Origin of the sequence: Hymenobacter lucidus (assembly GCF_020447265.1) — a bacterium.
In the GTDB taxonomy this organism is placed as follows: domain Bacteria; phylum Bacteroidota; class Bacteroidia; order Cytophagales; family Hymenobacteraceae; genus Hymenobacter; species Hymenobacter lucidus.
This window is the reverse complement of sequence record NZ_JAJADR010000013.1, coordinates 1-57,671: the sequence shown is the minus strand read 5'-3', so window position 1 is coordinate 57,671 and position 57,671 is coordinate 1. Positions and strand designations below refer to the sequence as shown.

Annotated in this window: 50 protein-coding genes; 18 read left to right on the top strand and 32 right to left on the bottom strand. The window is 57.4% G+C overall.

Annotated elements, in window-relative coordinates; translation table 11 throughout:
- Positions 1–41 precede the first annotated feature (41 nt).
- A complete protein-coding gene (gene lpcA / locus LGH74_RS23505; RefSeq protein ID WP_226180386.1) occupies positions 42–686 on the top strand; it encodes a D-sedoheptulose 7-phosphate isomerase in 645 nt (214 codons plus the stop codon).
- A gap of 30 nt (positions 687–716) precedes the next feature.
- Here lpcA and LGH74_RS23500 read toward each other — a convergent pair whose 3' ends face one another.
- From LGH74_RS23500 to LGH74_RS23475, 6 genes are all read right to left on the bottom strand, one after another.
- Positions 717–1,424, bottom strand: coding sequence for a transporter (locus LGH74_RS23500; RefSeq protein WP_226180384.1), 708 nt, complete (start codon positions 1,422–1,424; stop codon positions 717–719).
- A gap of 421 nt (positions 1,425–1,845) precedes the next feature.
- Positions 1,846–2,553, bottom strand: coding sequence for a DUF6577 family protein (locus LGH74_RS23495; RefSeq protein WP_226180382.1), 708 nt, complete (start codon positions 2,551–2,553; stop codon positions 1,846–1,848).
- A 36-nt stretch (positions 2,554–2,589) separates the two neighbouring features.
- Complete coding sequence (locus tag LGH74_RS23490) at positions 2,590–5,040, bottom strand: TonB-dependent receptor (RefSeq protein ID WP_226180380.1); 2,451 nt, start codon at positions 5,038–5,040, stop codon at positions 2,590–2,592.
- Positions 5,021–6,385 carry an HTTM domain-containing protein gene (locus tag LGH74_RS23485; RefSeq protein WP_226180378.1) on the bottom strand — a complete coding sequence of 455 codons (1,365 nt, stop codon included), beginning with the start codon at positions 6,383–6,385 and terminating at the stop codon, positions 5,021–5,023. Before LGH74_RS23485 ends, LGH74_RS23490 begins: the two co-directional genes overlap by 20 nt.
- Positions 6,385–7,497: an imelysin family protein gene (locus tag LGH74_RS23480; RefSeq protein ID WP_226180376.1), complete on the bottom strand. Its 1,113-nt coding sequence runs from the start codon at positions 7,495–7,497 to the stop codon at positions 6,385–6,387. Before LGH74_RS23480 ends, LGH74_RS23485 begins: the two co-directional genes overlap by 1 nt.
- 96 nt (positions 7,498–7,593) lie before the next feature.
- Positions 7,594–8,745 (bottom strand): DUF4856 domain-containing protein, encoded by a 1,152-nt coding sequence (locus LGH74_RS23475; RefSeq protein ID WP_226180374.1) that lies wholly within the window; start codon positions 8,743–8,745, stop codon positions 7,594–7,596.
- A 717-nt stretch (positions 8,746–9,462) separates the two neighbouring features.
- Here LGH74_RS23475 and LGH74_RS23470 point away from each other — a divergent pair.
- Positions 9,463–9,978: a hypothetical protein gene (locus LGH74_RS23470; protein WP_226180372.1), complete on the top strand. Its 516-nt coding sequence runs from the start codon at positions 9,463–9,465 to the stop codon at positions 9,976–9,978.
- Between the two features lie 1,478 nt (positions 9,979–11,456).
- Entirely contained in the window at positions 11,457–11,924 is a 468-nt protein-coding gene (locus LGH74_RS23465; RefSeq protein WP_226180370.1) for a toll/interleukin-1 receptor domain-containing protein, read from the top strand.
- A gap of 184 nt (positions 11,925–12,108) precedes the next feature.
- Here the strand turns inward: LGH74_RS23465 and LGH74_RS25255 are convergent, their stop codons facing one another.
- A complete protein-coding gene (locus tag LGH74_RS25255; RefSeq protein ID WP_226180368.1) occupies positions 12,109–12,255 on the bottom strand; it encodes a recombinase family protein in 147 nt (48 codons plus the stop codon).
- Positions 12,256–12,817: 562 nt separating this feature from the next.
- Here LGH74_RS25255 and LGH74_RS23455 point away from each other — a divergent pair.
- Entirely contained in the window at positions 12,818–15,562 is a 2,745-nt protein-coding gene (locus LGH74_RS23455; RefSeq protein WP_226180366.1) for an SIR2 family protein, read from the top strand.
- A gap of 4 nt (positions 15,563–15,566) precedes the next feature.
- Positions 15,567–17,057 (top strand): argonaute/piwi family protein, encoded by a 1,491-nt coding sequence (locus LGH74_RS23450; protein ID WP_226180365.1) that lies wholly within the window; start codon positions 15,567–15,569, stop codon positions 17,055–17,057.
- 112 nt (positions 17,058–17,169) lie between these two features.
- On the opposite strand, the gene LGH74_RS23445 is transcribed toward LGH74_RS23450, so the two are convergent.
- Both LGH74_RS23445 and LGH74_RS23440 read right to left on the bottom strand, forming a co-directional pair.
- The gene (locus LGH74_RS23445; RefSeq protein WP_226180364.1) at positions 17,170–18,129 is read right to left on the bottom strand and encodes a site-specific integrase; all 960 of its coding nucleotides are present in this window, start codon (positions 18,127–18,129) and stop codon (positions 17,170–17,172) included.
- 172 nt (positions 18,130–18,301) lie between these two features.
- Positions 18,302–18,982 (bottom strand): hypothetical protein, encoded by a 681-nt coding sequence (locus LGH74_RS23440; protein WP_226180363.1) that lies wholly within the window; start codon positions 18,980–18,982, stop codon positions 18,302–18,304.
- Between the two features lie 135 nt (positions 18,983–19,117).
- On the opposite strand from LGH74_RS23440, the gene LGH74_RS23435 reads away from it, so the two are divergent.
- Positions 19,118–20,044: a toxin-antitoxin system YwqK family antitoxin gene (locus LGH74_RS23435; protein ID WP_226180362.1), complete on the top strand. Its 927-nt coding sequence runs from the start codon at positions 19,118–19,120 to the stop codon at positions 20,042–20,044.
- A gap of 417 nt (positions 20,045–20,461) precedes the next feature.
- On the opposite strand, the gene LGH74_RS23430 is transcribed toward LGH74_RS23435, so the two are convergent.
- From LGH74_RS23430 to LGH74_RS23355, 18 genes are all read right to left on the bottom strand, one after another.
- Positions 20,462–22,792, bottom strand: coding sequence for a multicopper oxidase domain-containing protein (locus LGH74_RS23430; RefSeq protein ID WP_226180360.1), 2,331 nt, complete (start codon positions 22,790–22,792; stop codon positions 20,462–20,464).
- Between the two features lie 6 nt (positions 22,793–22,798).
- Positions 22,799–24,007: a DUF2231 domain-containing protein gene (locus LGH74_RS23425; protein ID WP_226180358.1), complete on the bottom strand. Its 1,209-nt coding sequence runs from the start codon at positions 24,005–24,007 to the stop codon at positions 22,799–22,801.
- Positions 24,008–24,049: 42 nt separating this feature from the next.
- On the bottom strand, positions 24,050–24,175 hold the full coding sequence (locus LGH74_RS24980) for a hypothetical protein (RefSeq protein ID WP_262904760.1): 126 nt from the start codon (positions 24,173–24,175) through the stop codon (positions 24,050–24,052).
- 444 nt (positions 24,176–24,619) lie between these two features.
- A complete protein-coding gene (locus tag LGH74_RS23420) occupies positions 24,620–24,826 on the bottom strand; it encodes a heavy-metal-associated domain-containing protein (RefSeq protein WP_226180356.1) in 207 nt (68 codons plus the stop codon).
- 161 nt (positions 24,827–24,987) lie between these two features.
- Positions 24,988–25,632, bottom strand: a complete 645-nt coding sequence (locus tag LGH74_RS23415) for a hypothetical protein (RefSeq protein ID WP_226180354.1) — start codon at positions 25,630–25,632, stop codon at positions 24,988–24,990.
- A gap of 162 nt (positions 25,633–25,794) precedes the next feature.
- Complete coding sequence (locus LGH74_RS23410; protein WP_187317282.1) at positions 25,795–26,130, bottom strand: four-helix bundle copper-binding protein; 336 nt, start codon at positions 26,128–26,130, stop codon at positions 25,795–25,797.
- A gap of 86 nt (positions 26,131–26,216) precedes the next feature.
- Positions 26,217–26,846: a helix-turn-helix transcriptional regulator gene (locus tag LGH74_RS23405; protein WP_226180352.1), complete on the bottom strand. Its 630-nt coding sequence runs from the start codon at positions 26,844–26,846 to the stop codon at positions 26,217–26,219.
- 12 nt (positions 26,847–26,858) lie between these two features.
- The gene (locus tag LGH74_RS23400) at positions 26,859–27,170 is read right to left on the bottom strand and encodes a DUF6122 family protein (RefSeq protein ID WP_226180350.1); all 312 of its coding nucleotides are present in this window, start codon (positions 27,168–27,170) and stop codon (positions 26,859–26,861) included.
- Between the two features lie 3 nt (positions 27,171–27,173).
- Entirely contained in the window at positions 27,174–30,395 is a 3,222-nt protein-coding gene (locus tag LGH74_RS23395) for an efflux RND transporter permease subunit (protein WP_226180348.1), read from the bottom strand.
- Positions 30,396–30,498: 103 nt separating this feature from the next.
- Complete coding sequence (locus tag LGH74_RS23390; RefSeq protein WP_226180346.1) at positions 30,499–31,008, bottom strand: YybH family protein; 510 nt, start codon at positions 31,006–31,008, stop codon at positions 30,499–30,501.
- A gap of 34 nt (positions 31,009–31,042) precedes the next feature.
- The gene (locus LGH74_RS23385; protein ID WP_226180344.1) at positions 31,043–32,188 is read right to left on the bottom strand and encodes an efflux RND transporter periplasmic adaptor subunit; all 1,146 of its coding nucleotides are present in this window, start codon (positions 32,186–32,188) and stop codon (positions 31,043–31,045) included.
- 12 nt (positions 32,189–32,200) lie between these two features.
- On the bottom strand, positions 32,201–32,830 hold the full coding sequence (locus LGH74_RS23380) for a hypothetical protein (protein ID WP_226180342.1): 630 nt from the start codon (positions 32,828–32,830) through the stop codon (positions 32,201–32,203).
- A gap of 12 nt (positions 32,831–32,842) precedes the next feature.
- Positions 32,843–34,087: a TolC family protein gene (locus LGH74_RS23375; RefSeq protein WP_226180340.1), complete on the bottom strand. Its 1,245-nt coding sequence runs from the start codon at positions 34,085–34,087 to the stop codon at positions 32,843–32,845.
- 103 nt (positions 34,088–34,190) lie between these two features.
- Positions 34,191–34,748 (bottom strand): heavy metal-binding domain-containing protein, encoded by a 558-nt coding sequence (locus tag LGH74_RS23370; protein ID WP_226180338.1) that lies wholly within the window; start codon positions 34,746–34,748, stop codon positions 34,191–34,193.
- A gap of 87 nt (positions 34,749–34,835) precedes the next feature.
- Complete coding sequence (locus LGH74_RS23365) at positions 34,836–35,564, bottom strand: DUF305 domain-containing protein (RefSeq protein WP_226180336.1); 729 nt, start codon at positions 35,562–35,564, stop codon at positions 34,836–34,838.
- A 63-nt stretch (positions 35,565–35,627) separates the two neighbouring features.
- Complete coding sequence (locus LGH74_RS23360) at positions 35,628–36,575, bottom strand: DUF8832 domain-containing protein (RefSeq protein WP_226180334.1); 948 nt, start codon at positions 36,573–36,575, stop codon at positions 35,628–35,630.
- 47 nt (positions 36,576–36,622) lie between these two features.
- Positions 36,623–36,754 (bottom strand): hypothetical protein, encoded by a 132-nt coding sequence (locus LGH74_RS24975; protein WP_262904759.1) that lies wholly within the window; start codon positions 36,752–36,754, stop codon positions 36,623–36,625.
- 135 nt (positions 36,755–36,889) lie between these two features.
- Positions 36,890–37,378 (bottom strand): hypothetical protein, encoded by a 489-nt coding sequence (locus tag LGH74_RS23355; RefSeq protein ID WP_226180332.1) that lies wholly within the window; start codon positions 37,376–37,378, stop codon positions 36,890–36,892.
- 379 nt (positions 37,379–37,757) lie between these two features.
- Here LGH74_RS23355 and LGH74_RS23350 point away from each other — a divergent pair, with 379 nt between their 5' ends.
- From LGH74_RS23350 to LGH74_RS23325, 6 genes are all read left to right on the top strand, one after another.
- Positions 37,758–40,031 carry a heavy metal translocating P-type ATPase gene (locus LGH74_RS23350; protein WP_226180330.1) on the top strand — a complete coding sequence of 758 codons (2,274 nt, stop codon included), beginning with the start codon at positions 37,758–37,760 and terminating at the stop codon, positions 40,029–40,031.
- A 3-nt stretch (positions 40,032–40,034) separates the two neighbouring features.
- Positions 40,035–40,412, top strand: a complete 378-nt coding sequence (locus tag LGH74_RS23345) for a cupredoxin domain-containing protein (RefSeq protein ID WP_226180328.1) — start codon at positions 40,035–40,037, stop codon at positions 40,410–40,412.
- A 9-nt stretch (positions 40,413–40,421) separates the two neighbouring features.
- On the top strand, positions 40,422–41,045 hold the full coding sequence (locus LGH74_RS23340; protein WP_226180326.1) for a helix-turn-helix domain-containing protein: 624 nt from the start codon (positions 40,422–40,424) through the stop codon (positions 41,043–41,045).
- A 168-nt stretch (positions 41,046–41,213) separates the two neighbouring features.
- Positions 41,214–41,759 carry a DUF305 domain-containing protein gene (locus LGH74_RS23335; RefSeq protein ID WP_226180324.1) on the top strand — a complete coding sequence of 182 codons (546 nt, stop codon included), beginning with the start codon at positions 41,214–41,216 and terminating at the stop codon, positions 41,757–41,759.
- Positions 41,760–42,202: 443 nt separating this feature from the next.
- Positions 42,203–43,441 carry a DUF6122 family protein gene (locus tag LGH74_RS23330; protein WP_226180322.1) on the top strand — a complete coding sequence of 413 codons (1,239 nt, stop codon included), beginning with the start codon at positions 42,203–42,205 and terminating at the stop codon, positions 43,439–43,441.
- A gap of 72 nt (positions 43,442–43,513) precedes the next feature.
- Entirely contained in the window at positions 43,514–44,497 is a 984-nt protein-coding gene (locus LGH74_RS23325; protein ID WP_226180320.1) for a DUF4396 domain-containing protein, read from the top strand.
- A gap of 83 nt (positions 44,498–44,580) precedes the next feature.
- Here the strand turns inward: LGH74_RS23325 and LGH74_RS23320 are convergent, their stop codons facing one another.
- On the bottom strand, positions 44,581–45,132 hold the full coding sequence (locus tag LGH74_RS23320; RefSeq protein ID WP_226180318.1) for a heavy metal-binding domain-containing protein: 552 nt from the start codon (positions 45,130–45,132) through the stop codon (positions 44,581–44,583).
- 208 nt (positions 45,133–45,340) lie between these two features.
- On the opposite strand from LGH74_RS23320, the gene LGH74_RS23315 reads away from it, so the two are divergent.
- From LGH74_RS23315 to LGH74_RS23300, 4 genes are all read left to right on the top strand, one after another.
- On the top strand, positions 45,341–46,600 hold the full coding sequence (locus tag LGH74_RS23315) for a hypothetical protein (RefSeq protein ID WP_226180316.1): 1,260 nt from the start codon (positions 45,341–45,343) through the stop codon (positions 46,598–46,600).
- A gap of 3 nt (positions 46,601–46,603) precedes the next feature.
- The gene (locus LGH74_RS23310) at positions 46,604–49,924 is read left to right on the top strand and encodes a hypothetical protein (protein ID WP_226180314.1); all 3,321 of its coding nucleotides are present in this window, start codon (positions 46,604–46,606) and stop codon (positions 49,922–49,924) included.
- A 245-nt stretch (positions 49,925–50,169) separates the two neighbouring features.
- Positions 50,170–50,517: a helix-turn-helix domain-containing protein gene (locus LGH74_RS23305; RefSeq protein ID WP_226180312.1), complete on the top strand. Its 348-nt coding sequence runs from the start codon at positions 50,170–50,172 to the stop codon at positions 50,515–50,517.
- Entirely contained in the window at positions 50,514–51,851 is a 1,338-nt protein-coding gene (locus tag LGH74_RS23300) for a type II toxin-antitoxin system HipA family toxin (RefSeq protein WP_226180310.1), read from the top strand. Before LGH74_RS23305 ends, LGH74_RS23300 begins: the two co-directional genes overlap by 4 nt.
- 769 nt (positions 51,852–52,620) lie before the next feature.
- Here LGH74_RS23300 and LGH74_RS23295 read toward each other — a convergent pair.
- Positions 52,621–53,619, bottom strand: coding sequence for a tyrosine-type recombinase/integrase (locus tag LGH74_RS23295; protein WP_226180308.1), 999 nt, complete (start codon positions 53,617–53,619; stop codon positions 52,621–52,623).
- 349 nt (positions 53,620–53,968) lie between these two features.
- On the bottom strand, positions 53,969–54,403 hold the full coding sequence (locus LGH74_RS23290) for a hypothetical protein (RefSeq protein WP_226180306.1): 435 nt from the start codon (positions 54,401–54,403) through the stop codon (positions 53,969–53,971).
- Between the two features lie 202 nt (positions 54,404–54,605).
- Between LGH74_RS23290 and LGH74_RS25250 the strand changes: the two genes are divergently transcribed.
- Positions 54,606–54,851: a helix-turn-helix domain-containing protein gene (locus LGH74_RS25250; protein ID WP_226180468.1), complete on the top strand. Its 246-nt coding sequence runs from the start codon at positions 54,606–54,608 to the stop codon at positions 54,849–54,851.
- Between the two features lie 266 nt (positions 54,852–55,117).
- Here the strand turns inward: LGH74_RS25250 and LGH74_RS23280 are convergent, their stop codons facing one another.
- Both LGH74_RS23280 and LGH74_RS23275 read right to left on the bottom strand, forming a co-directional pair.
- Positions 55,118–55,510, bottom strand: coding sequence for a hypothetical protein (locus LGH74_RS23280; protein WP_226180304.1), 393 nt, complete (start codon positions 55,508–55,510; stop codon positions 55,118–55,120).
- Positions 55,511–55,529: 19 nt separating this feature from the next.
- Entirely contained in the window at positions 55,530–56,393 is an 864-nt protein-coding gene (locus LGH74_RS23275; RefSeq protein ID WP_226180303.1) for a hypothetical protein, read from the bottom strand.
- A 414-nt stretch (positions 56,394–56,807) separates the two neighbouring features.
- Between LGH74_RS23275 and LGH74_RS23270 the strand changes: the two genes are divergently transcribed.
- Complete coding sequence (locus LGH74_RS23270; RefSeq protein ID WP_226180301.1) at positions 56,808–57,572, top strand: ParA family protein; 765 nt, start codon at positions 56,808–56,810, stop codon at positions 57,570–57,572.
- Positions 57,573–57,671 lie beyond the last annotated feature (99 nt).

The following is a 57,671-nucleotide window of genomic DNA, read 5'->3' as shown; positions in this document are numbered from 1 at the left end:
TCCCGTTAGCTGAACCATTCCCGTCTTTTTGCCCCGCCGCCATGTTTGCCGCCCTCATCCACGCTGAACTCACCGAAGCGCGTACCGTCCTGGACCGGTTCCTGGCCGATTCGCAGAACCTGGCCCGCATCGAGCAGGCAGCCCGCCTGATGAGCACTTGCTTGGGCACGGGTGGCAAAATCCTGAGCTGCGGCAACGGCGGCTCGCTCTGCGACGCCCAGCATTTTGCCGAGGAGCTTACCGGTCGTTACCGCCAGGACCGCCCCGCCTTGGCCGCCATTGCCCTTACCGAGGCGTCGCATCTGAGCTGCGTGGCCAATGATTACGGCTATGAGTACGTGTTCAGCCGCTACGTGCAGGCCCTGGGCCGCCCCGGCGATGTGCTGCTGGCCATCAGCACCAGCGGGCACTCCCCGAATGTGCTGCGTGCGGCCGAAGCCGCCCAAGCCTGCGGCATGCAGGTCGTGAGCCTCACGGGTAAGGACGGCGGGCCACTGGCCGCCCTCAGTGACGTAGAAATCCGGGTGCCCCATACCGGCTACGCTGACCGCACTCAGGAGGTGCATGTGAAAGTGATACACGTATTGCTGCGTCTGCTTGAGCACCTACTGCAGGATGCTACGCCAACGCTTCCTGCTACGGCAGGCGTTCAGCCCCCCACCGGTAAGGAGAACCCGCACGCTTAAGCAGGTGGCTGTAACCGCGTGATGCGCACCTCAATGCCGGAAGCTGCAGCCCAGAAAGTAACTGGTTTCAGTGTTGCGGGTTAGCGCCAGATTAATGCCTAAATCCAGCTGCAGGTTGGTACTCACCCGCCAGATAGGCCCGCCGTTGAGCGTAGCGGCCCAGGCCGTAGCCCGCGTGTCCCAGGCGCCGGCCACCTCAACAAAGCCTCCCAGCGTGCGGTACAGGTCATGTCCCACCGTCACCGTGGGGGCGAGTTCCAAGTAATGCACACGCGCTTCCGGGTCACGATTCCAGGAAGTCTGCAGTTGGGAGCCAAACGACCAGTCGCGCGGGAGCTGCCACGCAAAGGGAACCACGAGGCCCCCTTCCCAGGCCCGGTTGCCGCAGCTGCGGCCGGTGGGCAGCTTTACAAAGGGCATGAGAGCCAGGGCAGTGGTGCCCCCATCGTTGCCCCAGAGGTTGCGCTTGAGCCGCAGAGTCACGTCGCCGAAGCCGGCCCGGCGTACGGGCTGCTCAGCATCTTCAGTTTGGATGGTGTAGGATTCGACTACCACTTGCAAGTCCATGTGCCGCGTCAGGCCCAGCTTAAGATTGGCGTGGTTCAGGGCCACCTGCTGCTGGTTGGCTTCGCCATCGAACCGCTGCTGCCCCAGGCGGACTACGTCGGTTTCCATCTGGAAATGGCCCGCGTCTACCGAGTAGGCGCTTTCCGTGGCATCCGGCCGGTCAGTGCTCATGGGCCGCAATTGGGGGCGCGGTACCGGTCGGAAAAGCGAGTAGCGCGGCGGCCGCGTTCGGGCGCTGTCCGGCACTGGGGCTTGTCGCGGGGTTTGGGCCCAACTAGGCCAGCTGCTGCTAAGAAGGGCAACCAAAGTAAAGAATCGAATCATGCGTTCTAAAATTAGAAAACTATTTACGGAAGCCTAAAATAATTTTTAGACTACCCTAAATACTGCATGAAGTTCAGAATGGTTTTCCGTTAGTAATCGTTGGCTATAGCTTGGCCCCTTTTCCCGTCCTCGTACTTCTGGACTAGCTTACGGGTAATAGCTGTTGGGCTACGGTGGAGTGGCCTTGCGGGCCGATTAGACGTGAGTAGCCAGGCCCACGACCGCCATTTCCACGAAGGAATAAGATGTCACATTGAATTCGTCGCACTCAGCTCGGAGACTGAACCGCCTGCAACAGCTCGCTCCAGCGGGGTTCGGCCCCGCAACGAGCCGCATACGACAGCAGCAGCTCCTGATTGACTGACTGGCTGGCTTGCAGCCTAGCGAGCGCCAACACCAAGGCTGCATCTGACGGGACACCAGCTACTTCTGGCATCAGGGTGACGTCGACGAGCATTTTTTCCAGGCGTGCCGTAGGAATGCCGCGAACCTGCCGCACGGGTGAGAACCGCTGCCAGACTCGCACTACCAGCGGGTCTGGGGGAGAGACAGAGGCCAGCAGGTCTTGCGCCCAGCGCAACTCCGCCCAGCGCACTTCCACGACGAGAACACTGGGCAGATCTGGTAAAAACGGCTGCAGCCAGCGGGTAGACCACAGGCAACCCAACGGCAAGGCCAGCCCGGCCTGGAGCTGCTGCCACACGGCCAGCCATTCGGGCCGTACAACGGGTTGTTGGAAGCCTTGCGTTAGGGGCGCTTCAAATGAGAACAGGCCGAGGCCCACTTCGTGCAGCAACTGGCTGCGCAGGAGTCCCTGCCGGACTGAGGGCCACACAGTAGCCGTAACGGCGGGCACTACTTGCTGGAAGAAGGTCAGCAGCTCTGCTTCCGAAAGCTGCGTACGGCCGCGAAAGAAGCCGCGCAGCTGGGGCCACGCCCGCAGCACCCGATCCACCGGGGCAGTTGCTGATTTCATGTGCGTCAGGACCGATAAGACCCGTGAAGGTAGCGTTTACCACTTCACGGCTACAGTCAGGAAAAAGCTGCGGCCGTCAGAGGGCAAGATGCCGGGGCCGGGGTAACCGGTGGCGCGGCGGGTGAAGTAGACGGCATTGCCCAGGTTGTTAACGCTGCCTTCGAGTTTGAGCCAGCGCCGCTCCCACGACACGGAGGCATCCAGCACGGTGTAAGCCGGAATGCGGCCTACCACGGCCGATACGCCGCCCAATTCAGCTTTGGTCGCGTCGGTATACTGCTTGGATAAGTAGGTGGCCTGCAGCGAGCCTTTGAACGGGCCAACCCCTACGCGGGTACCGGCCTTGAGGTTGACATCCGGCACGAACTCAACCGGGTTGCCCTTCACGCCCACGATTTCGCTTTGCGTGTAGCGCCCCCGAATCAGGGCCAGGTTGCCGAATGCAGCCAACGACCAGCGACCGGGCTCGGCGGCGGGACGCACCGCGCGCAGTAGATCCACTTCGGCGTAGGACTCCACGCCTAGAATCAGAGCCTGCCCCACATTGCTGCGGCGGCGCAGCACCCGGTCGGCGTCATCGTAGGTTTGCACTTCGCCGATGCGGTTGCCGTATTGCAGGGCAAACAGGCTCACGTCGTAGGTCAGCCACTGGCCCTGCTCGCCGCGCAGGCCCAGGTCAGCCGAAAAGCCGCGCTCGTCCTGCAAATCGGGGTCGATAACGGCCGAGGGGTTGGCAATGCGCATGTCCGAGAACGTAATGGAGCGATAGTTCTGCGAAATATTGCCGTAGAGCTCCCTCGTTTCCACTGGCTTGTAGCTCACCCCGATGCCGCCCAGCACGAAGCCGCGTGGACTGAGCCGCTCCTCGTTCTTTTGGGTAATGGCATCGATGTTGCCGGCATTGTCCCGAATGACGTTGCCGTAGGTGCCCTGCGATTTGGTGCGAATGTACTCGTAGCGCACGCCGGGCGTCACGGATACTTTGTCGCTCAGATAGAAGATGTTTTCGGCAAACACCGCCACGTTCTGATTGGGAAACTCGAAGTCGGAGAAGCCGTTGGCAAACGTTACGCCTTCCGGGCCCACAAAGCGAAAGTCGGCGTCGCGGCCGGTGGGCCCAAAGCCCTGCACGCTGTGGTTATAGCCGTTGTAGTAGCGCGTGCCTACCAGCAACACACCGCTTTTACTGCCTAGCGCGTAACGGTTGAGGTAGCGAGCCTCCACGCCATAGTTGCGGAATTCGCCGGTGATGAGGTCGCGCAAATAGTTGTCTTTGTCGGGCAAGTCCACTCGGTTGGGCCGAAACCCGAGGGACTTGCGCGTGGCGCGCAGCCCGAAGGCCAGCACGTTGAGGTTGGCCTGCGGGCTGAGCTTCCAGTCGGCCGAGGCATTGAACAGGTTCCAATCGACCGCAAACCAGTTCCGCTCCCGGTTGCTCTGCCGCGCATTCTGGGCAAACTGTTCGTCGCTCAGGCCGCCCGGTTGCTGGGCCAGGTAGTCCATATGAGTAACCTGAGCGCCGATTTTGAAGTTTTCCGTGAACTGGTAGCGCACGTCGGCATAGGCGGTTTTGGAGTCGAAGTGGGAGTTGGGCCGCCACCCGTCGCCGCGCTTGTACTGGGCAAAGGCGTAGTAGCTAAGCTTTTTTACCGTACCGCTCACGCTGTTGAACGAGTTGAAAAAGCCGAAAGACCCCACCGTCTGCCGCGACACTACCGACACCGTTTTATCGGGCTCGGGTGTGCGCAGCTCGAAGTTGAGTAGGCCCCCGAACTGCGTGCCGTACTGCAGCGAGGCCGCCCCGCGCACCAGCTGAATGCGCTTGACAGCCTCCACGGGGGGCGTGTAGTAGCTTTCGGGGTAGCCCAGCGCGTCGGCGGAGATGTCGTAGTTGTTCTGCCGCACGTTGAAATTACTGGTGCGGTTGGGGTCGAGGCCCCGGCCCCCAATGCTGAGCTGCAGGCCGCCCTGGTCACTTTCCCAGATGTTGAGGCCCGCCACCCGGGCGTACACCTGCCGGGCATTGTTGGTGGCCAGGTTGGCCACCAGGTTGTCGGGCACGATGACGTCCGACTTTTTAGCCGCGAAAATGGCTGTCCCCTCCACTTCGCGCAGCCGCTGCGGCCCAAAGCGCGACTGGGGCGCCGCCACCACTACTTCCTTCAGCTGCCGCTCGCGGCGCGTGAGAGTAAAATCCAGCACGGCGCCATCGGTGTGCAGGCTTACCTCGGTTTTAAAGGGTTCGTGGCCGATGGAGGAGAACTGGAGTTGCTGGCGACCGGCGGGTAGCTTGGCAATGGTAAACAAGCCGGTGGAATCGGTGCGGGCAATCTGGCGGGAGCCGCGTACGTACACTTCGCAGCCCACCACGGGCTGGCCCGTATCGGCTTCGCGCACCCGGCCCTGCAGGGCGGCCTGCTGGGCAACGGCGGAAAAAGTAGACAGCCCGCTCACCACCAGGGCAACGCTATAAACCGGTAATCTCATCGTCGAAAGGTAAAATCCAGGGCTTAGCCCGCAGGTCGTCAGTTACCTGGGCCAAGTCCACCGTGGGGTCAATAAAGCTCTTGCCCAGGCGGCCATTCAGGCTCACGTACGCATCGGCGTATACTTTGGGGTTGCGTACGCCACGCCGGGCGTAGTAGTCACGCAGGTAGTGGGCAAACTGCACCAGCATGTCGGGCTGGGTGCTCATCATCTTTTCCTGGAGCACGCTCAGGTGCTCGTAGTTGTTCACCAGCCGGGCCCGGCCCGTGGCGGAGTCTACTACCTTAAACTGTACCTGGCCCATCTTTTCCATCAGCATCACCCGCCAGGAAAACCGGTAACCCTCCTCAGTCCAGAATAGCTCGCGCGGGTAGAGCAGGTAGCGGAAAGGCAGCAGCAGCTGCACCACAAAGAACACACCCAGCGTGAGCAGCAGCAGTTGCCGGGTACGAGGGGCGTACACCAGCGGCTGGCTCGTGCGCGGAGTTGCCGGACGCTTGCTCCACCAGCGCTGCACCCGGGCTTGGACGCGCTCGTGCGTCTCGGCCGGGAAAAACACCAGGGCAGCCACAATCATCACGTAAGGAAACATGCCGATGGGAAACAGCACCGCCGTGAGTACGTGAAACACCACGACCGTGGCGTAGGCCCAGATTCGAGTGGGGCGGTAGAGCAGGAAAAAGGGCACCGTCAGATCATAGAAGGCCCCGAACCAACTAAAGGCGTAGGCCACCCACGGGTGGTTAAACAGCGGGCCTACCAGCCACAAGTCATTTTTAGCCGGCAACCAGATGCGCAGCGGCATGGCGTGTAGCAGCCAGTCGGAGTTGAGCTTGGCCAGCCCGGCATAGCAGTACACGATGCCCACGAGCAGGCGCAGGGCATCTACTGTCCAGCGTGGCACCTGACTGCGCCAGCGCGCAGGGTTGCGGTGGGCGTCCACGGAAAAGAAGCGGCCGGCGGGCAGCAGCACGAGCAGAAACGCCGCCAAGCTCACGAAGTAGTAGTGGTTGAGATAGGTGCTTTTGTCCATGAGCTCGATGTAGGTGAAGCTCACAAATAAGCCCAGGGCAGCCGTGCGGTACCACCAACCCAGCGCCACCAGCAGGGCACACAGCCCGCACACTATAAACAGCCCGTAGGTGTAATTCCCCAGCGGCTTTACCCACTCAAAACCGTAGTAGGAGAAGAAAAACGTTGGCCTCAAATACAGTTCTTCAATCCAGCCCTTAGCCCAAAAACGAGCCACGCTGGCCAGCACTAAAACGCCAAAGGCCACGCGGAACGTGGCCAGTGGTGCGGCAGAAATATACGCCTGCAAGTAGCGCCGAAGCCCAGCCTGCATTAGTCGCCGTCGTTGTCAACGTAGGTCACGGTGATGCCAAGGGCCGAGGTCATGTCCACCTTAATCAGGCGGACGGCCTTCTGCATCTCGTTGTAGGAAGCCACCGCATCAGCGTTGCGAGCGGTAATAGTCGAATACAGGTCTGGGCCCAGGGTGCTGAGCTGCTGATACGATACCCCGAACTGCGTGTTGATGATGCTGGTCAGGCTTTGGCCGGTGCGGCTGTCCTTGGCGCCGAGGGCATCGAGGTAGCTTTTCAGCGAGGGCCGGCCCGTACGGCCGTTGAAAAACTGCTGCACCGTGGCGTGGGCCGTGGTGGCCAGCTGCAGTGGCAACGTACCTTTAAAGTAGTAGGCCTCAATCTTTTCAGGACGGGCCACACCGGTCATAGTGCCGGCCGGAATACCCACTTTGCCGGCCCGCAGGAAACGCTCATAATAGAGCGAATAGGCGTTGATAACCCGCGAAAGCGACGAGCTGGCGTCGGTGCCGGTATTGTTCACGAAGGTGTCGCGGTAGGAGCCGTTCCACTGCGAATATACCGTGCCGAAGGTCTGTTCCATCTTGGCCATTACATCGGTCAGGTAGCGGCGGTGGTTAGCCGACGTCACGTACTGCTGCACAATGGCCGCGTCGTTGCTGGCTACGCCGTTGAGCAAGTAGTCCAGGGCCGGGAAGCCCTGCTGCGGAATGGCCGTGGCCAGCTCGAAATTGTAGGCTCCCGAGGTGATGTTGCTGTTAATGCCCGCCGCATCCGTTGGATAAATATTAAAGTGGTTGCGCAGGCTGACCGACTCGGCCGGGCCGAACTCATACAGCTCCACCTTTTGCCACTCCTGGTAAGCCGCCTGCCAGGCCTGGCGGGCGGCGGTGAGGGTGGCCGTGGTGGGTGCCGCCGTAAAGGCCGTGGTCTTGGCCTTGAGTACGACCAGCTTGTCGTTGAAGCGTTGGTAGCCGGGCTTCACCAGGCTATCGGCCCACTGCGTGAGCAGGGCTTTGCGGTCTAGCGTGGTGTCCGGGCCGGGCGTATCTGCGCTGGATTCTTTCTGGCAGCTGAAGATGCCGATGGTGGTCACAAAAAGCAGCAGGGCAAACAAAAGGGTATTTTTCATCAGGGATTTTTCGTGGCGAAGGCCAACGCACCAGGTGGCCGGAGCTACCTGGTGCGTTGGCCTTGAGTCCGCTTACAGGAAGCGGCCCGAAAGTTACTAAATGCTAAACTTGGCTTTGATGGCGTTGATGGCCACGTCGGCCTGGGCATTGGTTAGGCTCCAGGCACCGTTGGTGCCCGAGGTGAGACCGGTAAGGATATTGTCCGAGAAAGCAGCATCGGCACCGTACTTGGTGCAGAAGCGTAGCGAGTACACAAAACCGAGGCCTTCGCCCAGCGCGTGGGCCTTCACATCAAGGGCCGAAGCCGCCTTCCAGTTGCTCAGGTAAGATACGGCCGCCAGGGCAATGGTTTTCTCCAGCTCGGTGCGAATAATATCGGCCTGGGTTTTTACGGCTGCCGCGTCATTGTTGACAATGGCTACCCGACCCTGAAGGAAAGCCATATACACTTTGGGCGAGGCCGTCGGGTTCTTCTCGTTGAGGTAGCTGGCCAGGAACCGCTCGCGGGGCGTCAGGTTGATGTCCGTGGTCATGATGGCGTTGTTGGTCAGAAAGCCATAAGCCAAATCCCAGTTATGCTCCAGCTCAGAGTAGGTCTTACCGTCTACCACTTTGCTGTTGTTGGCTTTCAGGGCGTTATCGATCAGCAGCACGTTGTCAATCTGGTCGAGCAGCAGGGCACCAATCAGTGATTTGGCAATCACCTGGTTTACTTCAATACCGTTGCCGTCGACCAGGTAGCGGCCCAGGCGGCCGGCGTTACCCGGGGTGGCCACGTTGTTTACCGACTGGCTGGCGGTGGCCAGTTGAGTCAGCTTAGTGTCCATGTAGGTGCGCACGGTCTCGGCGTTGGTGGCCGGGAAAGATGCAGCCGTGCTGCTGCGTAGGGTCAGGCCCGAAGCGTTCAGGCCCGTACCCGTAAAGTAATTGCCGGTGTTGGCATAGTAGCCGCGCAACTTAATTACGTCTAGCGTCTGTGGAGTAGCAGGAGCTGCTACGGCCACCAGGGCCATGTAGGAGTTCAGCTCCGAGAACATATCAAGGCGCTGGTTCGAGGTCGTCAAATCTACTGTCGACTGGCCGCTGGCATCCTTGAACGATTCGGTATACTTAGACGAGGCCGTTAGGGTGCTGGCATCCATCTTCGTGCGCAGAGCAGGTGCAGCCTCGGTGTTGTCATTCTTGTCGCAGGAGCTCAGCGCAACAGTTAAGGCTAGCAGTGCGGCGGGAACGTACTTAAACGTCATGGGAAATGGGTGTTAATAGGGGAGAGTGGATTGACGCTCCAAAGATAAAGGGCTTATCTGGAATTGTTACAAATAAGACGTCTGTTTTTATAAAAAGTCTAAATAAGACCTCAACTATCGATTCGCTGATCCTCATGGAAGGCGGTATGAGAATACGTTTGGGCGAGACTAACCGTATGCCGGTCTTACCAGGCACTCCATGTGTTACGCTTGAGCAAACCAGGGCCAGAAGTAGTTGCTTTAGCAACGCTAAGACCTCGGATATGCACCCGCCAATCAGAATCGTAATGAGCTCCGACCAAGCGGCGCTGTCTTGCTTTCGATGAGCTTCGGGACTATACATCGCTCAGAATCGAGACAGGGCTGAGGAGAAATACTGCGCCGCATGCCGCCTTTGCATAGGATAGATCTAAGAAAAGCCCTCCTTTCGGCAGAAGCACCGGTTTAGTGAACAGATCAGCATTTGCAAGCCTCTAATCACCCCATTTCTATCCGAATTTATGCGTGACAGTCTTCTATTTGCAGCAAAGGTTCTGTTGGGCATCCTGCTTACATATGTGCTCTTACTAATCGGCATCCGCACCGTAGGGCACCAAAGGCAAAAAGCGACCGTCGAGAGAAAAATCGGTGCCTACAAGAGGAGAATATAAGCCTTAACCATCCTCAAACTTTCTGACCGTTTCACTGAACGTCGCTTAAGTGCTTATTTTGTCCCGGATGAGCAAGAAGGATTATATTGCATACACGGTGTTTTCGATGGTGGCCATGTGCTGCTATTTCGCCGGAAAGGAGGCTTTTGGCTTTTTAGGCGGCATTTTCGGTATGGCGCTGGGGGTATTCGCCGGCTTTGCTGCCCTGCGGCTTGTTACGCGCCGTTCGTTGCGGTTCGCCGCATACACAATGGGCATCGTAACCGTTGTGGGGATGTTGACCCTCTTTGGCTTAGTACGCTTATCAGACCGCGCAGTGACCGTGGCCAATCTACAAGGTCGGTGGGTAGCCGACGACCCCGGGGGACTCGTTACGTTGGATATCCGCGATTCAACGGTGGTGCTGGACATGCAGGTGTTTGCAACTCCCCATCGGTTTGCCTTAGTCGTCGCCCACGACAGCTTACACATGACTAGTCCCACTTCGAGGCCCTTCGCATGGCGCGTTCATTCCTTGACAACGACTCGCATGAACATCAGCGCCAAGCAGGGCGTGTTGGATTTTCAGCGGGAAGATAATTAAGGCTAGCAGTTAGTAACCTTCTCTCGTCGAGTTAGGGCTTTTTAAACTACCCTTTTCCTCCTTTTTCTGTACCGCTGCCCATGCACGTCTACTGGCATGGTGAAGTGGCCATACAGCCCAGATTAGGTTCAAGAAACTGGTTCACTTTTCAAAGTTCAGTAAACCGCCTGAGAGCATGAGTTTCGTGAACTTCATTCTGACGTGTTCCTGAAGTGGTACTTTCTGCAAACGCCAGAGATTTACCTTCTCGCTAAAACTCGTTCGGGAGCCTCCTCTGCTGCTCCATCCTTGGAAATTTCAACCTTCACCGTCTTCACCGGCCTCTGGGGCTTGTTGAGCAAGTAACTTCCCAGAATCGGCCCGCCTACGACAATGAGCGTCACGAAAACAGTGCGCAGACATCTGGCCACAGTACCCAGGAAGCCATAGCGGGCCACCTGCACAACGGCATCATTCTGATTTATCGACTTCATATCCATAGACGGGGACGGGTCGGGTTTGTGCCACGGATTCGGCTTTTTCTTTCTAGTATTTCTGGGCATGTTTCTGAGCGTGTCTTATAAGGCTGGAAACCGGAGCTACTATGGCTGCGGTTAACACCCTGGGTATAATCGGAGCATTTTGGTTTTTGCGCCATATTTCTCAAAAGTACCGGCGCTCAGTAGGGCGAGAAAGTGGGTAGCTATCACGTTCTTTCTCTCTTGGCTTTCTTCCATTCAGCAATGCTACGGTGGGTGCTCAGCAGTCGCACTACGTCAGGACCTGAAGTTGTTCCCCCAACGAACTATACGGCTGGAAATGGCCTCTTACAAACCTACCCGAGCCACAGAATGGGGCCTGTGAATTCGCTGGGTTTCGGATAGGTGAACCGCGTCAGATGCTGCTTGAGCAAGGCGGAAGACGATACGATAAACTTCATATAGGCGGGGTTGGCTAGACATTCAGACTCAAGCAAGTTACCGATTCACCAAGCAAGAATTTAGGGTTCGGCCGAGTATTGGGGACGCGAACCAAACCAAGCTTATTTCCGCCTGTGGTTTAGAAATTTCAGCCCATCGTTATTGGGTCGTAAGTAGGATTTTGAGGCCGCCCGTCTAACTAATTAGGGTAGCAAAAAAAGCCAACCGATTTGGGAACAAATTTGTAACAAGCTGTGTATTTTGTTTAGACGCCTATATGTATTAGCTAGGCAGAGGCAGAGATTTCATTAAGTAAGGACGAAGTATATGGCACAATGCACAGCCCCATCACGAGGACATCGCACAGCAAGCGGGGCAGCAGAATGTCCGGCATGTGGTGGTCGCTCTCGCTACAGTTCATACTCGCGCCCGTCATATCCATCATATCCTTCCTCTTACCCTTCATCAGGTTCGAGCAGTCGTAGTGGAAGTGGGTCTACCAGAACGGTTAGGCCACGCTGGTCGCGAGGTGGTTCAGGGTCGGGCGGTAGTTCGGTTATTCTCTACACACCTGCTGAAGTGACAACACTCACCCCAATCCGTGAAAACGTCGAAAAGCAATCAACGACAACTGTACCTGATCGCCGGGACTACTTCCTTTGTCATGCATGGGACGATCGAAGAGATGCGGCTAAAGACTTGCATGATCAACTTGTTTCGTGTGGTGCCTCCGTCTGGTTCAGTGAGAAAGATGTTCACTTAGGTTCAACCCTACTGCGGGAAATAGACAAAGGGCTAGCGATGTCGAAAGTCGGTATCGTTTTGGTTACCCCTGCGCTACTAACGCGCCTCAAACGAGAGGGTATCGCTGATAAAGAGCTTTCTGCACTCTTGGCACTTGACCGGCTTATTCCTATCGTACACAACACCACCTATGAAGATCTTCGTGATGTCAGTCCTTTGCTCGGCTCACGAAGTGGCCTGAACACGAAAGAGGAAACGATGGCAGAAGTCGCCGCCAAGCTGGCTGAACTAGTTGCCATTTAGCTATTGCAGAACGGGGTAAAAGTCATTGACATTTACTGAAAGCACAAAGGCCTCACAATGTGAGGCCTTTGTGCTTTCAGATTGGAAAGGTTTCAACGGCTCCGCTTTGTCATATTTCTTCGTAAAAGAAAAGGCCTTCTCTGGCCGGCTGTGATGACTTTTAATACAAGTGAGGCTTTAAGACCTATCCTTTCTCGGCTGCCCGATGGGCTAACCTCTGAACTTGCTTATGGGTAAAGCGACAGCCACGGCGGGTACGAAAGCCTAGGCTATCCAGTTCCTGCGCAATCTGATTATACCCCTGCCCCTGCGCCCGCCGGGCCAGGATCAAGGCCGTGGCCTGGCGGTTGGCCTCGTGGGTGCGCGCAAGGTCTGCTGGCGAACCACCAGACCTTGCGCCTGGGCCGCTTTCGTCAGGTTAGCTGGGCTACCCAATTGCTTGCCTTGGGCCTTGAGCACCTGCAGTGCTCAGCGGGTCCGCTCATTGATCATGTCGCGTTCCTGCTCCGTGAGGGCTGCCCTACCTTCTATGAAGGCTAAACAGTAGTGCCATCAGCAGAATAGTACCACGCAGGCGACGCGACCAAGTTGCGGGATGACGGGTGCTATGTGAAGCATCCTTCACTGGATAGTAGCCAAATGTGTCCGCCGCAGGCCTATCGATTATGGCGACAGAGTATAACCGCTAAACCGTGCATTATGGCCAGCGTAGCACTAGTCTAAAGAGAAAAAGGCGAGGTTTACACGGTTGCCAAAATAATTAGCTATTTCCACTAAAAAAGATGGCAATACTGAGATGGAAGAAGCTACATTTGCTTAGCATACAACCAAGGTGTCACAACCCAACCTCTCCTGTTTTCATCTGCCCTCCTGTCCATACTTAAATCAGCTTCATGCACCTAAATGTTAACAGCGCAGGCATAGTAGCCACCTTACTAAAAAACACGCCAAAACCAATCTTTCTACTCGGGGCTGGCGCTTCTGTCACTTCAGGCATTCCTTTAGCTGGCGACATCGTTAGCAAGGCTTCAAAGTGGGCATATGCGAGGCAAAATGGGAAAGATCCGGATGACCCACGAATCACTCGTAGCGATTGGTTGCCGTGGCTGCGCGATACACAGGCTTGGTTTAAAGAGGATGTATCCATGGGCGAGCTGTTTCCTTATGCAGTTGAAAACCTATTGCAACCTCAAACAGCTAGGAAACAATTCTGGGTTAAGATTCTGAATCCTGACATGCGGGTAAGTATAGGTTACCTCAGGTTGGCAGAACTTATGCACCTGAGTCGGATAAATACTGTCCTTACGACAAACTTTGATGAGTGCATTGGGAAAGCAAGAAATGAAATCAATCAGCCGGCAATGATTGACTATGTGCGGACTGCTCCCGAATATGTGAAAATATCTGCTACACCTCCTTTTCCTGTCTCCGTGTTCCTCCACGGAGACGTCAATAACTACTCTGACCGAAATGTAATAGAGGAAATTGAGCGCATGGATGACGATTTAGTGCAGACGCTCGTTCCGCTACTGAAAGATCATCCTCTCGTGGTAGTTGGATACCGCGGAGGAGAAGCCTCTATCATGGAGCATTTGCTGATAAGCAATGCTCAACGTGCGAATAACTACAAAAATGGAATATACTGGTGTATTCGTAAAGGGGAAAAGCCAGAAGATGCTACCGATTACGTTAAGACGCTAAGTAGTATAATTGGCACCAACTTTCAGTTTATAGAAATTGAATCTTTTGACCACTTATTGGACAAGGTTATTTGGCAGCATTTAGGAGAGAAAAAAATAAAGGTAAATTTCGACCGATCTTTACCAGTAATCAATCGCCCTGAACCCACTGTAACCAGTTTTGACCTAAAAAGTGCCATCGCGTACCAAGCAGACACTTTCGATACTGCGCTTCTTCGGTTGCGAATTGTTAAGTATTGTGAGCGGTTAAAGATATCTATTCCTGATATTATTGATGCAGACTGGCTCACTAATCAGATGGTTCATCTCAACTTGGTTCGGATAGATCAAGAGGGAAATCTACTGGCTACTTACGCTGGGTTGCTGTTATTCGCGAAAAAGCCCCAAGAGGTCGTTCCCAAAGCACAGATCATTATAAAATTTGTAGGACCAACCAAATGGTTGCGCAAATTGCTGAAGGATGATTCGATAGAGGATGAGTTTATTGAAAGAACAATTAGCGGGAATCTGTGGATTCAACTCAAAGAGATTGATGAAGCCTTAGCACTGGTCAATAGACCATTTAGGCTCAAGAACGAAGAGTCAACGGATGTAACACCCTACGATCCAATCGCACTCAAGGAAGTGATTGTCAATTCGCTCGTACATCGTGATTATGAGGTACAAGAGGCAAATGTTATTGAGATTAAGCCTGGCGTGATTCGCATCTTTAACCCTGGTGGCTTAATGGAGGAAGTACGCCCATTCTTCGAGGATGAGGTAATGATAGATGAAATCAGGCGTGGTCGGAGGGGCGTAAAAGGCTACCGCAATCCCGTACTAGCTGATTTGTTTTATGGAGCAGGAGCTATGGACAAACGGGGCTCGGGCCTTTATGACGTGGTCCAACGAGTTAGACAGAATGCAGGGCACGTTGACTTTGAAGCCAATTTGGCTAATACCGACTTCACTGTCATTCTGCAGTGCCGCCCCGAAGCTGTCGATGACATTACACAGACTGCCGTACCATTAAGAGTCATCACCACCAAATACACGTCAAACATTCTGGAAATACAGCACCTGCCAGAATACATTTCTTATGCGGAGTCTTTGCATTCCTCTAGAAAGGAAATGTATGAGACATACCCCACACTCTATTTTCCCCCGTTCGAGCTCTTTGAAAAGCAAGTGTTCACACTTACTGATTTGCGAATAAAGTATAACACGCTTCGCAACCTAGTAAACATTTCAACAATCTCTACTTTAGCTTTAGATGAATACCTGGGCAGTAATGAGGGAGAAAAACGGTTTGTAAGATTGCTCAACGATAGCCTGAAGAGCCATTTCTTCCGCTGCGGATTAGTTGTAGACGTTATTAAAAAGCGGGCCTATTTTCCAAAAAGCGATGATGGAGCACGTGTAATTGCCTACAAGGCCCGTTTCAAAAAGACGAAGCGGACAGTTGCTCGTCCACGTTACGCGGCCAACAAGGAAACCATTCGCTATTGGGAGCACAAGGCATTCTATTATTCTGTTCGCCGCATAGGCGAACAGTGGTGTCTATTCATAGAGCCTACGTACGTTTTCACGCTTAATGGATACAAAGACCTGCTGGACTCCACGAAGGTTGGTAGGCTAGCAACAAAGAAAATGTCGCACGACTATAATCAAAGTGTGCTCAATGACCTTGTGTTCTGGCTGCGCACATTGTCTGTCGAGCCACACCAGAGCTTCGTGCTACATTCCTCCACGACTGATGGATTAGGCGATAATATTTTGATTGCGGCTGATTATGTCAGTGCTTCCCGGAACGATGTAACGCTCATAGAGGGCGAGTTCGATGAGTTAGATGATGAGGACGATGATGTCGACATTGACCCAGAGGTGGGACGACTAGCGGACCAGCAACGAGAAGGATTTACTGAAGAGGCTAAAAAGTGGGATAGCAATCAAGAATAAGGCAATGGACATCAAATTAATTGAAATTCAACCCACTGAGCTTGAGTTTGGGGGTATTGGCTCTTTCACTGACCCCAAAGTGGGGTTAAAACAAGCAGGACCATTTGATGTGCGCTTCGGCGCAGCACAGTTGAAGGAGGTGCGAGTTGGCCTGGTTGGGCCGCGTGAAATGAACTTAAAGGCTGCCTTTTGGCTCGAACGGTGTCAAGGACTCATTCCCACGACTATGAAGAACACCCAACAGTATCCTGATTACCCAGGATTTGGGATGGTTTTTCAGGCCACTCTTAACACCAGTACTGTCTGGACACACGAAGTAGCAGCTGATGAGCTGGCTGATGCACTGGCTATTAAAGATGACAGCTTGCGTTTTGATACAGTTCTTGGTTTATACAACAAGGGCTTAGAAAAGCTAACGACGCTGGAATCGACACGTCCTAACGTCATATTTTGTTGCCTTCCAGAAAATTTGGTGGATGCTTGTCACCACGTGGAGCGCAAATTAACGAAAGACGAAAAATCAGAATTGAAAAAAATGGCTTCTGCCAATAAGCCGGGCTTTCAATTCTCTCTTTTTGATGAACAAATAGAAGATACCGAAGAAGACTTACTGTACAGGGATTTCCGAAGGGCCCTAAAAGCAAAAGCAATATTAGTTAATACACCAATCCAAATCGGAAGAGATAAGATATTTCTAGATTTATCAGATAACCAAGATGCGGCCGCCCGGGCTTGGAATAGCTCTGTGGCGCTTTATTATAAAGCAGGAGGAATACCTTGGCGATTACGTGCTCATGACATCGAGACATGTTTTGTGGGTATCACTTTTCACCATCTGCGCACGAACATCAAGCAGGTTGTAAAGTCATGCATTGCACAAGGCTTTTCTTCAGACGGAGAGGGTTTCGCGCTACGCGGTAGTGATGTGGAATATAATCCGCGTGCGAGTAAGACGGTACACCTATCAAGTCAGCAGGCTTTCGAACTAGGAGTCAAAATTATTGAAGAGTATGCTTACCGAACAGGCCTACCTCCTCAGCGGATAGTGCTCCACAAAACTTCCTTTTTCGACGAGCAAGAAGAAGAAGGATTTCGAAATGCGTTCAGTAGTATTCCGATTGTGGAGCTTATCAATTTGCAACCTACTGCGTTTTGCTTAGTTAAGCATAGTAACTATCCTGTGGACCGCGGCACCTTGTGCGTTGTTAACGATACGAGTTATTACTTATTCAACACTGGATTTATTCGGGAGTTAGGCACTTATCCTGGGGCCCATATTCCGAGACCAATCGAGATAAGAAGCAATGAACCTCTTGATATTGAAAAGGCCGCTGAAGATATTTTAGCGCTAGCTCGTATGAATTGGAATACCTCCAGCTTCACTGGAGGCGCCCCAGTAACATTATCTTTTTCAAGGCAAGTAGGTGGGATTATGGCGGAGTTAAACGTAAAGAATATTAAGAAGCTACCCACTTCCTTCAGGTTCTATATTTAGTAATGGAACCCATTCACGATTATGCGCGGAGTCAATAGATATTTCAAAATAAACTCACTTGCGGAGTAACTATATGGGGTAAATAATAAATATTAGTACTTCTAAATCAGTTTCATAAACCCAATTCCTTAGCGGCATTGTGCTGCTGCACATTGTCGAGGCGAGTGTAGCGGCGAATCATTGCACTGGTCTTGTGCTTGGTCTGATTCATGATTTTGCTGTCGTCGGCCCCGTTGAGCTTGGCCACCGTCACAAAGGAGGCGCGCAGAGAGTGCGCTGTATAGCCAGGCCCCAAGTATCGCTGAACCAAGGTATTGATGGTCTGGTCCGAGAGGCGATTGTTAGTGAGCCGGTTGCCCTTGCGCAACATCACGAACACCGGCCCTTCGCTGCGTTCCAGTTGACCCAGCCAGGCTTTCAAGGAGCGAATAGGACACACAGCTGATTCAGGAGAGTAAAAAATGGCCTTTTCCTCGTAGTCGCCCAGTTGGTTGGTTTTACTCTTGCCCAGCGATACCACCAGGCATTCTTCGGTAAAGCGCAAGTCCTGCACATTGAGGGCCGTCAGCTCGGAGCGGCGGAACGCCCCCGTGAACCCGAGCAGCAGAATGGCCCGGTCCCGCAGCCCAGTCACCGTTTCCACATCTAGACTGCGCACCAGCTGTTTGAGCTGTATCAGCGAAAATGCCGGCGCCTGCTTTTGCCGCACGCCGTGCACACGGCGCACGCCATCCATGAAAATCTTGAATTGTCTGTCGTCTGTGGGCGAGTCAACGCCACGCACCGCGTGCGCTTTGCTGATGGCCGCGCAATGCTGCTCCAGGGTGCCGACCTTTTTGCCGGCTTCGGCCAAGTGAGTACAAAACCCGACCAGCGCATCGACCGTCGCCGGCAGCGGTTCATAGCCTTGCTCAATGCACCAAGCGCTGAAGCGCTTCAAGTGGGCGCCGTATGCCCGGGCCGTATTGGGCGCACCGGTCAGTCCTGCCTCAACGTAGCGAGCAGCCGCCCCGGTGTGGTGTGACAGCCCGTGCCCGACAGGATTTACCGTAAGCGCGTTGACTTTTTCCATGCAGCCTATATATAAGGTGTCGTTGCCCGATTTTGAGTTGGGTCGGCAAGGTAGTGGATAGGTAGTGATAAAACTTACTAATCGATACCTATTGCCTCAAGAAAAAGGCCGCTGTCTAAAGCGGCCTTTCAAGTTAGGTATCTAAGGCTTGGTATATCTTATCTAACGTCTCCTATGCCGACCGGCCCGCTTTACCTAAAATAGCCTTGAGTTTTCGTAGGTCGGCTTTGGTGCGCGGACCAATGCTTTTGCCGTGACAGTTTTTGTAGCGGTCTGGCCCTTGACAAAGGCAACGCTTCTTGGGTGTACCCCCCATGTAAATAAATTCTTGCAAAGCGTTTTTCAACGCCTGGTAATAGTGGTGAAGTTCTAGGGCAGCGTCGGGCAGGGACATATACATGTCGACTTCCCGCGTTCCGTAGGCATGTATCTTCGAGAGCGTTTCGTTGACTCGGATGAAATCGTCCACCACGGGGTTGCCGGTGATGTTGATTCGCACATTGTCCGTGGCTTGGCCGGTGTACTCAAACCCTTCGTTGTCCGGAGCGAACAGCGTGTATTCGGCCTGCACTTCTGTTGGGGTGATGTCTACGAACTTTTCCTGCTCATCTTCCCAGACCGCATGCCTTTCTGCTTCGCATAGGATAGTTGTTTTGTGGATGGCCCATCCATAATGAATTCGCCCGCCATCCCGCTTCACCTTTTCCATAACATTGGGAAAGCAGTTTAGAGGCTTGGCGTAAGGCTCCGGCCGGATGGGTACCATTTCGGGTTCATATTCAACTTTCAACTTATCAAGTAGCTTGGTGACGAAAACATCGTCCTTGGCGGGTGGCGTAATGGCGTGCAGCATGAGAGCCAGTCAGAGGGAACAACAGGTGGAATTAGGTCACCAAAATACACGGTCAGATCCTGACTCGCTTCTTAAACCACTTTGATTAGTACATTTACCAACCGCCTCTCTGTTTATTCTACTGGCTTTCTCTCTATGGCAAAACTTTACTTTCTGCAGCTTCTACTCCTTATTATATGTATCCCCTCCCTGGCCCAGCGGCCCAAGCCCGCCGCGGTTTCGCTGCCGCCCGCCGATACGGTCTACTTCGACCGGGACTGGGAACGCACTGAAACGCTGGAAGAGGTGGCCTACGCCCGTATTGCCCGGCACGATGCCGCCGGCAAAACCATTGGCACGGTGCGTGACTACTTCTACCCGTCCTGGAAAAAGCAGTGGGAAGGCAAGCTGGCCAGCGAAGCCCCCGACAAGCCCATGGGACTGTGTTGCGGCTGGCATGAAAACGGCCAGGTTAGTTTTAAGGGCACGTACGTCAACGGCGTGCAGCAATCCGACTTTCGCAGCTGGCGAGACGACGGCCGGGAAATCAAGTGCAAGTCTCTCATGCAGGAAGCGTTGCCGCTGAGCACCGCCTCAATTCACTGCAGTAACTGCATGCACAGTAGCCGCAAAGTCTTCACCGTGGACATTCCCGAAGGCACAATGGGCATCGTCTACAAGCTGGATGTGCGCGACGAAGGCCAGCCCCCGGTGTCGTGGTCTACGGCCCTGGCTCTGGCCGGCGTCGTTGGTACGGGCGGCATGTCCGCACCCGCCCTGCTGACTACAGCTGCTACGGCCCTCACGAAACAAGGTAACAATGCGCCGCCCACCGTGAGCACCAAATGCCACTGGTACATTACCCCCGACGAAACCGCGGCGCAGCAGTTTCTAGACACGAAAGGCTACATCAAAGACGTGAAGAACTGCCTGCGCGTAGCGTCCAACACCCCCCAAGAAACTCGTCCCATTACTCTACAAGCTGGCATCCGGCGCTTGTACGTGTGCGTAAACAACGATAACTACACCACGGACGCCACGGCAACACTGAGCGTAACAGCGCTGGTGCAGACCTGCAGGTAGGGCACCGCCTCTCCTTTTTCTAGTCAGGAAGGCCTCATGGCTTCTGTGGCAGACTCAGGCAGCAGTGCGGAATAGGCCCGTGCACTCCTTGTGCAGCGAACGACGTATTTATGGAGTGCACGACCATCTCATCGAGGATGAGGGCTAATTTCCGCCAACTGGTTTCTGCCTCTTCTTCCGAGGAAGTGGGGTAATGCTGGGCAGCTCGTTGCAGTAAACACTCAAGGTCGGGAATAGACATGGTGAAGGAGTGGGCCTGCCTCCTAGGTGAATACAGGCAGAACAGTAGTCGGTACAAGGGGGCGGTTTACGTCGTATGTACTACTTGCATCTTTACTCGTAGCTGCCCGGATGGGCGGTTGCTTGATGGGAAATGATGCAAGCACGGACCTGTTTTATGTAAAAAGCAGCCTGTTCCTAGTAGTGGAACGTCAGCCCGGTGCCCCACTTGTAATCACTGTCGTAGTTGGTGCTCAGCGACACGTACTTGCTAACCATGTAGCGGAAGGTAACGTTGTACTCGCGGTCGGTGTTCACCAGCAGGTCGGCGAAGAAGTTATTGCTCAGGGGCAAGTCGGTGCGCTCCAGCTGCAGGCGCACCTTGCCATTGCTGTCCAGGCGCAGCTCCGAGCGCACGAGCAGGGGCAGCAGGTAGTACAAGCCCACGTCGAAGACCCGCCGGTTGTTTTTGGTGTTCCGCTCCCCTTCAGCCAGCAGCGTGCGGTTGTTGCGGTAGTCGAAGCCCACGAAGGCGGCGAGAAACTGCCGGTTGTCGAGGTAGCGCAGCAGGTGGGTTTCGGTTTCGAAGTTGCCCTGGTAGTTCACCCGGCCCTCGAATTCCAGCGCGTGGCGGTTGTTGGAGAGGGTGGTTTCCAGAAAAGCGCCCTGCGAGTGCGCCATCAGGTCGGCCCAGAGGTAGGGCCGGTTATCTTCCTTTTTGAGCTCCTTATAGTCAGTGCGGGCGTACTCGTTCTGCGGGGTGCCCTCGTAGCTCACGATGCGGGCCATGCCGGCCATCATGTGGTAGAGGATGTGGCAGTGGAAAAACCAGTCCTGCTCCTCGTTGGCTTCGAACTCGATGGTGACCTTGCCCATGGACTGAATGTCGAAGGTGTGCTTCATGGGCGAGTAGGCACCCTGGGCGTTGACGAGCCGGAAGAAGTGCCCGTGCAGGTGCAGTGGGTGGCGCATCATGGTGGTGTTGGTGAAGGTCATGCGCACGTTCTCGCCCTTGCGGATGGGAATCTTGTCGGCCTCGGACAGGGTCTTGTTGTCAAACGACCACACGTAGCGCAGCATGTTGCCCGTGAGGGTGAGGTTGATTTCCCGCCACTGCTTGGTCGAGTCGAGTGTGGTGGGGTTCAGGGCCCGCAGTTGGTTGTAATTGAAGTCGCCGGCGGCACCTCCCATGCCGCTCATCCCGGCCATTTCTCCCATGTCCTGCATGCTGCCCATGCTTTTACCCGCTTTTTCCTGGGCATTCTCCGGCCGGTTCTGCGGCGAAGGGGCGGTGGTAGCAGGCGCCGAGCCATGCTGCATGTCCATGCCTTTCATCTCCCCACCGCCCTGCTGCTTGGTCATGCCGGCGCCGCCCATGTCCATGGCGCTCATGCCCTCCATGCTGTTCATTTCGCGCATCATCTGGAAGTAGTTGATGCGGGGCAGGTCGGGGGCTTTCATCGGCTCGCCCTGCCCGATGTAGGTGGAGGTGTAGCCCGTGATGTCGTTGGCCGTGGCCCGGAACTCGGCCGCGCCCATCGCGGGCACCGTCACCAGCAGGTCGTAGGTTTCGGCCGTGGCAATTTCGAGCTTGTTGACCGGGAAGGGCTTCACGTTGATGCCGTCGGCAGCGATGACCTGCATGGGTCCGCCGGCGTACTGCAGGAAAAAGTACGAGGAAGCGCTGCCGTTGATGACGCGCAGGCGCACCACCTCCCCGGGCTTTGCGTCCTTGAAATAGCCCTTTTCCTGCCCGTTAGTCAGAAACTTGTTGTAGTAGATGTCGGTCAGGTCCATGGCCGGCATGCGGCCCCACTCCTGTTTGAGCTTGTCTTTGAAGTAGCCGGCGGCCAGGGCCTCGCCGTAGCTCTGGGTGGCCCCTTTCTGCACGGCGAACCACTCACCGGTGCGCTTGAGGTAGCGCAACACTTCCTTGGACTTGTGGTCGGTCCAGTCGGAGAGCACCAGCACGTACTCCTTCATCTCGTAGGGAATACGCTTGGGGTGAATGACGATGGAGCCGTACACGCCGTCCTGCTCCTGCAGCATGGTGTGGGAGTGGTACCAGTAGGTGCCGCTCTGAATCAGCGGGAACGTAAACGTGTGGGTGCCGCCGGGCTCGACCGGGGCCGTGTTCAGGTAGGGCACGCCGTCCTGCTCGTTGGGCAGCAGGATGCCGTGCCAGTGGATAGAGGTTTCCATGTGCATCTGGTTGTGCACCCGAATCACGGCCGTGTCGCCCTCGTTGAACGTGAGCGTGGGGGCGGGAATCTGGCCGTTGATGCCGATGGCCCGGCGGGTGCGGCCGGTAAAGTTGACCAGGCGCTCGTCGACGTATAAGTCGTACTCCACCCGCTTGCCCACGTAGCTGGTGCGGGGCATCACGACCTTGCCTTGCAGTTCGGCGGCCGGGGGCGTGGACTGGGTCATGTGGGGCTCGGTGCCCTTGGCCATGCGCATGCCCGGCATGCTCTGGGCCCAGGCGGGCAGGGTGGCCAGCAGCGCAGCCAGCAGAAAGAGTACTCGCATCGTCACTTAGTTATTGCTTTTGGGTTGGGTGCGCGCCGGGTTGTTGTCCTCGAAGCGGTACTTGTCCATCGGGCTGGGCATGGCCATGCCCGGCATAGTACCGGCGCCCTTCATGTCCATGCCTTTCCCCTCCTTGCTTTTCATGTCCATCCCCTTCATATCGCCCATGCCGGGCATGGATTCGCCCTTTTTCATGCCCGGCATTCCCGACATGTCGTTCGTTTGTTGGCGAATTGCGCCGGGTTTTTGACCGCCGGCGGGCTGCATGCCGGGCATGTTCTCCATGCCCGGCATCGTGCCCATATCGCCCATGGCAGGCTGGTTCCGAGGCGTCTTTTTCGGGCGGGCGGTGCCCATATCCATGCCCGGCATGTTGCCCATATCTATTTGAGCGGGCTGCGCTTTGCGTCCGGGAGCTTGGGCAGAGGGTCGCGGCATGCTCATGCTGGGCATGTTCATCCCCGGCATATCCGCCATGGTCCCCGGCCGTGCGGCCCGACCGGTGCGTGCCGGCGGCGATTGGCCGCCGCCGGGTTGGTTGGGCATGCTCATGCCTTCCATCTGCTCCATGAGTTGGCTGCGCTGGCCTGGCTGGGCGGTCTTGGGGTCCATGTTCATGCCCTCCATTCCGGATTGGGCGTTATCCGGCGTCGAGCCCGCGGGTTGGCGAGTGCCGTCGGTTGCGCCAGGCTCCTCATTGTGGGCGTCCGCCTCTGGAGTCGACATGTCCATGCCGGGCATCTCTTCCCCGCCGCCATGGCCGTGGCTTTTGTCGAGCAGGTTACCCTTGGGGCCCACGCCCTCCACATACACCAACTGCGCACCCCGGTGCCCGGCCACTGAAAGCGCGCCGGCCGCCGCTACCGCCGCCACCAGCACCAGCACCTCATAGGCCCGGCGCTGTACCTTAAAGTAAAACCCGATGCTGGCCAGTAGCAACGTGATGCCCGAGAGCCAGGTGGTGTAGCTGGCAAACTGTTCGTGGGCCGCGAATACCGCCGCTGCCCGGGGTGACAAGCCCAGGGGCTTAGCATGAAACACCGTGCTGGCCGCCACTGCCCCGGCAAAGCCCCCGGCCATTACCGCCAGGGCAATCCAGCGCACCTGGGGCCAGTCCTTGAATACCAGCAGGGCCTGCAACGCCGCGGCCAGTATAATAAGGACTATAGGAAGGTGCACCACTAAAGGGTGCAGATTGGGGAAATCTGAAAACATAGAGCCGAATTAGATAAGGCCGGGACACAGAAAAACCCCGGCTTACCGCAAGCAGCAGCGCCGGTGCATTTCCCGATGGATGCGGGAGAGGCCGCGCTTACCGCCGGCCCGGGCCAGCTGGTCGTTGCTGTTCTCTGTGGTGTACCATACGTAGTCGGACCAGGACAATGTTTACACGTAATGAGCCACCCAGTTGCATAATTTCAAGCGCCACGGTAGCCAAGTAGGCGCCCCATTCCTGGCTGCAGGTCGCTCAAGGGGTGCCAAAACGAAAAACGCCCGGCCACAGGGCCAGGCGTTTTATAAAAGCTTCGGGTAGCTTACTTAGCGGCGCAGCAGCTAGGGGCTCCCGCCGTACAGGCCGGAGTGCCGGCCTGGGCGCAGTTTTGCACCAGTGGGCAATCGGGGGTGCCCTTCAGGGGGCAGTCAACCGCGGTAGGTGTAGGGCTGGTGAAGCCAAACAAGGCACCGCCGGAAAGCAGCGCTGCGGCGCCGAACATCATCATCTTACGTTTCATCGGTTCAAGTGATTAAGATGGGCCCGCCGGTACGGCCGCGGGGTAGTTCAAGAAGCCACGGTCCGTACGTCGTGGGTAACACTCACACTAGAAATTAGGCCTTGGTAGCCTTAAAGCCGGCATCTTCCACCAGGGCTAACACCTGCTCTTCGGTCACGTCGCCGGTCACGGTCAGCACCTTGTTGGGGTTGGCCGTGTCGACTTGCCAGGTAGCGATGGCCCTCTCGCCGTTGAGGGTGGGCGTCACAGCTTTGATGCAGCCGCCGCAGTTGATGTTGGTGTTGAATTGGAGCGTTTTCATGGGAGTAAATGCGTGGCGCCCGTGGTGGGCGGGTTTGGGATTAAAACACCCAAAAGTAACTGCACGTGCCCGGGAAGGGGTACAGAATTACGCTTCGGGCTTGCATGATTTGTAGCTGCTATTCCACCAAGTGTCCCCGCTACAACGGCGCAGGCCGGGCTTTAATGGTGGCTCATGCCCCCGCTTATCAGGTGTTTGCCTACAACAAAGAGCAGCAGCAGCACTAGCCCGGCGACAAGCAAATAGCGGCCCCAGGGCGTCGGCAGAGCAGTTGCGTGGCCGGCGGCCACAGCTTGGGCGTGGGCCTGCTGTTGCAGCCGCCACTTACCAATGCGCCCCCAGGGTTTGTACACCGAAATAGCCGTCGCCGCCAGCAGCACTACCAGTGCCGCGGCTGCATCGGCCAGCAGCTGCAGGCGCAGCCCGCGCAGGTCGGTTGCCGACAGGTCGGCTTGGGCGGCTACTTTGGCTAGGTAGGTGACGGGCTGCATGTGTAGCAGCAACAGTAGCGTGGCGCCCACCGTGAGCACCAGCTTTACCAGCACCCAGTAGTGCTTGAACAAACCCCAGGGCGTGCCCAGCGCCTGCACTACGCCGGTGACCAGCGCAGCCAGGCTGGAGGGCACAATAACAAACCAGCCGCTCATCCCCATAGCCAGGTAGGCCGTGCGCACCAGTAAGGCGTCGGAACTGGTCAGGCCGGTGATGGCCAGGGCCAGGAACACAGCCACCGCGCCGAGCCAGCCCACCGAAAACGTGATGTGGGCGGTGAGCATGAATTTGCGCAGTGCGGGAGTCAGAGTCATCAGCAGGGCAGTTGGGGCGGGTAAACGACCCAGCAAAAGTAGGAGGGCCGTCTAGGCCAGGCGTACAGAATTAGGTCGCGAACCAGCATAATTTCCTCGCCATAGCCCACGAAAAAGCCAGCCCGTACGCGACGGGCTGGCTTCACACGGTATCTAGAATAATTAGGCGGCGATGCCCTGACGGCAAGCCTGCTCGCAGCGGCGGCAAGCTTCGGCGCACTCGCGGCAGTGCTCCGAGTGGGCACCGTGCTTTTCGCACTCGTCGGCGCAGGCCTTGCAGATTTCAGCGCACTCGCGCAGCAGGTGGGCGGCATGCTCGGAACCGCGGGCGGTGAAGCGGGCGGTGAGGGCACAGATGTCGGCGCAGTCGCGGTCCAACAGCACGCAGCGGGCCATCATCTTCACGTTGTCTTCCTGCAGGCAGGCCGTAGCACAATGCTCGCAGGCGGCGATACAGGCATTGAGGGCGTCGAGCAGGCTTTGGTTTTGGGTATGCATGAGAAAGGGGTGTGGGTGAACGAACAAGGCAACCCAACCGGGTCGCTGCCTAAGTATACCTCCTCTGTAGCACACGGTTTTACATATTACTCCCCATCCCTTGCATGATTTGGTGCTTCCTCCCCCACCACCGGAGCCATTTCGGCCCGCAGCAGCCGGCGATACGCGGAAGGCGAACAGCGGGCCAAGCGCCGGAACTGGCCGGAGAAGTGCGCCAGGCTGGCGTAGCCCAGGCGCCGGGCAATAAGGCCCACGCTCAAGGAAGAAGCAAGCAGCAACTCCTGGGCATAAGCTAGGCGCTGACTCAGGATGTAGGCCGCTAGGGTCTTGTCGCCCACCAGGCGGGCAAAGGCCGCGCTGAGCTGCCCGTAGGTTAAGCCCAGCTCCCGGGCCACCGCCGCCCCGAAAGCCCGGTGCCGCAGGCTTTCACCGGGCTCGCGCAGCAGGCGGTTCACGGCCACGCTGACCCGTTCCACCAGGGTCTGGTGAAAGGTTTCGAGCAGCGCAAACCGGGCCGCTTCCAGCGTGGCCCGTAGGCGGGGCCAGTCCAACTCCTCGGCCGTGCCCGCCACCGTGGCCGCGCCCAGGCGCACGTCGAGCACCTGCAAGCCCAGCCCTTCCAACTCCTGCCGCACCACCCGAATACCGCGCGCGCACACCATGTGCTTGATGTAGAGCACGGTGGTGGGCGAAGCAGCATCGGGGCGATTAGGCATCAAGTAGGGAGGTTAAGGCAGGTAAATGCCGCGCGGCCAGCATTCGGTGTAGTCCAGCACCATGTGCAGCAGAAAGCCCACGGCCCAGATGCGCGTGCAGGCGGGCAGCAAGAGCAGCACGTAGCCGCCGATGGCCCAGTAGGTGTGAAAGGTGTGGAAGTTGATGCTGCAGCGGTCCGGGTCGTAGAAGGGCGTGGCCCAGAGGTGGTCCAGGTCGAGCAGCAGGGCACTGGCCAGCACCGCCCATACCCGCCGCCAGTGGGGGCGGTGAAAGGCCAGGGCGTAGAGCCCCGGCACCGTGATGTGCAAAAAGGCATGCAGCATCGCTTAGTGGGTGGGCAGCACCGGATTCAAATCCGAGGGCGGCGTGAGCGGCTGCGCGTCGAGCTCCTGCGGATGCTCGTCCAAACCCGTTTCCTGGTGGGAAGCGAAGTACTGGGCCAGGGCCTTTTCGCCTACCAGCCAGAACACGACCGGCGTCACGATGATGTCAAGGAAGGTGGAGCTGAGCAGGCCGCCGAGGATGACGGTGGCCACCGGATAGAGGATTTCCTTGCCCGGCGCGTCTTTGGCCAGCGTGAGCGGCACCAGGGCCAGGGCCGCCACCAGGGCCGTCATCAGCACCGGCACCAGGCGTTCCAGCGAGCCGCGAATGATCATCGGGATGCCGAACTTCTCGCCTTCGTGCTCGACGAGGTGGATGTAGTGCGAAATCATCATGATGCCGTTGCGCGAGGCAATGCCCGTGAGGGTGATAAAGCCCACGAGCGAAGCAATACTGAACGTGCCGCCGGTGAGCAGCACCGCCACCACCGAGCCAATGAGCGCCAGCGGGATGTTGAGCATAATCTGGCCCACCATGTAGCTGGATTTGAAGTGCGAGAACAGCACCAGGAAGATGCCGGCCAGCGAAAACAAGCTCAGCCAGAGAATCTTCTGCGAGGCGGACTGTTGGCTCTCGAACTGCCCGCCGTAGGTCAGGTAGTAGCCGGGCGGCAGCTTGACCTGCGAATTCACCTTGGCTTGAATCTCCTTCACGGTGGAGCCCAGGTCGCGCTCGGCTACGTTCAGAGAGATGGTGATGCGGCGCTGGGTGTTTTCGTGGTTGACGGTGTTGGGGCCGGGCTCGTAGACGATGTCGGCTACCTGGCTCACCGGAATCATGGCGCCGCTGGGCGTTTCGATGCGGGTCTGGCCGATGGCAGCAATGTCGTTGCGCTGCTGCTCGGGCAGTTTCACCACCAGGTCGAAGCGTTTCTGGCCGTCGAGCATCTGGGAGACCACGGCGCCTTGAAACAGGGTTTCCAGGTCGCGCACCACTTCGCCCCGGGCCATGCCGTAGGCGCGCAGGGCGTCGTCCTTGGGCCGGATGAGCAGCTGCGGAATCTGCACCTGCTTTTCTACTTGTAAGTCGACCACGCCGGGCACGGTGCTGGCGGCCGTGCGCACCTCGTTGGCATAGCGGCGCAACTCTAATAAGTCATTGCCAAACACCTTGATGGCCACCTGCGCGCGTACGCCGCTCAGTAAGTGGTCGAGCCGGTGGGAAATGGGCTGGCCAATGTTCACGTTCACGCCCGTAATCAGGCTGAGCTTCTCCCGCATGTCGGCCAGGATTTCGTCCCGGCTGCGCATGGTTTTACCCTCCTTTTCCAGCTCTTCATCGGTCTTGAAGGCCACCTCGATTTCCGAGTTGTTCACCGATTCGGCGTGCTCGTCGAGCTCGGCGCGGCCCGTGCGCCGGGCGGTGTAGGCCACTTCCGGAATTTTGAGCATCTGCTGCTCGCCTAAGCTGCCCAGGCGGTTCGACTCGGTGAGCGAGGTGCCAGCGGGCGCCGAGAAGTTGACCGTGAGCGAGCCTTCGTTGAAGGGCGGCAGAAACTCGGTACCGAAGAAAGGAATCAGCGCCATAGCCGCCACGAACATCACCCCGGTCACCCCAAGTACGGCTTTGGGGTGCAGTAACCCCCAGTTCAGCAGGCGGGTGTCTTTTTTCTTGAGCCAACGCACCAGCCCGCCGTCGGTTTCGGGGTGGTCCATCTGCTTCATCTTGGGCAGCAGGTAGTAGCACAGCACCGGCGTGACGGTGAGCGAGACGAACAGCGAGGCCACAATGCTGGTGATGTAGGCAATGCCCAGCGGCGCGAAAATGCGGCCCTCCATGCCCTCCAGCGCAAACAGCGGCAAAAACACCAGCACCACGATAATGGTAGCGTATACAATGGAGTTGCGCACCTCCGAGCTAGCGGCATAGATGACTTTCAAGACGGGCTGCGGGTTAGCCTTTTGCTTGTTTTCGCGGAGGCGCCGGTACACGTTTTCCACGTCCACGATGGCGTCGTCGACCAGCTCGCCGATGGCAATGGCCAGCCCGCCGAGGGTCATGGTGTTGATGCTGATGCCCGCCGCGCGGAACACCAGGGCCGTGACCAGCAAGGACAGCGGAATGGCCACCAGGGAGATAAACGTGGTGCGCACGTTCAGCAGGAAAGCAAACAGCACGATGACCACCAGAATGGCGCCGTCGCGCAGGGCTTCTTCCACGTTGGAAATCGAGGATTCGATGAATTCCGACTGTTTGAATAGTCGCGTGTTCACCTGTACGTCCTTTGGCAGGGAGGGCTTCAGCTCCACCAGCGCCTTTTCTACGGCTTCGGTGAGGCCCACCGTTGCGGCGCCCGGCTGCTTTTCGATGCTCAGAATCACCGCGGGCTTTCCATTCACGCTGCCGTCACCGCGCTTGAAGCGGGCGCCGAACTCCACCTTGGCAATGTCGGCTACGCGGATGGGCGACTGCTCGCGGTAGCCCACGATGATGTTCTCGATGTCACCGACCGAGCGCAGCCGGCCCAGGTTGCGAATCAGGACTTCCGAGCCGTTGCGGTCGAAGAAGTTGCCGGTGGTGTTCAGGTTGGACTGGCGCAAAGCTTCTTCCACCTGATTAACTGTAAGGCCCGTGGCGTTGAGGCGCGGCATGTCCAGCAGCACCTGGTACTGCAGGTTGTCGCCGCCAATGGGAATGACCTGGGCCACGCCCGGAATGCTGAGCAAACGCTGGCGCACCGTGTAGTTGGCTAGCGTGCGTAAATCGGCGGCGTTGGTTTCCTTGCCGCCCGACAGCCCCACCAGCATAATCTGGCCCATGACCGAGGAAATAGGGCCCAGCACCGGCGTAATGCCCTGCGGCAGCTGTTCGCCGGTGGTCTGCAGCTTCTCGCTCACAATCTGGCGGGCGGTGAAGATGTCGGTGTCGTAGTCAAATTCCACGAACACCATGCCCAGGCCAATGGCCGAGTTGGAGCGCACGGCCGACACGCCGGTGGCCCCGTTAAGGGCCGTTTCCACGGGCAGCGTCACCAGGGCCTCCACTTCTTCGGGGGCCATGCCCGGAGCTTCCAGGAACACCGTTACGCGGGGCCGGTCCAGGTCGGGCAGCACGTCCACGGGCAGCTGATTTGCGGTGTAGCTACCGGCAATAAGGAGGCCCACGGCAAAGGCCAGCATCAGCAGGCGGTTTTGCAGGGCAAAACGAATTATCTTGTCTAGCATCGGTGGTTAGCGCAAAGAGGAAGAAGCGAGAGCGGCCGGGTGGGGCCCCTCTCCTTCCGGAATGGGCAGCGAACCGGGCAGTCGCCCAAGCCCGCTGGAAAGCTTATTTTTTGACGCGGGGGGTGCGGGCCGAGGTGTGGGTGCTCATGATTTGCCACTGCCCGGCGGCGTTTTTGCGCAGCACCGACGTGGCCACCCCGCGGCGGACGATGGGCGCCTTGGCCTCTTTCTCCTTGGGGTCCTTCTTGAGGTTGATGGTGTAGGTGTAGGTTTCCGTCGCAAAAGCGTAGGGTCCGTCCACCTGCACGGCGGCTTTGTAGTCGCTGAAGGTGAAAGCACTGAACTCCTTGAGCTCGGGGGCTAAGTGGTGCTCGGCGTAGTGGCGGTAGGTGCCCTCCACCCCACCCGACTCGAACACCTGGGAGTTGGCCGTGAACAGGCGGGCGGTGCCCGTGGTATCGAGCTTTTGCACGGCCTGCTGGTACTTGGTCAGCACTGCTTTCACGGCGGCCTCGTCGGCGGAGCTGGCGGCCGGCGCCGTCTGGGCTTGCGCCGTGGCAGCAGTGAGGGAAAGCGTGACGGTCAGCACCGCGAGGGCAAAGAGGTTTTTCATGGGGAGGGAGAAAGCAGGCACCGCGCAGCGGGGCTTATTGATTGAGGTAAATGGATTTGAGCTGGTAGGTGCCGGTGGTCACCACCCGGTCGTTTTCGTTGACCTGGCCCTGCACGAGCACCGTTTGCTGGCCGTTCACGGCCCCGGGCTGCACGAAACGAATCTTGAAGCGCTCGGGCTCGGTGTGCACGAACACCACGGGCTTGCCATTCAAATCAGTAATGGCCGAAGTGGGCACCACCAGTTGCGGGGTACCGCCGCCGGTCTGGCCCACTACCTGCACGTTCACGGCCTGGCCGGCGCGGTAGGCGCTGCCTTCGGTGGCATCCAGTTCCAGCACCAGCTGGCGGGCCTGGTTGACGGGATTTACCACGTTGCTGAACACCACCAGACTGGCAGGTACCCCGGCCTGGCCCTGCAACCCCTCGACCCGAAACCGGGCCCCGGGCGTCACCTTGGCCAAATCCTGGGCGAACACCTGGGCTTCCACGCGCAGCTTGCCGGGGTTGATGACGCGAAACAGCTCGTCGCCCTGATTGACCTGCTGGCCCACGGCCAGGTTGAACACGTCCACAGTGCCGCTCACGGGCGAGGTGATGGAAACGCGGCGCTGCCCGGCCTGGCCATTCTGAATGGCCGCGTTCTGGCGCGCTTGGCGCAGGCGCAGCTCGGCGGCCACCACGTCCTTGCGGGCGGCGATGTCGGCGATGCTCTGCAGGCGGGCGTAGTCCTGCTGGGCAGCCCGCAGCTCGGCCTGGGCGTTGGCCCGCTCGGTGCTGAGGCCAATCTGCTGGGTGGCATCCAGGGTTTGCTCGATGACGGCCAGCGTCTGCCCGGCGCGTACGGTCTTGCCCACCTGGGCGGCGAGGCTCACGATGCGTCCCGTCTGGGGCACCACTACGCGGCCTTCGCCACCCGCTGCCGCGGATACGGTGCCGTAGAGTGTGGCCCGGCTGTAAGTAGTCGAGAAGGCCGCGAGATCGGTGCGGACCTCGAACAGGAACTGGCTTTCCTTGGGCAGCAGCACCTCGTCGGTGGAAGCCACACCGGTGCTGGCCTTGGCCTCGCCGCCGTGGTCTTCGCCGCCGTGCGCCTGCACCAGGCCCGGGGGCGGGAGCAGTACCGTTAGGACCAGTCCCGCGGCGGCCGTGGCCGCCAGGAATTTATGCTTGGTTTTCATATCGGGGTAGCATTAAGGAAAGGGGGTGCGGCGGCTGGCGGTCAGCGCTTGCTCCGAGGTTTGCAGCACAGGCTTAGAAGGCTGGCGACGGCGGCGCATGAGCAGGGCCGTGAGGCCGATGCCGAGCACAAAGGCGCCGATCAGTGCCAGGATGGTTTTCCAGGACGAGAAAAGCGAGGTCGCCGCTACGGGGGCAGTTGCCGCCACGGGCAGCTTCTCCCCTACCTTGATGCCTTCGAGCAGCAGCAGGTCGGCCGTCTCGCCGGCCACGATGTTGAGGGCAAAGCTGTAGGCCTTGTTAGCCGGAAACTGGCCTTCCACAAGGTACACGCCCGGCTCCTGCTCGGTCACGGCCCACTTCAGGTTGGCATCTTCCGGGGTAGTAAGCGTGAGCTTAGCGCCCTTGATGGGAGCATTGGTGGCGTAGTCGGAAAGGAACAGGCGCAAGTCGGCGGGCTTCCCCCCTTCCAGGGGCTCGTAGCGCAGCAGCACTTCGAACTGTTCCGAGAGCGCGGCCACTGAAAAGGAGGTAGCGCCGGCGGCAGTGCCCGCTTTAGGGCCGTCGCCGTGGTCCTCGCCTCCGTGGGCATAGGCGGTGCCGCACAGCAGCAGGCCCAGCAGCAAAATCAGGAGTTGTTTCATGATGGTTGACGGTTATTCGCCCCGCAGGTAGTTAAGCTCGACCAAAGCCTGGCGGTAGTCGCGGATGGTGGTCAGGTAGGTGTTCTGGATGGCAAAGGCCTGGTTCAAGCTTAGGATGAGCTGCAGGTAGCTCACTTCCCCGGCCCGGAACAGGCGCTGGGACTGGCTGATGATGGCCCGTGACTGGGGCAGGCCGGTTTGCTCGTAGTAGCCCAGCGAGGCCGAGAACTTGCGCGTGTCGGCCAAGGATTGTTGGTATTGCGAACTGAGCTCCAGGCGCTGCGCCTGCAGCTGGTAGCCGGCCGCCTCGCTGCGGGCCGTGGCCGCCTGCAGCTGGGAGCGGTAGGTCCAGAACCAGATGGGCACCGACACGCCGAACTGAAAGCGATACTTAAGCGCCGAGTTTTCAAAGGCCTGGTTCTGGTAGCCCACCGTCAGCGCCGGGGTGCGCCGTGCCCGCACCAGGCTGATGCCCGACTGGCTCAAGGCCACGTTCTGGGCCGCGGCGGCTAGCGTGGGACTGCGCACCAGGGCGCTGCTGTCTTCGGCAGGCAGACCCGCGAGTAAAGCCGTGCCCGTCTGGGCCAGCTCCGGGCCGGTGCGGCCCAGGTCAGTGCTGGTGGCCAGCGGCTCGTTGGGCAGCCCGAGCAACAGGCCCAGGCGGCGTTGGGCGGCCTGCCGGTCGGCGGTGGCCTGCTGCAGCAGCACGGTCACCTGCCGGGCTTCGGCGTCGGTGCTGATGCGCTGCAGCGAGGTGACTTCGCCGGCCGTGAACAGGCGCTCGGTGGCCAGGCGCAGCACCCGGAACAGGCTGTCCTGGTAGGTGAGCTGCCGCACCTGCGCCTCAGCGAACTGCAGCGCCAGGTAGGCCAGGCGGGTGTCGCGCAGCACGCTGGCCCGGCTCACGTCGCGGTTGCGCTCAGCCAGCGTGATGCCGGCCTGGGACACGCGCCGCTGCTGGCGGTACACGTTGGGCAGGTCGATGGTTTGCACCACGCCCGGGGCCCACATTTCGCCTGTGGGCGCCGAGAACAGAAAGTCCGGGTTGGCGGGCGCAAACGAGCCCCGCTTGAGGGCGCGCTGCTCCTCGATTTCGCGGTCGGACTGGCGCAGCCGCGGGTGCCGGCGCAAGGTCTGGGCTTCGGCACTGTCCAGGCCGATAACGGTTTGCGCGTGCCCCACGGCCAGGCTCAGGCTGAGCAGCACTAGGGTCAGTAGCAGTCGGTTTGCCCCGCGTTTCATTTTCAAATACTTCATAGAATCAGGTTAAAGCCGGTCGAAGGGCCGCCCACCGTTGCAGCAGCAGACGGCCCAAGACGGAGAAAGCCCGGACGCCCTGCGTCCGAAAAACAGGCTCCGCCTACGCTTTTTTGACCAGGGCCATGCCGCACTTGGGGCAGCTGCCGGGTTTGTCGCTGGCACTGCCCTCGCACTTCATGGGGCACTCGTAGGCGGCCGACACGGACTTGCTGGCTTTCGCGGCCGTGTCCAGCTTGTCAAAGCGCACGTTCAGGGCCTCGCTGCCGTTTTTCAGGCTCACAATGGCGGTGCGGGCTTTGGCGCCGGCGGGCAGCTTAGCCACCACGTAGTCGGTGCCGCCGGCTGTCAGCGGCACGGTCGTCGTCTTGTTGTCGGTGGTCTGCACCATCACCGAACCGGTCAGGGTCTTGTTTGGCACGGCGGCCATCTTGTCGCCCAGCAGGTAGATGCGCAGCTCCGTGGGCTGCTGCACGAGCTCCATGTGGTAGGGTTTGGCCGAGCGCACCATGCCGCCGTGCGGCGAGGCATGGGCGTGGGTTTCGCCGGGGGCGATGTGCTTGTCCGCGGCACCCCCGCCGTGGGCGTGCTGAGCCTGCGAGGCCAGGGGAGCGAGGGCGAACAGGGCGGCGGCAACGAATGAAATCTTTACAATCTTCATAGGAAACGAGAATTTGAGGATGGTGAGGTTGGGTGAACAAGGGCAGGCCGCAAACGCCAGCGGGCGTTGTGGCCTGCCTCCCGGGAATTACATCTTATCGGTGTTCTTGTCGTGCCAGGCCTTGAATTCGGCGATTTCCTTCTCCTGGGCGGTAATCATCATCTGAGCCATCTCCTTGAGCTTGGTGTCTTTGCCATGAGCTAGCTCGGCTTTGGCCATGTCCACGGCGCTCTGGTGGTGCACGGTCATGAGCATGTTGAAGTTCATGTCCGGGTTAGCCACGGGCTTCGGCATGTTCTGCATCATGCCGTCCATCGAGGCCTTCATCTTGCTGGTGAAGGGGTCGGCGGGGTCGTTGGGCTTGTAGTTGGTGGGGGCGCTGTCGAGGCGGGTAGCCACGGCTTCGAGCTCGGTGATTTCCTTGAGCTGGTCGGCTTTGATTTTCTCAGCCATCTGGCGCATGGTGGCGTCTTTGCCGTCGCGCAGCTGGATGTCGGCCATGGCCACGGCGCCCTTGTGGTGCTCCAGCATGTGGTGGGCAAAGTCGTGGTCAGTATTGCCCTTGGGCTTGCTGGCCTCCATCTTCTGCATCATCTCATTCATCGAGGCCATCAGGGGAGAGTCCCCGCCCGCAGCGGCGCTGCCCGTGGCCCCGGCGGAGTGGTCCATGCCGGCCATGTCACCGGAGGCGGCGCCTTCCGTAGTGGTCGTTTCGGTGGTCGTGGCCGTCGAATCGGCAGCTTTGTCGCTGCTGCAGCTGGCCACCAGCAGGGAGCCCGAGCAGAGGGCGGCGAGGAAAAAAGCGGACTTTTTCATGGGTTTGGTTGGGGTAAGTGGAAAAATGAAGTGGGAAAGCAGGGATAGGGCCAAGCCCGCACGCTAGGCCTTCACGTTGACGGTGAAGTCGCCGGTGTGAATCTTGCCGGCGTGGTTGAACTGCAGGAAGATGCGGTAGAGGCCGGGCTTTTCGAAGTTGGTGTTGAAGCCGATGTTCGGGCCCTTGTCGGCCTGGTCGTTAGGGTGCACGTGCAGGTAGTTCTGGGTGTCTTCGCTGATGACCACCACGTGGCCCAAGGCGCCGAGGTAGTTGGCCAAATCCGTCACAGGCTGACCATCCTTGCTGATGCTGATTTTCATGCCCAGCAGCTGACCTACTTTCAGGTCCTTGTCGAAGGAAAGCGTGGCCTGGTAACCGTCCTTATCCCACTGCATGTCGTCGTTCCTGAACTTGACCGGGGTGTAGGCCGTGCCCTTCACCGTGAGGGGCTGGCGGCCCAGCTGGTGGCCCGAGCCCGTGGGCGTATAGTCCTGAAACAGCACGTAGTCGCCGCCCTTGGGGAAGGTGTACTGCACCTTATAGTCGCCCTGGGCGGTGTATTCAGGGTGTTCGTGGTAGAACTGGCCCAGGTCTTTGCTGACGATGATGAGGTGAATCTTCTTTTCGTGCACCACGTCCAGGGGCACGGGTGCCGAGCCCTTGCCCGTCTCCACGGGCGTAAAGGCGAGGGTGGTGGGCTGCCCGGCGGTGACCTGCGTGGGGGTGGGCACCAGCTTCATGTCGTAGGTTTTGCCGTTGGCCACCTTGTCGTTGTGCTCCAGGTTCATGCCGCATTTGGGGCACTTCTCCCCTTCTTTGGTACTGGTAACCTCTGGGTGCATGGGGCAAGCGTAGGTGTGCCCGCCGCCGTGCTCGGCGGTGCCTTCGGCCGGACCGTTAGTGGGCGTGGTGACGGTGTCGGTGGTTTTGCTGGACTCGGTTTCGGACGAGCAGCTAACCGTGGTGAGCAGGCCGGCCAGGGCCAGCAAGGAAAGCGGTATGCGGTACATAAAAGGGGAATGGGGTTGAAACTTGTAAGGGGACTGCTACCGGGCGGCTAGGCCTGCCACTGCTGCCAGAGCACGAAGCCCAGCACGGTGGCCACCGCAGCATAGAGCAGGTAGGAAAGCAGGCGACGAACGGGGCCTTGGGGAGCGGGTGCGCCGGCTTCTTCGCAACAACTTTTCATTGTCAGGCGAGGGTAAAACCAGGAAGATGAGGGAGGGGTGGGCGCAGCCAGGCGCCGGGCGGACACGACAATGCAAAGGCCCGCCCCGGACATAGCAGAGCTATGCCAGGGCGAGCCTTGGGCGCGTCAAACCAATCAGACCGTCAGGGACTGAATAAAGATTCGGATGTCGGGTATTTTGGGGGGCAGGTGCTCGCGGAGCACCAGAACGACCGAATGGGTGCGGTCCCACTCGCCGGCCGCGGGCCGGAAAAAGAAGTCGCTGCTGGCCGGCAGCAGGGCCGGCGCGGACGCCAGCAATTGCTTTTCGCCGGGCGTCGTGAGCGACTTAAGAATAGCGGCCGAGTTGTCCTTGCAGCAGTCATCCTGGCCCGCAGGCTTAGAGCTGTGCCGGGCATGGTCGTGCTTTCCCTGCGTTGACTTCTGCTGGGCCGGGGCCTTGCCGTGGCCATGGCAGCCGGGATGGGCGGGCTTCTCTACGGCAACGGCTTTCGCCACCGGCGCGGGTGCGGCCAGCACCGGATTGATAGTTGCGCAGTAGCACTGGCCCACGAACACGTTGACGAAGACGAGCAGGAAGCTCGTCGCCAGCAAACGGCGGAAAGGGAACAGGCTACGGAACATGAGAGGCGCTAAGCAACCGCAAAAGTAGACTTCTCCACGAAAAGGCGGTACCGCCTATTTACCCCATTTCTAAATAAAGAGTTTCCGGACCGTCCCCGCAGCAGGCCGCTCAACGTGGAAAAAAGGACTGTAAAGGGCCGCTGGGGCGTTTTGAGCGGCCCTTAAGCGAAACGTCCCCAGTTGCTGACCGCAAAATTATGCAAGCCTGCGGCTGGATTATGTAAATCCATTACCGGCCTGCTACGTGCAAATTATGCAAGTTTCGAGTGAGATTCCGCACTAACTCCGCCACGGAAGCGCCGTTCCTTTGTAAGGTGCTTTTTAGCCTGGGGAACAATGTGTTTCCCAGCCCACTGCAGCACCACAGCTGCCTAATTCTATGGAACCAACTACCAAAACCGAAACCCTCGATATTGAAGGCATGACCTGCGCCTCGTGCGCGTCCTTCGTCGAGAAGTCTCTGACCCGCACGCCAGGCGTGCAGCGGGCCATGGTCAACTTCGCCACCGAAAAAGCCACTATCGACTACCTGCCGACCCAAGCCACCCTGGCTACTCTGAAACAGGCGGTTGTCAATGCGGGCTACGGCGTCACCGAGCGGGCCCCCGATACGTCGGCCGCGGACCGGCAAGCGGAAATCGACCAGCAGAAGGCCCTGGCCTACGTCAAGCTCAAGCGCCGCTTCTGGGTCGCCACGGTGCTAGCCATACTCATCATGCCGCTGAGCATGCTCATGCTATGGCCCGCGATGATGGCCCGTGTGAACATGCAGTGGCTCAATTACGGCCTGCTGGTGCTCACGCTGCCGGTGTTGCTGTATAGCGGGCGCGAATTCTTCACCTCGGCCTGGAACGGCTTCAAGCACCGGGCCGCCAACATGGATACCCTGATTGCCGTGGGCACCGGGGCGGCTTTTCTCTACAGCCTGGCCGCCACTGTGGTGCCGGGCTGGTTTATGCGCCGGGGCATCATGCCCGAGGTGTACTACGACACGACGGCCACCATCATCGCCCTGATTCTGCTCGGCAAGGTGCTAGAGCTGCGGGCCAAGACTCAGACGTCAGCTGCTATTAAGGCCCTGATGGGCTTGCAGGCCAAAACGGCCCGGGTGGTGCGGCCCGATGGGCAGGAAGTGGATGTGCCGATTGAGCAGGTGCAGCTGAGCGACCTCGTCGTGGTGCGCCCCGGTGAAAAGGTGGCCACCGACGGCGTTATTGAGGAAGGCCATTCGGCCGTGGACGAGGCCATGCTCACGGGCGAAAGCCTACCCGTGGAAAAGAAGGCCGGCGACTCGGTGTTCGGCGCTACACTCAACAAGACGGGGTCTTTCCGCTTCCGGGTGACCAAAGTGGGAGCTGACACCATGCTCTCGCAGATTGTGAAGCTGGTAGAAGACGCCCAGGGCAGCCGGGCACCTATCCAACGGCTGGCGGATAAGGTCAGCGCCATCTTCGTGCCCACGGTGGTGGTGATTGCCATTCTGACCTTTGTACTCTGGTTTGACCTAGCGCCGGTAGAAGCGCGGCTGCCGCTGGCCCTGGTCAACTTCGTAGCCGTGCTCATCATTGCCTGCCCCTGCGCGCTGGGGCTGGCCACACCCACGGCCATCATGGTGAGCACCGGCAAGGGGGCCGAGCACGGCGTGCTGATTCGCAACGCCGAGGCCCTGGAAAAAGCCCACCAGGTCAACACCGTGCTGCTCGACAAAACGGGCACTATCACCCGCGGGGAGCCGGCCGTGACTGACTTTGTGCCCGCGGATGGGCAGGATGCCAGCAGTCTTTTGCAAGTAGTCGCCGCGGTAGAGCGGCAATCCGAGCACCCGCTGGCCGAAGCCGTGGTGCGCTATGCCGATACCCAGCAGGCGCCGGCTGTTCCGGCCACCGGTTTCCAGGCCATTGAGGGCAAGGGGGCGCAGGCGTCCGTGAATGGGCAGGCCGTGCTCATCGGTAACTTCCGCCTGCTCGATGAGGCCGGTATTACGTTATCACCCACCGTGCGCCGGCAGGCTGACGAGCTGCTGGGCCAGGCCAAGACCGTGCTCTACGTCGCCGTGAACAAGCAGGCCGTGGGCCTCATCGGCGTGGCCGACACCGTGCGCGAAACGTCGGCCGTTGCCATCAAGCGGCTGCAGGCCATGAGCATCGAGGTGGTAATGATGACCGGCGACAACCCCCAGACGGCCGCGCAAGTGGCGAGCCAAGTCGGCATCAAGCGCTACTTCGCCGAGGTGCTGCCCAGTGGCAAAGCCGGTAAGGTGAAGGAACTGCAGGCCGAGGGACGTATCGTGGCCATGGTGGGCGACGGCATCAACGACGCGCCGGCGCTGGCCCAGGCCGACATTGGCCTGGCCATGGGCGGCGGCACAGACGTGGCCATGGAGGCCGCCGGCATCACGCTCATGCGCTCGGATTTGCAAGGCGTGGTCACGGCTATCGAGTTGTCGCGCCAGACCATCCGCACCATCAAGCAGAACCTGTTTTTCGCTTTTATCTACAACACGCTGGGCATTCCCATCGCGGCCGGGCTGCTCTACCCCTTCTTCGGGCTGCTGCTTTCGCCCATGCTCGCGGCCGGGGCCATGGCCCTGAGCTCGGTGTCGGTGCTCACCAACTCGCTGCGCCTGCGCAGCTTCTCCCCCGCTAAAAACTAAGCTATGGATACCACTGAAATCATCGTGACGCTGACGGGCTTGGCCCTGTCGGCCTTCGTCATCTGGTACTTCTTCTTTTCCGCCCGCCAAACGGCGGCGGCCGTCTCTACCGCCAGCGGGGTGCAGGAAGTCGACATCACCGTGAAGGGCGGCTACTCGCCCGACGTCATCGAAGTGGAGCGGGGCAAGCCCGTGCAGCTGAGCTTTTACCGGGACGAGGAGAACTCCTGCTCCGAGGAGCTGCTGATGCCCGATTTCAGCATTCGCCGCGACCTGCCCGCTTTCAAGACGACGCTGGTGGAGCTGTTGCCCCAGCAGACCGGTACCTTTACGTTCACCTGCGGCATGGGCATGCTGCGCGGTAGCCTGGTCGTTAAATAGATGGCGCTCATGAATTCCCAACTCCGCTCCGGCTTTACGCTGCCCGCCCCCGGCACCCACCGGCTGCTGATTAAAAACATGGTCTGCCCCCAGTGCATCCGGGTGGTGACGGAAGACCTGACGGCCCTAGGCCTGCAGGTGCACCGCGTGGTGCTGGGCGAGGCCGACGTGAGCACCGCCGACGGCCAGGACCCGGACCTGGAGCCCGTGCGTGCCACCCTGCAGGCGGCGGGCTTTGCCTTGCTGGAAGATCCCCGGGCCCAGTTGGTGGAGCAGATTAAGACCTTGCTGGTAACGCTCATCCATTATCCCGAGCCGGGCCCGCGCCTGCTGACCTACTCGGATTACCTGGTCCAGCACTTGGGGCGGGACTACCACTACCTGTCGCACCTGTTTTCCTCCGAGGAAGGCCTGACCATTGAGAAGTTCATCATCCGCCAGAAGGTGGAGCGGGCCAAGGAACTCATCGGCTACGGCGAGTTGAGCATTGCTCAGGTGGCCGGGCAGCTCGGCTACAGCTCCCCGGCCCACCTCTCGCGGCAGTTTGGGCAGGTGACGGGCCTGACACCTACCGAATTTCAGCGGCTCGGACCCGCCAGCCACGCCCGGCGCAGCCTGGACTCGCTGCTATAGGCTCCGAAATTATGCAAGCAAAAAGGCCAACCGTGTAAAAACCGGGCGGGTAGGCGGGGCGTTTATAATGCTCACCATCAGACCCCACCGACCGTGCGCATGAACCGCTTATTCCGTTTGCCTATTTACTCGCTGCTTGTGCTTGTTTCCCTGTTTTCGGCCTGTAAAATGGATCACGACATGGACGACATGAAGCACGACACGCCGCTGATGAAAATCATGATGGACATGATGGCGCAGATGGACGCGCAGGCCAAGACCCAAGACCCTGACCACGACTTCGCGGCTCAGATGGTGCTGCACCACGACGCGGCCATCAAGATGAGCGAAGAAGAGCTGCGCGCGGGCAGCAACCAGGAGATGAAAACCATCGCCCAGGACGTCATCACCAAGCAGCGCGCCGAAATCACGCAATTCAACACGTTTCTGGGTGGGCACCAGCCCATGCAGCCGCTGGTGCCGCAGTTCAACCAAATCCAAAAAACCAACATGGACCGCATGATGGCCGCGAGCAACGCCCGCACCATGACCATGCGCACCGACGTGGACTACGCCCAGATGATGATTGACCACCACCAAGCGGCCATCGACAACTCGGAGGCACTGCTCCAGCACGGCCGCAACGCCACCATGCGCCAGCTGGCGCAGGCCATCATCACCGACCAGCGCCAGGAGATTGCTACGTTGCAAAACTGGCTGACGCGCAACCGCTAGTTGGTGGCGTAACTCCGAAAAAGGCAGCTCTTGCGGGGCTGCCTTTTTGCATTCAAGGGAAGGTGGATGGCCGAGCGGACTATCCAGCGACCTGTTCCCTAGAGATGCCCACCCTGGCCGGCCCCGTGGCACCAACGCCCCCTATGCTCCCACCGCCTGTCTCACGCTTCATTTTATTCCTTTGCATTGCTGCCGGCCCGGTTCTAATCGGGTGCCGCTCCTCTGCCATAGCCCCAAGGTTTCGCCCTGCACCCGGGTACCGCCACCCGCGGCCGGCCCAGCGCATTGACACGGAGACGGTCGTCACTGCCCCGGCGCCCCTCACCCCGCCGCGGATAGGGGAAGAGTCGCGACCTCCCGTTATGAGCCCGCGGGGCCAGGCACCTGGGGAGAAAAAGCAGCCAGCAGGCAAATTGGGCCGGAGGAATGCCCAAGCCACGCCTGTGGATACCGTGTGCCGCCAAACCCCGCCGAAGGTTCCGCGCGGGCTGCGTCGGCAATTCCCAACCAAACTGTTCAGCGCCCAGACGCTGGTGCATTACACCTTGCACTTTCTTTTCCCAGCCGTGCTGGCGCTGGTGTTTTTCCCCGCGATGTGGCAGGCCGCCTACCTACTGCTGCTGGCCACGATGCTCATGGACCTGGACCACCTGCTGGCCAAACCCATTTTCGACCCACTGCGCTGCAGCGTGGGGTATCATCCGCTGCACTCATTTTACGCCTTCCCAGTGTATGCGCTGCTCTTGCTGCTGCCGGCCTTGCAACCAGTAGCCGTGGGCCTGCTTTTCCACCTGTTCACCGATACGGTGGACTGCCTGTGGAACTTCAGCCACTGCAACGAGTGCTACCTCAGCTCCCGAATTTACGCCTTGCGCAACTGGGTAAAGAAGCTGCTGGGCCGTGAAGTGGTAGAGCAAGGTGAAGCAGCGCGACGTCGTAGAATATTCCTACTTGAAATTATGCAAGCCGGGGCAGAATTGTCGCAAATCCACGCCCGGGCATTACCGTTTTTAAGAGTAGCTACTTTTCACCAACGACCGCTACCCATGAACAAGATATTTCGAATGCCCCTTCTCGCACTGAGCCTGCTCGGGGCCACCCTTTCTTTTACCGGCTGCGACAAGGACGACGATAACGGCCTAGAGCTCATCGGCCACGACCAGAGCGTGTACATGCGCAACATGCACGAGGGCATGGCTATGATGGAGTCCATGCCTAAAACGCAGGACCCGGACAACGACTACTCAACCATGATGATTATGCACCACCAGATAGCCATCAAAAACAGTCAGGAGGAGCTTAAAAGTGGCAAAAGCGCCGAGATGAAGGCTATGGCTCAGTCGATTATCGACAAGCAGCAGGCCGAAATCGCCCAGTTCAATGCCTTCTTGGCCGGCCACCCGGCGCACGCCCCGGCCGTGCCCGAATTCAACGCCCTGCAAATGATGAACATGATGCAGATGATGAAGGCCGTGGACTTGCGCCCCCTCACCGGCGACCCGGACTTCGACTTTGCTCAGCTGATGATTGACCACCACCAGGCCGCCATCGAAAATTCGGACGCCCTGCTCAAGTTCGGCCGCGACGACGCCACCAAGGCGCTGGCCCAGCAAATCATTACCGACCAGAAGATGGAAATCAAGATGCTGCAGGACTTTCTGCTGGCCAACAAAAAATACTAGGGCTTTCCTCGCTCGTATCCCTCAGCAGCGGACCCTTCGGTTCGCTGCTTTTTTACTTCAACCTCCGCCCCTATGGAAATGCACGCTATTCCCTGGGCCCCGGACTGGGCACTCTGGCTCTGGTTTGGCCTGACGCTGCTCTCGGTACTCTACGTGGCCTGGGACCTGTTTACCCGCACCCCCGAGATGAAGGTCATGAAGTGGGGCTGGGTCCTGGTCTCGCTCTACACCGGCCCGGTGGGCCTGCTTATCTATTGGTTTTCCTGCCGCGAGCCTTCGCCGGGTACCCACGAGGCTTTTATAGCGCCGCTATGGAAGCAGGCGGTAGGCTCGACTATTCACTGCGCGGCGGGCGACGCGACGGGTATCATCGTGGCCGCCGCCCTCACCGGCTACTTTGGACTGAGCATGGGCGTGGACATCTGGATAGAGTACGCCGCGGGCTTTGTCTTTGGTCTGTTCATCTTCCAGGCCCTGTTCATGAAGGACATGATGGGCCTGAGCTACGGGGAGGCGCTGCGCCAATCCTTTCTCCCAGAGTGGATATCCATGAACGCTATGATGGCCGGCATGCTGCCCACCATGGTCGTTCTGATGACCCGGGACATGCGGGCCATGGAAGCCACTTCTCTCTGGTTCTGGGCAGCCATGTCGGCGGCTACGCTTGTGGGCGTGGTGGTCTCCTACCCCGTGAATTACTGGCTGGTTAAAAACCAGCTCAAACACGGCATGGGCACCGAGCGCGCATTAGGCGAAGGCGGGGCCGCCCAGGAAGAAGTCATTGCTTCGACGCACGCTGGTCACTCCATGGCCAACATGCCGCACACCGCGTCCCCAGCCACTGCGCACGCCGGGCATGCCATGGCCGCGATGCCCATGAACATGGAAGGCGGAGCCCAAGTGTCGGGCTTGCGCAAAGCGGCGGTCACCCTGATAACGCTGGTGATGCTGGCGGTTGGCTACTGGCTGGCGGCCCGCTACGGGGACTTGTCCATGCGGCCGGGCGAGCCGATGAAGACCATGCCGGGCATGGACATGCCGGGTCACCGAATGTAAAAAGCCAGCGCAGCCCCAAACAAGTTATGGGACAGCGCTGGCTTTTTCAGCTGATAGGGCCGCCTACGGCGGTTAGGCAGCCTTTAGGCCTTCTTCACCAGGGCCATGCCGCACTTAGGGCAGCTGCCAGGCTTGTCGCTGGCCGAGCCTTCGCACTTCATGGGGCACTCGTACGCCGTGCCGGCCACCTTGCCGGCTTTGGCGGCTGCATCCAGCTTTTCAAACCGGGCGCTGAGCGAGCTGCCGTTGGCTTTCACGCTCACGATGGCCGTGCGCAGCATTGAGCCGGCGGGCAGGGCGGCCACCAAGTGGTCGCCGGCGGGCGTGAGCTTTACCGTGCTGGTTTTACCCGTCGTGCTGAGCAGCATCACGGAGCCGGTGGTACGGTCGACGGGCAGGGAATTTTCCTTGCTGTCGAGCAGGTACACGTACACCTCATTGGCATGCTGCACCAGCTCAATGTGGTACTTGCCCGCCGTGCGCACCGTGCCCCCATGGGGAGATTTGTGCGAGTGGGTTTCCCCAGCGGCCTTGTGACCGTGGGCGGCGGCACCGGGTTTATGGCTGTGCTGGGCCGAAAGAGAAAGCGGGGCGGCCAGCATCGCAGCAGCCAGCAGGAAGTGCGAAGTTTTCATGAGAAAGTTGATTTAGTGCGACCAGTGGCCCATGGTAGGAGTACCGACGTCAATGGTTGTTTGGGTGAGCAGTTATCATCATTTGTGCCAGTTTCATCGCAGACAAACAACCGAGCCGACTGGAGGATGAAGGAGGCGCTTGATTTGAGTTGACCGCTATTGAGGGCTTCTGTGCATCTTAGCTGCTTTATTGGCCTTACGCTTTTTTATGTCCGCCGCTCTACCGCCCCTTATCCAGCAATACAAAGCCGATTCAGAGTCCGTTTACAACACCTGGTTCATCAACAACGAGGAGCGGCTGAAAGCCTTTCGCTCCATCCGGCGCGGGGTGCAGCAGGTGGTTAAGGACATCAAGGCCGGTAGTTTCGGCAACGACTTCAAGGGCACCTCGCTCGAATTCGTGCTTAGTGTCATCAGCGAGCAAAAGCAGGTATTCCAAGGCGCGGCCCACCCCTTCTATTGGAAGCCCAAGCTGCGCATCCCCGACATTTACGAGCACGAGGACAACAAGCGCGCCTTTGGCCAATTTCTGGAAAGCTGCCTCGCGGCCACCACCGAGCAGCAGTTGCTCAAGGAAATCGATATTCTGGACCGCCGCAAAATCAAGGGGCTCGGCCCGGCGGTGGCCAGCATCCTGTATTTCCTGCACCCCACCCTGATCCCGCCCTGCAACACGGCCATCGTCAACGGCTTCAACGCCCTGTTTGGCCAGAAGATCAAACTGGGTTCCTGGCCAGAATATTTGCGCATGCGCGAGCAGCTGCGTGATGTGAACCTAGCGCACCGCCAGCACCTGAGCCTGGACTACGGCGCGCTGGCTGGTTTGCTCTTCGACGTAGGCGTGAAAAAGATGATTGCCGGCGACCAGCAATTCACTTCGGACGAGGACCGCGACAAGTACCAACAGCAGGCGCAAAAGCGGCACAAAGAGGTGCAGTCCGAAGCCCAGGAGGAAAACCAGCACACCGAGATGCAGCACCACCTGCTGCGCATCGGCAAGGCGCTGGGCTGCGACGTGACAACGGCCATTAATGACCGCAACCGCCTCTGTGGGGGCCAGAAGCTTTCCTTTCTCTGTCTCGACCAGCACCCCGAATTACCCGTACCGGCCGAGGTGGCTAGTACCATTCGCCTGATTGACATTGTGTGGTTTGCACCCGGCACGAGTCGCGTGGTGGCCGCTTTCGAGGTGGAAAAGAGCACCAGCATCTACAGCGGCATCCTGCGCCTAACGGATCTGGCGTTTTCCATGCCCGAGAACGAAACGGCCTTATACCTGGTGGTGCCCGACGCCCGCGAAAAGGAAGTGCAGGCCCAACTCTCCCGCCCGGCCATCCGGGCGGCCGGGGCGACTATCCACTACATCCTGTTCTCGGAGTTGCGGCAGCATTGCGAGGCGCTGTGCAAGTTTGGGGATTCGCCCGCGGCGATGCGCAAGATTTCGCGTTCCGTCAGCTTAGGTCTTTAGCAAATGAGCATTGCCAAACTCTTCCTGTTTGCAAAAAATACCGATGCCAGCGCCTCGATGCGTGGCTATCAATATCAGGTGTTTAAAACCGTAGAAACGTGGCTTGAGAATTATCTGGACCAGGTTGACGAAGCGATTTATTGCGACTATGAAGAGGATATCTTTCAGCACAACGAGCTAACGCAAGCCGCCACGTTCCGCCAATTGAAGCTGTACTCCACCCCTTTTTCCTTTCGTAGCGAGGAAATACAAAAGGCGGTGGCGCACTTCTTCATGCTGCACGTGAAGACGGATTATGCAGCCAAGGACAAGGAGTTTGTTTTTGAAGCCAACAGCCGCATTGCCGAGCCCCGAGAGGGCAATGAGTCGGATTTGCTGCGCCGCTGGGTGGCCAGCCAAGGAGCTCTTCCCGAGGCCCTGCTCACCGAATGTGCTACAAAGGTAAAGGCACTCGTCACGTCCTATGTGCAGGAGCGTGCCACGCAACTAACCGACCAGCTCGCCGACAAGCGGAAGAAGAAAGCGGAGGACGCGCCAGCCATTCTGGTAATAGAGGCCGAGGAGCAGGTAGTACAGGAGGCAATTGCTGTATTTCAAAAGCTGACAGACCAGGATTGGGACGACTTTACGCGCCGTATCACATGGCGCTTTGATGGTCTGAGCCCGGACGAGGCCTTCAAGGGCACCATTGCCCACCTCGAAGAGCTCGTGGCGCAGCTGCCGGATATGCCGAGGGAGCGGCGCAAGGGCTTTTTGGGCATGCTATGCATGCGGGTAGACATCAAGGCCTCTGAACAGGCGCCGGAAGACCGGAAGTTAGTTAATGCGGAGCTCACGGACTTGCTGCTCCAGGCGGGCACCTTGGAAGACCTGTGGTACCACGACGTATTTACCAAGTGGAATGAAATCGGTCAGCCGGCAGATTTCCGTCTTGGCGAATTTTACGAGGTGCTACAGGCCATTTCCTACTGCCGGGACGCCAAGAATCTGCAGTCCCACGACGCGTTCTGGATTGACTTGCTCACCGGGTACATTACGCAACTGGAGTCGCAGCCCGAATTTCGGAAGAAGGGGCTCTACGAACTACTCTGGTTGCGCATGCGGCCTACAGAGTATCTGGCGCCCGCTCGTGGTGATTTGTTCGGGTTGGAAGAATACATCCGGGAGTATTTCAGCGACTTCTCCGCCTTTACCGCCGCCGGGGACTTCGAAGACATTCAAAGCCTGCTCTTCCTGGTGATGGCCTCGGCGTTGAACGAAAAGTCCGCGCTAACTCCGGAAGAAACCGTCGGGTGGCTTCAACAATTCAAGCTTCAGTTAGACCAGCTTCTGAGCCAAACGAGCAATCCTTCGGACTTGTGCCGGTTGTTGGAATGCTCCGCTAATCTGTACTTCTTCGCCGGGAGTCAAGACCGAAATGAGGAGAACGTGGCGAAAATTATGGCGCCTTTGGAGCAGTTGTTAGCGAATCTGGACCAGGCCCGACTCTACAACGCTACGCGGTTGAGCAACCGCATCCATACGCATATTCGCCTGTTAATACAGATGGATGAGGCGGAAAACGAGGGCCTGATTGATGCTTTCAAAGAGTTTGTTGACCGACTTGATAGCGTGGTCGAGAAGAAGCGGGGCGCGCATGAGCGCGCCCGCCGCCTGGTGGCTTCAGGCAACGCTTACCTGGAGGCGAAAACGCCCACTGCCCTACTCAAAGCACTGCGGGATTTTCACGAGGCCAAAGCCTTGTGGCTGCAGGATGAAACATTCGAGGGCCACACCCTGGCTTTGCTTAATATTTCCCAGGTCTACGGCGCCCTGGACATGCACTTCGCTGCGAAGTACTATGGGCTGTGGGCCACGTGGGTCAGCTGGCAGAAAGGCAGCCGGAAATTACTCAAGCGAATTGCCCAGGGAATCGGTATGGTTTTCCACGCGGATTTCATCCAAGGGGCTTGGTTCAGCGCCCTGCTGGACTTTGAGTTGTACATGATGACGCGGCACGAGTTTGACCCCGAGCCGATCGATGCGGAGGGAGCCGAGATGCCCCAGAAGAGTATCCTGAATTACGGCTTCCTGTTATATGCTGCGCCCCTTCTGGCCCCGGAGTTACAGGGTATGGCCCAAGCCAAATTAGCCGAGGCCGGGTACTTAAAGGAAGAATACCTAGATGAACTGCTGGCCGTATTGCAGACGGACTTACCGGACCCTAAACTACGGGCTGGCCTTACCAAGAATTTTGCGGATGCGCCGCTTAACGACATGGGACCCGAGCGGACTGTGCGGTTTCACGCCCTGGGAATAGAATGGCACGTGCATTTTGCTAATTCGTACGAAATGACCGCCCTGGGCGAGGAGTTCTGCGCCATGCTTCAGGTGTTGCTGGTGGAAATAGCGCTTTCCAAGGTGGACTTTCATTTGCCCAGCAGCCTGGTTGACCTCACCCTGGAACTTACTGATGTCCCTGGCGAGCCCGAACAGTTACCGGACAATGAGAAAGCCAAGTGGAAGGCCTTTGTGCAGCGGGTTGACAGCGCGGACTATGAAGTAGTAAAAATGGGGGTTGCTTTCGTCAGCGTTGCACTCAAAGCCATTCTGCAGGACATTAGCTTACTGCCTGCAGCCGAGTACAACGAGGCTTTTTGGGGCCTCTTTACGGAAAACAACCTAGGGGCAAAGTCCATGCAGGCAACCTCTTACCAGCGCATGTACCGGTCGATGTTTTCCGCAAAGGCGTTCGGGGCGTTTGGTCGTGATACGTTCTCCGCCTTGCCGGATGTAGCTGGGTTCCCCTTGAATAATCTGTTCATGCAGCCCAAGGCGGGCCTTAGCAAGAGATACAATCCTTCGAGTGCCCGCCAGAACATTGGAAACCGCTTTCAGAAGGCGGTACGCAACATTCATCAGACGCTCACCAGCCTCAAGCAGGATGCCGGCTACGGAGCTTGGCTGCACGCCCTGCGGGAAGAAGGCTGGCCGGATTGGCAAATTGTTGTGGCCATGATGAACTTCATGCTCTCCTACAAAGCCAACGGAATAGTTGACGGGCAAAAGTTCGCGACGCCAGCGGAACACCAAGCGGCCTTGAAAGCGGAGTTTCAGCGCATCCTGCAGCGTGATGAAGTAGAACTGCAGATGGAGTTTCCTCTAGAGGCCTTTCAATCGGCTGAATTTAGGATGAGCTTGGAGCAGATGCCCCTGATTTCATTGGCCGCTTTCGGGCTGGAGAACCATGCCCGCTTTCCCAACCTCATGGCTGTGAGGAAGTTCATGAACGAACGGTTTAACGTGCAGGCTGATGGCAATGACGAATACAATCCTTTGTTGTAATGCCGTACAAATTCTAGCTTAGTGAAGCAGCTTGGCATGTACCCTCAGTTCCTATCCTCTTCACAACAGGGTTCTCCTCGTCGAGGCACTAGTAGCAGTGCTTATAATGTGTTCTATACGTATCATTAAGTGGCAAATAGCCATTTAATGTGATACATACGTATCATTAATACACCTCTAATCATTTGGCTATTGCCTACATTAATGATACCTTTGCGTAGCATTAACAGGTATAATGGCAGTTAATGCCACGTAAAAGTGTCATTATGGACTGGTACGCTTTGTCAGACGTAGCCGCGGTAAAAGAAATTGGCCACAACCTGCAGCTCATTCGCCTGAATCAGGATATTTCGCAGCAGGAGTTGGCTCTACAAACGGGCTTGAGCCGGCGCACCATCAGCCAGGTCGAAAACGGCCGGCCGGCTTCCCTATTGACGTTGGTGCAGCTGCTGCGCGCGTTGGGGCGGCTTGATGTACTGGAAGTGCTGGAAGAGTCGGCCACCATTAGCCCCTTGCAAGCGGCACGCCTGGCACGCCAGCAGCGGCAGCGAGCTAGCCGCCGGGACGAAAACGCATCAACGATTGACGTATGAGCATCCTGAAAACGGCCACGGTTTCTATCTGGAACCAGCCCGTCGGCGCTGTGCTGTGGGATGAGAAAAGGCGCCTGGGGATCTTCGAATACGAGCCTTCCTTTGTTCGCACGGGACTGGAGCTGGCGCCGATTATCATGCCGTTGCCCGTAGGGCGTAGGTCGCGCCGCTTTGACTTTGCCACGCTTAACCGCGACACCTATCACGGCCTGCCCGGTCTGCTGGCCGACAGCCTGCCCGACCGGTACGGGCGCCAGCTGATCGACGCCTGGCTGGCCTCCAAGGGACGGGACGCGGCATCTTTTACGCCTGTGGAGCATTTGTGCTACCTCGGCCACCGGGGCATGGGTGCGCTGGTCTATGAACCGGCCTCGCAGCCCGCGCTGGAAAAAGGAGCCTTGTTGGAGGTGGGCGAACTGGTGAAATTTGCCCGGCAGGTGCTGACCAATCGGGAAAGCCTGCACACGTCGCTGGCCACTAACGCCGCTGAGGGCTTGGCCGAAATCATCAGCGTAGGCACTTCTGCCGGCGGCGCCCGTGCCAAGGCCGTGATTGCCTATAATTCCGTCACCAAGGAGGTCCGCTCCGGGCAGGTTGATGCCCCTGCGGGCTTCGAGCACTGGCTGCTCAAGCTCGACGGGGTGACCAATGCCAGTTTAGGCGACCCGGCCGGGTACGGTCGCATCGAGTATGCGTACTACCTGATGGCCCGGCAGGCGGGCCTGCAGATGACCCAATGCCAGCTATTGGAAGAAAATGGCCGGGCGCACTTTATGACCAGGCGGTTCGACCGGGTGGATGGCAGCCAGCGGTTGCACATGCAAACGCTCTGCGGGCTGGCGCACTTTGATTACAACAAACCCGGGCTCTATACCTACGAGCAGGCCTTTCAAGTCTTGCGCAAGCTCCAGTTGCCGCACCCGGCCGTGGAGGAGCTCTACCGGCGCATGGTGTTCAACGTGGTAGCGCGCAACCAGGACGACCATACCAAGAACATCTCCTTCCTGATGAATCCAGCGGGTAAGTGGAGTTTGTCTCCGGCGTATGACGTAACCTATTCCTATAACCCCACGGGCGAGTGGTCCAGCCATCATCAGATGTCGCTGGCGGGTAAGGTCGATGATTTTACAGAGGAAGATTTCCTGGAACTGGCCAGGAACGTGCTGGTGAAAAAGCCCCGGGAGATAATCCAGCAGGTGGTCGACGCGGTAGCAAGCTGGCCCACCTTTGCGGCCGAAGCGGAAGTACCCAACAAGCAGCAACAAGCAATTGCGAAAACGCATCGCCTGCAGCTCTTCAACGATCTTGCTCAAAAAAGCTCATCGACGCTATAAGAGCACCGGTATTCATTTCTTGAAGTAACCGAAGCAGGCAACTATCCGAACGATCATGGCAGGGGGCTAACAAAGGCTCATGGGTTTGGTGTCATCTGCGCAATACCGCGACAGATGGTGCAAAACTTTGTATTGATGCGCTTTTGCTATTAAATTCTGATACTATAAACAGATGCACAGAAATTATATGTATTAACTCAGCAAATGGAGGTATATATTAAGCTCATATCCATTTAATATTTAATAGCAATACCTATGTAAAATACTTAGAGACAACCATATAAAGTCACTATTTTTATCATTCTATACTTTGTATTTACGAAAAATATCTCTGTATTTCTTCGAAATGATTAATCAAGATTTAGTTGTATACAAATGACCTTAATATTGCGTGTAAACAGATATAACTTGGGATAATTACATTGTACGCAGTCGTAGTGACCGTCAAAGTGTTATATATTTTAAGATTTTGTAACGCAATTAATATTAATTGCGTTAGATTGTAGAAGCTATTTCAAAAATAGGATATTCCCACCAGCCCATTGAAAAGAAATATGCTTAATAATAAAATGCAAATAGTGCAGCTATTGCAATTTAAAATATATTATTATAACTAAACATATCTTAGGTTTTTAAATTTAATTTATCGAACCTATTAGTCACACCTTAGTGCCCTTGCTGTTTTTGTACTTAATAAACACCGAACTTTGATTTTTTAAAGCTCATATTCTAAAGCTCCCCTTAAGTGTATGGGAGTCGTATCCTTTTTCTAGAGTCCAAGGCCCGCGGTATAGTTATATCGGTGTGATTTATCACTTCTAGTATAATGACCAATCATCGCCTTTGTTCTATGCTTACTTTGATTCATTACAGCATCATCGCTCGCTCCTCTGAGTTTTGCATTAGTAATAAATGATACACGTAGTGAGTGGGCTGAAAATTTTGAGCCTAATCTTTCTTTGACCATTAAATTCAAACGATACGGAGTCAGCCGCCGCCTGCTAATTCTATTACCTCTGTGAAAGGATACAAACAAAGGACCACTGGCATATTTGTTCGTCTGTAGAAATTCTAGCCACGCTTGTAAAGCTTTCATTGGACAAACGAGTGGGTTTGATGAAAAAAAGATTACCTTTTGTTCGACATCACCACATTGGTTGGTCTTGCTATGAGGTATATTGATAATCAAATATTCCTCATGCCATTCTAAGTCCTGAATATTTATGTTGGCAATTTCGCTCCGGCGAAAAGCACCCGCTAGCCCGAGTAGTAGCAAGGCGCGGTCTCGCAAACCATTTGGCTTTGACAAATCAATAGCTAGGATACATTCTTTGAAATAGTTAATTGTAAAAGCTGGAGCTAATTTTTGAAGCACTCCAAGTTTTCGCTTAATTCCTCTTAGGGTATGCTTGACTGACTTATCAAGCGCAGGATTTGGTAATTCTGCTACCTCATGTGTTTTATTTATGGCTGCCAGACAGCGTTGAATGGTAGCAACTTTCTTGTTTTGCGCTAGGTACGTTAAAAAAAAGCATACGGTACGAGCTTCAGCAGGTAGAGAAGGTACGCCATGGTCTTCACACCAAGAGGCAAAGCGTTTCCAGTCACCTGCATAGGCACATTGTGTACTTTCTGCCCCCAGCATTCCACGAGCTATAAACACACGCGCCTCATCCAAAAGTGCGTCCAGTGAATCGGATTCATCAGCAGAACAGAGCGGCCACTGGCTCATAATAGGTGGCCAAGTGGTAGATGATTTGTATTTCATACAATGTAGTGTTGATTCACATTAGCGTGAGGAAAAAGAGACTAGGAGAGAATCGGATGAAATCATAGCTGTCCATTATCCCTTGACAATTCACTTAGCCACGAGGCTCTTTTAGGTGCATGTAGCGAAACCTGGGTTGAGTCATGACTTCCTTCTAAGTGAAAACTCCCTTCCGGTTAATCAGCATATACCGTTTAAAGAGTTATGGCCCCCTATCATTCAGGAAGCATCTGCTCACTGAAGTGACTAACAGGCCGAGCACCTAGGCACTAAGAACATCTAGCCATACTCCTGCCGCAGGAAGCGGTGTTGGAGTATACGTCGGTTGAGTGGAGCCAACAATACGTAATTACTGAGAGGGCTGTACCGGGTATTCCACGCTCAAACTGATCGGTTCCGCCTTCACTCGGTTATAGATGCTATCTGTACCATCCATAATCCAACCTTCCTCGATTGCTTGGTGCAAATACACTTGCGCCTGAGAGGAAAACCGTGGTACCAAGCTCTTTAAGATTTGTATACCCGCCGTATACGTATCGCTTATCTGTGCTAAGCCGGCAATCATGTGATGGATCCCATACGACTCCAAGCTGGTTATGGCGAGGATTTTGACAAAATCGGCGTAGCGCTCAGGATCAGCTTGGAGCATCGCAAATAAGGCTTGTTCATAGCCGTGACCTTCTGCGTCTGCTTCTGAATCAGGAACCGAAAGGGCGCTGGGCGGACGCTCACGCAGTTCCACTTCAATAACCACTTTTATTTTCTGTATTTGTACATCACTCATACGGGTGCAGAAGAAAGGAAGAGCGGAAGACAAAGGCGAGGAGAAGACGTGCTGCACTGAGTATGCTCAGCCACTGAAAGTGCAATTGCCTAAGCAATCTAAATAAGTCATGGCGGACGAAGTGCAAATATACAGAAGGTGTTGAAATAAGGACCGTTCGGTCCTTGTGCTTCGTCTTGTCAATTCCGGCCTTTGTCACGGCATGCCGGTACAGCAACAGTCTCCTTTTTTGCACGAGTTAGCCCGGCGCCTTAAAGCCGTTCGGGAGGAACGGCACCTTACGTTGCAAGAGGTGTATGATGCTACCGGAATACACGTCAGTCGTCTTGAATCTGGCCGGCGAAATGTTGCCTTACTTACGGTGGCGATGCTTTGTCGTTACTATCAGGTAGCCTTAGGTGTCGTCGTCACAGATCTAGAACACTTGTTAGTAGAAGGCACACCCTAGCTGCGCTTGATTGACTGGATAGCCTTAGTCTGTTTTGGTAGTAGAAGGGTGTTCCTTACAAATCAGGGAAGAGAATATGTGTTTCCTAGGTAATGCATAGTTTATCTCTGCCAATTAGATCGTTCAGCTCAGAGGACTAGCTAGCGGCATGCTAGAAGTTGCGGGTTAGCAAGGAGATGGTCCTCAACACGTAGCTTTTACCCTCAGGTCGTAGTGGCTCACCCAGAACAGGCCGCTGGTCGCTGAATACCTTTCCGTATTAGGTTCTACTGATACTCGCTCTCTAGAGTAGAATCTTGAGCCAACTGCTGTTGATATGCCCAGTCCTCTGGTGAGAGGATAGCCTGCAAAAAGGCATCTTGGCCCATGTCGCGGCGCTCCAGCGCGTGCTGCCGTAGTGGCCAACTATTCCTGCTGGCCTCAAATCCATCGCACGCCATGGCCACACGCATCTTTTCGGGCAAGCCTTCGAGCCAATGGTAAAAATCCTCTTCTGTCACCTCGCCCTGCGCCTGCTGCTGGTAGCGGTATGTCGCATTGCCTAGCCGAAACAGTCGGGCGTGCTCCTCACGTTGCGCTTCCGGCAAGGTGGCGAGCAGGTCCAGCTGGGCTTGGTGGTATTTGTCGAGCGGGTGACGCGGATGCAGTAGCTCTTCCATCGGGGAGTCAGCGAATCACTTACGCTAGCCGCCCTTGCTGAGCGTAGGCACTCAAGACCTCGGGGGCATCGTACAGGAGGCCGCCAGCCTCTTCGACTTCTTCCAGGTCCACGTGGGGGCTATCGCTGCGCAGCACTTGCCAGACCTGGGCAAAGTTCACCCGTACCGTCGACCACCGCTGCCGATCACGCGGGTTCAAGAGCACCGAGCAGGTAAAGCCTTGCGCCTCGATAAGCAAGTCGCGGGTCGTCCGGGCCTGCAGGTGGAGTAGGCCCAGCAGCACGGGTCCGTCCGGGCTTTCGAAGGCGGTCGTATGAATCAGGTAGTGATTAGTTGGGTCGGCCAGGCCCGCTTCCACCGCGCTCAGTACCGCCACCAGCGGATGTTCCCCCGAAGCAGGGGCTGCCGCGTATGCCTGGTTGATATCAGCTGGCGTGGGGTACCGTTTATACACCGCCTCATTATAGTACAGGATAGTCTCCGGACCATAGCGCACTTCTTCGGCCGTTTGCTCCGCCGGGGTGAGCACCTTGCGGCAGAGTTGGTAGAGTTGAGCGAAAGGAATGGTAGCACGGAAGCGGTCCGCCCACGGGCCCGGGTAATGCGCCTCCCCTCGTTCGGGGTAGCGCACCAGCTCGGTATCGAAGGCCACAAAATCGGACCCTACCTCCACATTGGCCGCTTCTTCCTGCCGCAGGGCAAACACCGCCGGAAAGTGCCGGGTGCGCGGGTGATTGGTACGCTCGTAATAGTGACCTCCTAGCAGATAGGTAATGGCGGGGTCGGCCAAGTCAGCGACGAGTTGCTGAAGCAGGGCTGGTAGCTGGGCAAGGTCGGTGAGGTAAGCGGGTTGGTCGGAGTCGGTAGAAGTAGTGTGATACATAACGGAGAGGCTAGCGCTAGCAAGATAAGGTACTTACTTCTCCCGGCTGATGCTGACCAAAATTCTTTAGCGGGGTTTTCTGTTCCTGCCATAGTGAGCCCTTCACTATATAATCAGTATTTATTACATACAATACATACATTGTATTTAATACACACAATACATACAAAAATCTCGCAAATGCTATGTATGTGTTGCATATAGTAACTCTCCATCCCGTACGATGAATCTATAATATTCGCTCAGCGACAGAAACTCTAGCGTATTCATGTAATGGATACCACATATTACATGCAATGTGTTTATAGTATACAATACATACATTGCATGTAATATGTGCACAAAATACTATGCGTACTTTATATGTATAGGTTTAAAAGTGTAGTATTGGGCCAAACTTGACCATTAGTCTCTATGAAGACAATATGCTTTGCCAACCACAAAGGGGGAGTAGGCAAGACGACATCCACTTTAAATGTAGGACATGTATTAGCTCACAGAGGAGCACGTGTGTTGCTAATTGATAGTGACTCACAAACCAACCTCTCCATGTCTTTTGACCGCAAAGGCTCAAGGCATCTGGGAGAGTTGCTGGAAAGCGACGGCAAAGTCCCGATTGCAGAGCTTATGGAAGCAGTAGGGGAGAGGATCCACTTAGTGGCCGCTTCTGCCCGGCTTCAAATGGTAGAGAAGCTGATGGCCGGCAGCTCAGGCCTGGAGTTCGTGCTACGCGAAGCCCTAGAGACAGTAGAAGACCAGTTCGATTACTGCTTGATCGATACGCCCCCCTCACTAGGTGGGATTACCTACTCTGCCCTCATTGCCGCCGATGCCGTCTTTGTGCCAATGCAACCCGAGTATTTTGGCTACAATGGGTTAACCTCCCTGCTGCAGGCATGTGTGCGTGTACGGAAGCATTACAACCAGAAACTGAAGGTTGGGGGTATATTTTTCACAAAATACTCTCCTACCTATCGTGCCGCCATGCATCATCAGTATGTAGAACTGATCAACCAGGATGAGCAACTGGCGCCCTTGGTTATGGAGGTAAGCATCCGGCAAAATACCAAGCTCGGAGAGGCTCAAGCGATGCAGGAGCCTATTTTGCTTTATGCCCCCGATAGTAATGGTGCCCTTGACTACATTTCCCTCACTGACGAAATCTTAGCCCGACTATGAGCACTCCTGCTAAACGTGACTTTACGGCGAGAACGGCTCGTCCCGTTCTGGACGCGAATTCCCTCTATGGAATGGATGAGCTTCCTGTTGCTGCTTCAG

What these genes read in the sequence shown, in the direction of transcription:
- LGH74_RS23300 (WP_226180310.1), top strand. Translation starts at nt 50,514, where the DNA reads ATGAGCATCCTGAAAACGGCCACGGTTTCTATCTGGAACCAGCCCGTC.
- LGH74_RS23425 (WP_226180358.1), bottom strand. Translation starts at nt 24,007, where the DNA reads ATGTTTTCAGATTTCCCCAATCTGCACCCTTTAGTGGTGCACCTTCCT.
- LGH74_RS23340 (WP_226180326.1), top strand. Translation starts at nt 40,422, where the DNA reads ATGAATTCCCAACTCCGCTCCGGCTTTACGCTGCCCGCCCCCGGCACC.
- LGH74_RS23495 (WP_226180382.1), bottom strand. Translation starts at nt 2,553, where the DNA reads ATGAAATCAGCAACTGCCCCGGTGGATCGGGTGCTGCGGGCGTGGCCC.
- LGH74_RS23320 (WP_226180318.1), bottom strand. Translation starts at nt 45,132, where the DNA reads ATGAAAACTTCGCACTTCCTGCTGGCTGCTGCGATGCTGGCCGCCCCG.
- LGH74_RS23435 (WP_226180362.1), top strand. Translation starts at nt 19,118, where the DNA reads ATGGCAAAACTTTACTTTCTGCAGCTTCTACTCCTTATTATATGTATC.
- LGH74_RS23395 (WP_226180348.1), bottom strand. Translation starts at nt 30,395, where the DNA reads ATGCTAGACAAGATAATTCGTTTTGCCCTGCAAAACCGCCTGCTGATG.
- LGH74_RS23385 (WP_226180344.1), bottom strand. Translation starts at nt 32,188, where the DNA reads ATGAAAACCAAGCATAAATTCCTGGCGGCCACGGCCGCCGCGGGACTG.
- LGH74_RS23295 (WP_226180308.1), bottom strand. Translation starts at nt 53,619, where the DNA reads ATGAAATACAAATCATCTACCACTTGGCCACCTATTATGAGCCAGTGG.
- LGH74_RS23360 (WP_226180334.1), bottom strand. Translation starts at nt 36,575, where the DNA reads ATGTACCGCATACCGCTTTCCTTGCTGGCCCTGGCCGGCCTGCTCACC.
- LGH74_RS23305 (WP_226180312.1), top strand. Translation starts at nt 50,170, where the DNA reads ATGCCACGTAAAAGTGTCATTATGGACTGGTACGCTTTGTCAGACGTA.
- LGH74_RS23485 (WP_226180378.1), bottom strand. Translation starts at nt 6,385, where the DNA reads ATGCAGGCTGGGCTTCGGCGCTACTTGCAGGCGTATATTTCTGCCGCA.
- LGH74_RS23310 (WP_226180314.1), top strand. Translation starts at nt 46,604, where the DNA reads ATGAGCATTGCCAAACTCTTCCTGTTTGCAAAAAATACCGATGCCAGC.
- LGH74_RS23350 (WP_226180330.1), top strand. Translation starts at nt 37,758, where the DNA reads ATGGAACCAACTACCAAAACCGAAACCCTCGATATTGAAGGCATGACC.
- LGH74_RS23480 (WP_226180376.1), bottom strand. Translation starts at nt 7,497, where the DNA reads ATGAAAAATACCCTTTTGTTTGCCCTGCTGCTTTTTGTGACCACCATC.
- LGH74_RS24975 (WP_262904759.1), bottom strand. Translation starts at nt 36,754, where the DNA reads ATGAAAAGTTGTTGCGAAGAAGCCGGCGCACCCGCTCCCCAAGGCCCC.
- LGH74_RS23355 (WP_226180332.1), bottom strand. Translation starts at nt 37,378, where the DNA reads ATGTTCCGTAGCCTGTTCCCTTTCCGCCGTTTGCTGGCGACGAGCTTC.
- LGH74_RS23335 (WP_226180324.1), top strand. Translation starts at nt 41,214, where the DNA reads ATGGATCACGACATGGACGACATGAAGCACGACACGCCGCTGATGAAA.
- LGH74_RS23315 (WP_226180316.1), top strand. Translation starts at nt 45,341, where the DNA reads ATGTCCGCCGCTCTACCGCCCCTTATCCAGCAATACAAAGCCGATTCA.
- LGH74_RS23410 (WP_187317282.1), bottom strand. Translation starts at nt 26,130, where the DNA reads ATGCATACCCAAAACCAAAGCCTGCTCGACGCCCTCAATGCCTGTATC.
- LGH74_RS23325 (WP_226180320.1), top strand. Translation starts at nt 43,514, where the DNA reads ATGGAAATGCACGCTATTCCCTGGGCCCCGGACTGGGCACTCTGGCTC.
- LGH74_RS23375 (WP_226180340.1), bottom strand. Translation starts at nt 34,087, where the DNA reads ATGAAGTATTTGAAAATGAAACGCGGGGCAAACCGACTGCTACTGACC.
- LGH74_RS23365 (WP_226180336.1), bottom strand. Translation starts at nt 35,564, where the DNA reads ATGAAAAAGTCCGCTTTTTTCCTCGCCGCCCTCTGCTCGGGCTCCCTG.
- LGH74_RS23370 (WP_226180338.1), bottom strand. Translation starts at nt 34,748, where the DNA reads ATGAAGATTGTAAAGATTTCATTCGTTGCCGCCGCCCTGTTCGCCCTC.
- LGH74_RS23440 (WP_226180363.1), bottom strand. Translation starts at nt 18,982, where the DNA reads ATGCTGCACGCCATTACGCCACCCGCCAAGGACGATGTTTTCGTCACC.
- LGH74_RS23500 (WP_226180384.1), bottom strand. Translation starts at nt 1,424, where the DNA reads ATGAGCACTGACCGGCCGGATGCCACGGAAAGCGCCTACTCGGTAGAC.
- LGH74_RS23430 (WP_226180360.1), bottom strand. Translation starts at nt 22,792, where the DNA reads ATGCGAGTACTCTTTCTGCTGGCTGCGCTGCTGGCCACCCTGCCCGCC.
- LGH74_RS23380 (WP_226180342.1), bottom strand. Translation starts at nt 32,830, where the DNA reads ATGAAACAACTCCTGATTTTGCTGCTGGGCCTGCTGCTGTGCGGCACC.
- LGH74_RS23275 (WP_226180303.1), bottom strand. Translation starts at nt 56,393, where the DNA reads ATGTATCACACTACTTCTACCGACTCCGACCAACCCGCTTACCTCACC.
- LGH74_RS23450 (WP_226180365.1), top strand. Translation starts at nt 15,567, where the DNA reads ATGGACATCAAATTAATTGAAATTCAACCCACTGAGCTTGAGTTTGGG.
- LGH74_RS23475 (WP_226180374.1), bottom strand. Translation starts at nt 8,745, where the DNA reads ATGACGTTTAAGTACGTTCCCGCCGCACTGCTAGCCTTAACTGTTGCG.
- LGH74_RS23470 (WP_226180372.1), top strand. Translation starts at nt 9,463, where the DNA reads ATGAGCAAGAAGGATTATATTGCATACACGGTGTTTTCGATGGTGGCC.
- LGH74_RS23290 (WP_226180306.1), bottom strand. Translation starts at nt 54,403, where the DNA reads ATGAGTGATGTACAAATACAGAAAATAAAAGTGGTTATTGAAGTGGAA.
- LGH74_RS23405 (WP_226180352.1), bottom strand. Translation starts at nt 26,846, where the DNA reads ATGCCTAATCGCCCCGATGCTGCTTCGCCCACCACCGTGCTCTACATC.
- LGH74_RS23420 (WP_226180356.1), bottom strand. Translation starts at nt 24,826, where the DNA reads ATGAAAACGCTCCAATTCAACACCAACATCAACTGCGGCGGCTGCATC.
- LGH74_RS23490 (WP_226180380.1), bottom strand. Translation starts at nt 5,040, where the DNA reads ATGAGATTACCGGTTTATAGCGTTGCCCTGGTGGTGAGCGGGCTGTCT.
- LGH74_RS23415 (WP_226180354.1), bottom strand. Translation starts at nt 25,632, where the DNA reads ATGACTCTGACTCCCGCACTGCGCAAATTCATGCTCACCGCCCACATC.
- LGH74_RS23445 (WP_226180364.1), bottom strand. Translation starts at nt 18,129, where the DNA reads ATGGAAAAAGTCAACGCGCTTACGGTAAATCCTGTCGGGCACGGGCTG.
- LGH74_RS23345 (WP_226180328.1), top strand. Translation starts at nt 40,035, where the DNA reads ATGGATACCACTGAAATCATCGTGACGCTGACGGGCTTGGCCCTGTCG.
- LGH74_RS23280 (WP_226180304.1), bottom strand. Translation starts at nt 55,510, where the DNA reads ATGGAAGAGCTACTGCATCCGCGTCACCCGCTCGACAAATACCACCAA.
- LGH74_RS23400 (WP_226180350.1), bottom strand. Translation starts at nt 27,170, where the DNA reads ATGCTGCATGCCTTTTTGCACATCACGGTGCCGGGGCTCTACGCCCTG.
- lpcA (WP_226180386.1), top strand. Translation starts at nt 42, where the DNA reads ATGTTTGCCGCCCTCATCCACGCTGAACTCACCGAAGCGCGTACCGTC.
- LGH74_RS23455 (WP_226180366.1), top strand. Translation starts at nt 12,818, where the DNA reads ATGCACCTAAATGTTAACAGCGCAGGCATAGTAGCCACCTTACTAAAA.
- LGH74_RS25250 (WP_226180468.1), top strand. Translation starts at nt 54,606, where the DNA reads ATGCCGGTACAGCAACAGTCTCCTTTTTTGCACGAGTTAGCCCGGCGC.
- LGH74_RS23270 (WP_226180301.1), top strand. Translation starts at nt 56,808, where the DNA reads ATGAAGACAATATGCTTTGCCAACCACAAAGGGGGAGTAGGCAAGACG.
- LGH74_RS23390 (WP_226180346.1), bottom strand. Translation starts at nt 31,008, where the DNA reads ATGAAAAACCTCTTTGCCCTCGCGGTGCTGACCGTCACGCTTTCCCTC.